The sequence below is a fragment of the Paraburkholderia sp. Ac-20347 genome (assembly GCF_017104805.1).
Lineage (GTDB): Bacteria > Pseudomonadota > Gammaproteobacteria > Burkholderiales > Burkholderiaceae > Paraburkholderia > Paraburkholderia tropica.
In genome coordinates this window covers 1-56,203 of sequence record NZ_JAAGPN010000022.1, presented here as the reverse complement: position 1 = coordinate 56,203, position 56,203 = coordinate 1, and the positions used below count along the sequence as shown (strand labels likewise).

53 protein-coding genes and 6 pseudogenes (1 of these 59 cut by a window edge) are annotated in these 56,203 nt (G+C 61.0%); 30 read left to right on the top strand and 29 right to left on the bottom strand.

Going from position 1 to position 56,203, the window contains the following annotated elements; genetic code table 11:
* On the bottom strand, positions 1–305 hold the beginning of the coding sequence (locus G3N97_RS06900) for a hypothetical protein (RefSeq protein ID WP_205992545.1). Its footprint begins 340 nt before the window's first position; only the first 305 of its 645 coding nucleotides appear in the window; the start codon lies at positions 303–305; the stop codon falls past the left edge of the window.
* 10 nt (positions 306–315) lie between these two features.
* On the opposite strand from G3N97_RS06900, the gene G3N97_RS06895 reads away from it, so the two are divergent.
* The 5 genes from G3N97_RS06895 (at position 316) to G3N97_RS39310 (ending at position 2,683) form a co-directional block, all read left to right on the top strand.
* Positions 316–576: a hypothetical protein gene (locus G3N97_RS06895; RefSeq protein WP_205992544.1), complete on the top strand. Its 261-nt coding sequence runs from the start codon at positions 316–318 to the stop codon at positions 574–576.
* 350 nt (positions 577–926) lie between these two features.
* Positions 927–1,169 carry a hypothetical protein gene (locus G3N97_RS39315; RefSeq protein ID WP_241030435.1) on the top strand — a complete coding sequence of 81 codons (243 nt, stop codon included), beginning with the start codon at positions 927–929 and terminating at the stop codon, positions 1,167–1,169.
* A gap of 4 nt (positions 1,170–1,173) precedes the next feature.
* Positions 1,174–1,662 (top strand): hypothetical protein, encoded by a 489-nt coding sequence (locus tag G3N97_RS06890; protein WP_205992543.1) that lies wholly within the window; start codon positions 1,174–1,176, stop codon positions 1,660–1,662.
* Between the two features lie 105 nt (positions 1,663–1,767).
* Positions 1,768–2,070 carry an H-NS histone family protein gene (locus tag G3N97_RS06885; RefSeq protein ID WP_205992542.1) on the top strand — a complete coding sequence of 101 codons (303 nt, stop codon included), beginning with the start codon at positions 1,768–1,770 and terminating at the stop codon, positions 2,068–2,070.
* 373 nt (positions 2,071–2,443) lie between these two features.
* Positions 2,444–2,683: a hypothetical protein gene (locus G3N97_RS39310; RefSeq protein WP_241030434.1), complete on the top strand. Its 240-nt coding sequence runs from the start codon at positions 2,444–2,446 to the stop codon at positions 2,681–2,683.
* Between the two features lie 304 nt (positions 2,684–2,987).
* Here the strand turns inward: G3N97_RS39310 and G3N97_RS06880 are convergent, their stop codons facing one another.
* The 6 genes and pseudogenes from G3N97_RS06880 to G3N97_RS06855 form a co-directional block, all read right to left on the bottom strand.
* The gene (locus G3N97_RS06880) at positions 2,988–4,133 is read right to left on the bottom strand and encodes a hypothetical protein (RefSeq protein WP_205992541.1); all 1,146 of its coding nucleotides are present in this window, start codon (positions 4,131–4,133) and stop codon (positions 2,988–2,990) included.
* A 27-nt stretch (positions 4,134–4,160) separates the two neighbouring features.
* The gene (locus G3N97_RS06875) at positions 4,161–4,388 is read right to left on the bottom strand and encodes a DNA polymerase ligase N-terminal domain-containing protein (protein ID WP_205992540.1); all 228 of its coding nucleotides are present in this window, start codon (positions 4,386–4,388) and stop codon (positions 4,161–4,163) included.
* A 153-nt stretch (positions 4,389–4,541) separates the two neighbouring features.
* Positions 4,542–4,749 (bottom strand): annotated as a pseudogene (locus G3N97_RS06870) (hypothetical protein).
* Positions 4,750–4,835: 86 nt separating this feature from the next.
* Positions 4,836–6,080 carry a phosphatidylserine decarboxylase family protein gene (locus tag G3N97_RS06865; protein WP_205992539.1) on the bottom strand — a complete coding sequence of 415 codons (1,245 nt, stop codon included), beginning with the start codon at positions 6,078–6,080 and terminating at the stop codon, positions 4,836–4,838.
* Between the two features lie 74 nt (positions 6,081–6,154).
* Positions 6,155–6,574 carry an NUDIX hydrolase gene (locus tag G3N97_RS06860; protein WP_205992538.1) on the bottom strand — a complete coding sequence of 140 codons (420 nt, stop codon included), beginning with the start codon at positions 6,572–6,574 and terminating at the stop codon, positions 6,155–6,157.
* A gap of 125 nt (positions 6,575–6,699) precedes the next feature.
* Positions 6,700–7,833, bottom strand: coding sequence for a hybrid sensor histidine kinase/response regulator (locus G3N97_RS06855; RefSeq protein ID WP_205992537.1), 1,134 nt, complete (start codon positions 7,831–7,833; stop codon positions 6,700–6,702).
* A gap of 139 nt (positions 7,834–7,972) precedes the next feature.
* Here G3N97_RS06855 and G3N97_RS06850 point away from each other — a divergent pair, with 139 nt between their 5' ends.
* Complete coding sequence (locus tag G3N97_RS06850; RefSeq protein WP_205992536.1) at positions 7,973–8,509, top strand: hypothetical protein; 537 nt, start codon at positions 7,973–7,975, stop codon at positions 8,507–8,509.
* A gap of 902 nt (positions 8,510–9,411) precedes the next feature.
* Here G3N97_RS06850 and G3N97_RS40125 read toward each other — a convergent pair.
* The 3 genes and pseudogenes from G3N97_RS40125 to G3N97_RS06835 all read right to left on the bottom strand — a co-directional run bounded on the left by G3N97_RS40125 (position 9,412) and on the right by G3N97_RS06835 (position 10,529).
* On the bottom strand, positions 9,412–9,636 hold the full coding sequence (locus G3N97_RS40125) for a DUF6723 family protein (RefSeq protein WP_346778027.1): 225 nt from the start codon (positions 9,634–9,636) through the stop codon (positions 9,412–9,414).
* A gap of 162 nt (positions 9,637–9,798) precedes the next feature.
* Positions 9,799–10,190: pseudogene (locus G3N97_RS40120) on the bottom strand (GGDEF domain-containing protein); the annotation flags it as partial.
* Between the two features lie 36 nt (positions 10,191–10,226).
* Positions 10,227–10,529, bottom strand: a complete 303-nt coding sequence (locus tag G3N97_RS06835) for a hypothetical protein (protein ID WP_205992533.1) — start codon at positions 10,527–10,529, stop codon at positions 10,227–10,229.
* A gap of 1,823 nt (positions 10,530–12,352) precedes the next feature.
* On the opposite strand from G3N97_RS06835, the gene G3N97_RS06830 reads away from it, so the two are divergent.
* Both G3N97_RS06830 and G3N97_RS06825 read left to right on the top strand, forming a co-directional pair.
* Positions 12,353–13,663: a divalent metal cation transporter gene (locus G3N97_RS06830; protein ID WP_205992532.1), complete on the top strand. Its 1,311-nt coding sequence runs from the start codon at positions 12,353–12,355 to the stop codon at positions 13,661–13,663.
* Positions 13,664–13,916: 253 nt separating this feature from the next.
* A complete protein-coding gene (locus tag G3N97_RS06825; RefSeq protein ID WP_205992531.1) occupies positions 13,917–14,183 on the top strand; it encodes a hypothetical protein in 267 nt (88 codons plus the stop codon).
* A 781-nt stretch (positions 14,184–14,964) separates the two neighbouring features.
* Here G3N97_RS06825 and G3N97_RS06820 read toward each other — a convergent pair.
* The 3 genes from G3N97_RS06820 to G3N97_RS06810 all read right to left on the bottom strand — a co-directional run bounded on the left by G3N97_RS06820 (position 14,965) and on the right by G3N97_RS06810 (position 19,168).
* Positions 14,965–15,798, bottom strand: a complete 834-nt coding sequence (locus G3N97_RS06820; protein ID WP_205992530.1) for a CHAD domain-containing protein — start codon at positions 15,796–15,798, stop codon at positions 14,965–14,967.
* A 39-nt stretch (positions 15,799–15,837) separates the two neighbouring features.
* Positions 15,838–17,955 carry a catalase HPII gene (katE, locus tag G3N97_RS06815; RefSeq protein ID WP_205992529.1) on the bottom strand — a complete coding sequence of 706 codons (2,118 nt, stop codon included), beginning with the start codon at positions 17,953–17,955 and terminating at the stop codon, positions 15,838–15,840.
* Positions 17,956–18,079: 124 nt separating this feature from the next.
* A complete protein-coding gene (locus G3N97_RS06810) occupies positions 18,080–19,168 on the bottom strand; it encodes a DNA topoisomerase IB (protein WP_205992528.1) in 1,089 nt (362 codons plus the stop codon).
* Positions 19,169–19,316: 148 nt separating this feature from the next.
* Between G3N97_RS06810 and G3N97_RS06805 the strand changes: the two genes are divergently transcribed.
* A complete protein-coding gene (locus G3N97_RS06805) occupies positions 19,317–19,691 on the top strand; it encodes a hypothetical protein (protein WP_205992527.1) in 375 nt (124 codons plus the stop codon).
* A 303-nt stretch (positions 19,692–19,994) separates the two neighbouring features.
* Entirely contained in the window at positions 19,995–20,507 is a 513-nt protein-coding gene (locus G3N97_RS06800; protein WP_205992526.1) for a PRC-barrel domain-containing protein, read from the top strand.
* A 99-nt stretch (positions 20,508–20,606) separates the two neighbouring features.
* On the opposite strand, the gene G3N97_RS06795 is transcribed toward G3N97_RS06800, so the two are convergent.
* Positions 20,607–21,164, bottom strand: coding sequence for a DUF4142 domain-containing protein (locus G3N97_RS06795; RefSeq protein ID WP_205992525.1), 558 nt, complete (start codon positions 21,162–21,164; stop codon positions 20,607–20,609).
* Positions 21,165–21,621: 457 nt separating this feature from the next.
* Between G3N97_RS06795 and G3N97_RS06790 the strand changes: the two genes are divergently transcribed.
* Genes G3N97_RS06790 through G3N97_RS06780 form a run of 3 tightly spaced genes read left to right on the top strand, consistent with a single transcriptional unit; the run spans position 21,622 to position 26,042 of the window.
* Complete coding sequence (locus G3N97_RS06790; protein ID WP_205992524.1) at positions 21,622–22,812, top strand: HlyD family secretion protein; 1,191 nt, start codon at positions 21,622–21,624, stop codon at positions 22,810–22,812.
* A 10-nt stretch (positions 22,813–22,822) separates the two neighbouring features.
* Entirely contained in the window at positions 22,823–24,406 is a 1,584-nt protein-coding gene (locus G3N97_RS06785) for a DHA2 family efflux MFS transporter permease subunit (RefSeq protein ID WP_205992523.1), read from the top strand.
* Between the two features lies 1 nt (position 24,407).
* Positions 24,408–26,042, top strand: a complete 1,635-nt coding sequence (locus G3N97_RS06780) for an efflux transporter outer membrane subunit (protein WP_205992522.1) — start codon at positions 24,408–24,410, stop codon at positions 26,040–26,042.
* Between the two features lie 49 nt (positions 26,043–26,091).
* Here G3N97_RS06780 and G3N97_RS06775 read toward each other — a convergent pair.
* A pseudogene (locus tag G3N97_RS06775) lies at positions 26,092–27,132 on the bottom strand (divalent metal cation transporter).
* Positions 27,133–27,484: 352 nt separating this feature from the next.
* Positions 27,485–27,745 (bottom strand): annotated as a pseudogene (locus tag G3N97_RS06765) (hypothetical protein); the annotation flags it as partial.
* 204 nt (positions 27,746–27,949) lie between these two features.
* On the opposite strand from G3N97_RS06765, the gene G3N97_RS06760 reads away from it, so the two are divergent.
* The 5 genes from G3N97_RS06760 to G3N97_RS06740 are packed head-to-tail and all read left to right on the top strand — an operon-like array spanning position 27,950 to position 30,838.
* Positions 27,950–28,204, top strand: a complete 255-nt coding sequence (locus G3N97_RS06760; protein ID WP_205992519.1) for a CsbD family protein — start codon at positions 27,950–27,952, stop codon at positions 28,202–28,204.
* A gap of 43 nt (positions 28,205–28,247) precedes the next feature.
* Positions 28,248–28,622 (top strand): phage holin family protein, encoded by a 375-nt coding sequence (locus tag G3N97_RS06755; RefSeq protein ID WP_205992518.1) that lies wholly within the window; start codon positions 28,248–28,250, stop codon positions 28,620–28,622.
* The gene (locus G3N97_RS06750; RefSeq protein WP_074987308.1) at positions 28,619–28,933 is read left to right on the top strand and encodes a hypothetical protein; all 315 of its coding nucleotides are present in this window, start codon (positions 28,619–28,621) and stop codon (positions 28,931–28,933) included. The genes G3N97_RS06755 and G3N97_RS06750 overlap by 4 nt, the downstream gene beginning before the upstream one ends.
* Positions 28,845–30,200, top strand: a complete 1,356-nt coding sequence (locus tag G3N97_RS06745; protein WP_205992517.1) for an acyl-CoA dehydrogenase — start codon at positions 28,845–28,847, stop codon at positions 30,198–30,200. Before G3N97_RS06750 ends, G3N97_RS06745 begins: the two co-directional genes overlap by 89 nt.
* A 17-nt stretch (positions 30,201–30,217) precedes the next feature.
* Positions 30,218–30,838, top strand: a complete 621-nt coding sequence (locus G3N97_RS06740) for an SAM-dependent methyltransferase (RefSeq protein WP_205992516.1) — start codon at positions 30,218–30,220, stop codon at positions 30,836–30,838.
* Here G3N97_RS06740 and G3N97_RS06735 read toward each other — a convergent pair.
* From G3N97_RS06735 to G3N97_RS06725, 3 genes and pseudogenes are all read right to left on the bottom strand, one after another.
* The gene (locus G3N97_RS06735) at positions 30,802–31,560 is read right to left on the bottom strand and encodes a PIG-L family deacetylase (protein WP_205992515.1); all 759 of its coding nucleotides are present in this window, start codon (positions 31,558–31,560) and stop codon (positions 30,802–30,804) included. The two genes, G3N97_RS06740 and G3N97_RS06735, sit on opposite strands and share 37 nt — an antisense overlap.
* Positions 31,553–32,266 (bottom strand): glycosyltransferase family A protein, encoded by a 714-nt coding sequence (locus G3N97_RS06730; RefSeq protein ID WP_205992514.1) that lies wholly within the window; start codon positions 32,264–32,266, stop codon positions 31,553–31,555. Before G3N97_RS06730 ends, G3N97_RS06735 begins: the two co-directional genes overlap by 8 nt.
* 536 nt (positions 32,267–32,802) lie before the next feature.
* Positions 32,803–33,847 (bottom strand): annotated as a pseudogene (locus G3N97_RS06725) (flavodoxin family protein).
* A gap of 330 nt (positions 33,848–34,177) precedes the next feature.
* Here G3N97_RS06725 and G3N97_RS06720 point away from each other — a divergent pair.
* The 3 genes from G3N97_RS06720 (at position 34,178) to G3N97_RS06710 (ending at position 35,886) form a co-directional block, all read left to right on the top strand.
* On the top strand, positions 34,178–34,783 hold the full coding sequence (locus G3N97_RS06720; RefSeq protein WP_205992513.1) for a ParB/Srx family N-terminal domain-containing protein: 606 nt from the start codon (positions 34,178–34,180) through the stop codon (positions 34,781–34,783).
* Positions 34,780–35,304: a YetF domain-containing protein gene (locus tag G3N97_RS06715; protein ID WP_205992512.1), complete on the top strand. Its 525-nt coding sequence runs from the start codon at positions 34,780–34,782 to the stop codon at positions 35,302–35,304. The genes G3N97_RS06720 and G3N97_RS06715 overlap by 4 nt, the downstream gene beginning before the upstream one ends.
* 99 nt (positions 35,305–35,403) lie before the next feature.
* Positions 35,404–35,886, top strand: coding sequence for a PRC-barrel domain-containing protein (locus tag G3N97_RS06710; protein ID WP_205992511.1), 483 nt, complete (start codon positions 35,404–35,406; stop codon positions 35,884–35,886).
* Positions 35,887–36,022: 136 nt separating this feature from the next.
* On the opposite strand, the gene G3N97_RS06705 is transcribed toward G3N97_RS06710, so the two are convergent.
* The 4 genes and pseudogenes from G3N97_RS06705 to G3N97_RS06690 all read right to left on the bottom strand — a co-directional run bounded on the left by G3N97_RS06705 (position 36,023) and on the right by G3N97_RS06690 (position 40,191).
* Positions 36,023–36,565, bottom strand: coding sequence for a hypothetical protein (locus G3N97_RS06705; RefSeq protein ID WP_065065798.1), 543 nt, complete (start codon positions 36,563–36,565; stop codon positions 36,023–36,025).
* Between the two features lie 73 nt (positions 36,566–36,638).
* Positions 36,639–37,169 carry a DNA starvation/stationary phase protection protein gene (locus G3N97_RS06700; protein ID WP_205992510.1) on the bottom strand — a complete coding sequence of 177 codons (531 nt, stop codon included), beginning with the start codon at positions 37,167–37,169 and terminating at the stop codon, positions 36,639–36,641.
* A gap of 169 nt (positions 37,170–37,338) precedes the next feature.
* Positions 37,339–37,818 carry a response regulator gene (locus G3N97_RS06695; RefSeq protein WP_205992509.1) on the bottom strand — a complete coding sequence of 160 codons (480 nt, stop codon included), beginning with the start codon at positions 37,816–37,818 and terminating at the stop codon, positions 37,339–37,341.
* Between the two features lie 36 nt (positions 37,819–37,854).
* A pseudogene (locus tag G3N97_RS06690) lies at positions 37,855–40,191 on the bottom strand (PAS domain S-box protein).
* Between the two features lie 523 nt (positions 40,192–40,714).
* On the opposite strand from G3N97_RS06690, the gene G3N97_RS06685 reads away from it, so the two are divergent.
* Positions 40,715–41,134: a hypothetical protein gene (locus G3N97_RS06685; protein WP_205992508.1), complete on the top strand. Its 420-nt coding sequence runs from the start codon at positions 40,715–40,717 to the stop codon at positions 41,132–41,134.
* Between the two features lie 676 nt (positions 41,135–41,810).
* Here the strand turns inward: G3N97_RS06685 and G3N97_RS06675 are convergent.
* Positions 41,811–44,018 carry an EAL domain-containing protein gene (locus G3N97_RS06675; RefSeq protein ID WP_205992507.1) on the bottom strand — a complete coding sequence of 736 codons (2,208 nt, stop codon included), beginning with the start codon at positions 44,016–44,018 and terminating at the stop codon, positions 41,811–41,813.
* A 99-nt stretch (positions 44,019–44,117) separates the two neighbouring features.
* Positions 44,118–44,390: a response regulator gene (locus G3N97_RS06670; protein ID WP_205992506.1), complete on the bottom strand. Its 273-nt coding sequence runs from the start codon at positions 44,388–44,390 to the stop codon at positions 44,118–44,120.
* A gap of 378 nt (positions 44,391–44,768) precedes the next feature.
* Here G3N97_RS06670 and G3N97_RS40115 point away from each other — a divergent pair, with 378 nt between their 5' ends.
* The 5 genes from G3N97_RS40115 to G3N97_RS06650 all read left to right on the top strand — a co-directional run bounded on the left by G3N97_RS40115 (position 44,769) and on the right by G3N97_RS06650 (position 48,963).
* A complete protein-coding gene (locus G3N97_RS40115; RefSeq protein WP_346778026.1) occupies positions 44,769–45,305 on the top strand; it encodes a PAS domain S-box protein in 537 nt (178 codons plus the stop codon).
* On the top strand, positions 45,232–45,879 hold the full coding sequence (locus tag G3N97_RS40110) for a PAS domain S-box protein (protein ID WP_346778025.1): 648 nt from the start codon (positions 45,232–45,234) through the stop codon (positions 45,877–45,879). Before G3N97_RS40115 ends, G3N97_RS40110 begins: the two co-directional genes overlap by 74 nt.
* Before the next feature lie 416 nt (positions 45,880–46,295).
* Positions 46,296–48,017 (top strand): TIGR04141 family sporadically distributed protein, encoded by a 1,722-nt coding sequence (locus G3N97_RS06660; protein WP_241030433.1) that lies wholly within the window; start codon positions 46,296–46,298, stop codon positions 48,015–48,017.
* A gap of 173 nt (positions 48,018–48,190) precedes the next feature.
* Positions 48,191–48,424, top strand: coding sequence for a hypothetical protein (locus G3N97_RS06655; protein ID WP_205992505.1), 234 nt, complete (start codon positions 48,191–48,193; stop codon positions 48,422–48,424).
* A gap of 248 nt (positions 48,425–48,672) precedes the next feature.
* On the top strand, positions 48,673–48,963 hold the full coding sequence (locus tag G3N97_RS06650) for a hypothetical protein (RefSeq protein WP_205992504.1): 291 nt from the start codon (positions 48,673–48,675) through the stop codon (positions 48,961–48,963).
* A gap of 108 nt (positions 48,964–49,071) precedes the next feature.
* On the opposite strand, the gene G3N97_RS06645 is transcribed toward G3N97_RS06650, so the two are convergent.
* Positions 49,072–49,536, bottom strand: a complete 465-nt coding sequence (locus G3N97_RS06645) for a Fis family transcriptional regulator (RefSeq protein ID WP_205992503.1) — start codon at positions 49,534–49,536, stop codon at positions 49,072–49,074.
* Positions 49,537–49,759: 223 nt separating this feature from the next.
* On the opposite strand from G3N97_RS06645, the gene G3N97_RS06640 reads away from it, so the two are divergent.
* Both G3N97_RS06640 and G3N97_RS06635 read left to right on the top strand, forming a co-directional pair.
* Positions 49,760–50,293, top strand: a complete 534-nt coding sequence (locus tag G3N97_RS06640; RefSeq protein WP_205992502.1) for a PAAR domain-containing protein — start codon at positions 49,760–49,762, stop codon at positions 50,291–50,293.
* A 1,015-nt stretch (positions 50,294–51,308) separates the two neighbouring features.
* Entirely contained in the window at positions 51,309–51,644 is a 336-nt protein-coding gene (locus tag G3N97_RS06635; protein WP_205992501.1) for a hypothetical protein, read from the top strand.
* Positions 51,645–51,838: 194 nt separating this feature from the next.
* Here the strand turns inward: G3N97_RS06635 and G3N97_RS06630 are convergent, their stop codons facing one another.
* The 3 genes from G3N97_RS06630 to G3N97_RS06620 all read right to left on the bottom strand — a co-directional run bounded on the left by G3N97_RS06630 (position 51,839) and on the right by G3N97_RS06620 (position 55,737).
* Positions 51,839–52,177 (bottom strand): hypothetical protein, encoded by a 339-nt coding sequence (locus G3N97_RS06630; RefSeq protein ID WP_205992500.1) that lies wholly within the window; start codon positions 52,175–52,177, stop codon positions 51,839–51,841.
* 1 nt (position 52,178) lies between these two features.
* On the bottom strand, positions 52,179–53,996 hold the full coding sequence (locus G3N97_RS06625; protein ID WP_241030432.1) for a methyl-accepting chemotaxis protein: 1,818 nt from the start codon (positions 53,994–53,996) through the stop codon (positions 52,179–52,181).
* 1,516 nt (positions 53,997–55,512) lie between these two features.
* Complete coding sequence (locus G3N97_RS06620) at positions 55,513–55,737, bottom strand: hypothetical protein (RefSeq protein WP_205992499.1); 225 nt, start codon at positions 55,735–55,737, stop codon at positions 55,513–55,515.
* 177 nt (positions 55,738–55,914) lie between these two features.
* On the opposite strand from G3N97_RS06620, the gene G3N97_RS06615 reads away from it, so the two are divergent.
* A partial coding sequence (locus G3N97_RS06615; protein ID WP_205992498.1) for a hypothetical protein occupies positions 55,915–56,203 on the top strand: 289 nt, incomplete at its 3' end.

The window sequence follows — 56,203 nt, the reverse complement described above, 5'->3', positions numbered from 1 at the left end:
GCACTCATGACTGCAAAAGCAATCAGTGAAAGGCCGACGAGCAGAGTCGTCAGATGATAAGGCTTTGCCATTTTGACACCGATCAATATGCCAATGGCCGCCATTAGCGACGCAATCCCAGTTGCATTCTCCAGGCGAACGATATCCATTGAGACGCCCCTAAAATAAGGTCTAACGGCCGCGCCGCTGGATTCTTCATAGCAATTGCTCTGTTCTTCGTCGAAGTAGGAATAGCCACGAGCCACGAGCCTCGTCCCGGTCGTCGTCGGAACCATCGCCGCAACCAATGCGGCGAGTGTCGGCACCTCCGGCCATATGCTGATCGCCGTTGGCGCGGCCGTGCTGTTTGGTTTCATCGGGCTAGTGCCGCTGCTCGGAGGCGAGCCGAAAGCCATGCCGGAACCAGGATGGACTGTGATGGAGGGTGCTGAGAACGCCCGCTCACCAGTCGATGTGCAACTTGAGAGCGATGCACTGACGATAGATGGCGCGTTCATAGAGATCGAGGAGCCGCCGATGCTGGCTGGCGGCAATCCTCGATGGGGACGATGGCTCAGGGGCTCGTCGGTGCCGTAAGTTGAGGCACTACAAGCTCCGGCAGGTATTGCGCATTTCGGGCCAATGCGCGCGCAAGCATCTGCGTGCGAGGCGCAGCCGGACCGGCTGCGCGAGCGTCCAAGTATGGCAAAAAGCCCTCGGACTGGCATCTACCACGGTATGCTCTGCAGTAGAGAAGCGCAGACGAGGCTCACCGCGACGCCGTTGGGTACGCAATACGCGCCATCAATGCGGGATGCATCAACAGTAGCGGTCCGCCGGCCCACATCGTCGCCTGAGCACGCCGCGCCCCTCGTTCGGATTGCGCTACGTATCTTTTTCCCCAAGGGTGTCGCTGATGCCGGCCCCCCATTTCATGGGAGAAGAAGATGCTCAGCACATACGAATTCGTAACACTGATGCTGGTTCGCCAGGCGCCGGACCCACTAGAAATGAACCGAGCCGAGCTCGATACCCGGCTCGAACGTCAACTGGTCATGCTGGGCCATTGTGGTGAAGGAACACCCCGCGTGCACCTGACCGGTAAGGGCCGGACGTTCCTCGACGCGCTCCATCCCGACGACATACGTGGACAGGCTTCGAAGGAAATCATTCAAGCCCCCCCGAGGTAGAGGAATGTCAGACATCCCGATCACCAGAGCTGAAGAAGATGCGCTCTACGAGCGCATCCGACTCATGATGTTCAGCGCGGATCTGCCAGTGCAGCGTCTGGAACCCGACATAGAGGATCTAGGACGGTTCACGCAACCGGATGCGCGCTCGCCACACGTGCGGCTGGTTGAGGCCATGCCTCCCCTCGCCCCTGCAGCCGAAGCGATCGTGCGCGCCATGATTCGCGCCTATGGCGTGGAGCTGTTCGGGCGCGGCAGGGCGCAGACCGGATTGTGTGCCATGATAAAGACAGGACCGGTGGCGTTCGGACAGACAGCCCTGATGCTGGGCCCTGACGCGCCCGTTCCGTCGCGGGCTCGCGCCCTCGTCGAAGAGTTCAATCACATTTTCGAGCGTCATCCCCGAAGCGGATTTGCGCAGGCGCGACGCGTGCTCGCGGCGATAGGCCTGCCGTCTGGCCCAGGTGAGAGTTCGGAGGTACGCCGTGCCTGACAGCATGCGTGCGTGCGACCATCTCGGTTAGCGGCCGCAAGTGCTTTTCACGACTGGCGCTGATTGGTGTATCGTTTTCAGACATCTTTGCCGCGGGGGACCAGAATGGGGGCATACAGTGAGCTTAGGGCCCAAATCGCAGAACTGGAGGAACAGGCTGCGATCGCAAGAGCTTCGGAAGTTGCAGAAGTGCTCGCGGACATCCGAGCCAAGGTCGCCGAGTTTGGGCTGACCGTAGAAGATGTTTTCGGCGAATCTCTGAGTCTTGGGGCATCGAAAAGGCGTGTCCATGACCCTTTGCCACCGAAATACCGTGACCCGGTCACCGGAGCGACCTGGTCCGGAAGGGGTCGCGCACCGAGCTGGATCGCCAATGTCCAGAACCGAGACAGCTTCCTTATCCGTTGAATGCATTTGGCTGCAATCGCGTCAGAAAAGCGAGCGAGAGATCGAGCGCAGTTGGAGCCCGTTGAGACTCCGCTCCAGGGCACCAGCAACGCTGAGGCGGCGGCGCGTTATCGCGCTGGCTAAACGTAGATCAAATACCTGATCTGTCTGGACAAGCGAAAAGCGCTCTGCTAATTTTTGAAACCGGTAGCGGCCCAACCCCGCAACCGGCGGCACGCAGTTGCGCGAACTCGCTTGAGGCCGCCGTCCCCAGTGGCGCGGCGGTCTTTTTTGGGCAGAGAGCTGCGGTGAGTCTCCAAGTGCGGCCCTCCAGCCAGGTGCCGCCTATCAGCTCGCCTAAACCCCTCATCTGCCGCCTGTAGACAAGGCCATCATGTACAGAACTAACACGTACCGCGGCTTCGAAATTCTAGTCGAACTGAGCCCGGCCGCTGATGTGGACACCTTCGACGTGACCTTTCAGATAAGAGGCTCTACAAACCTGGAAGTGCTCGGAGCGCGGGGAGGCCGCATCCCGGTGCGCAACGGCCCTTTCACTGAACGATGGGCCTATCTGGTTGCGGAAATCGCAGGTCAAGCCGCAGTCGACGTGTTACTCGGCCCTGCAGACTAATTGGGGGCTGTTTTTCGGACCCCTTGCGTTCGCTGATCTGTGAAAGCCCGCGTCACAGGCGTCCCGCGAGTGGTGCCCCTGTACAGAGGGAGAAAGCGTCAACCCTCAATTTGTCAACACACTCTCACGTCCAAGCGTTATCGCGGTGAAGGCAAACATTCAGTGCCCGCCTAACTAACGAATCCTCCAATCATGAAAAAATCGTTCTTACTGCGATGACATCCATCGCGGTGTTCGCTACAGTCGCCCCCGCATTTGCATACGACCACCATCGTCACCCGGTGTGTCACAAGGTGCGTGCGCATCATCTCTGGGAAAATCGTTGCCACTGAGCCGCCGCCAATCTGAAGCCGGGCCGGATTTCTGTTTTTTCGTCGATGACTGCGAAGAACGTCCGGCACAATTTCCTCAGAATGTTGAAGTAGTGTCCTCCCCCCCTGTCCGGGACAGGCGCTCCCAAAGATCGCGCACGGTCTTGGCGTTCCGGCCCGTGCCGGCGCTGACGAGCTGAGCACCATCGTAGTAGCCGAGCAAAAGACTGCCGATCGCCCCGTCCTCCCCCCAGCGTCGTGAACCCACAGACCACCATCTCCTGGCGAACTCGAGCTTTCGCGTTTAGCCAGGTCTGCGCCCGCCCGGATTCGTAGAGAGCATCGCGCCGCTTGATCACGACGCCTTCAATGCCAAGGCTCGACACCGCCTCGAACATCGCGGCCGCGGGAGCGTCCAACGCTTCAATGAAACGCAGATGCTCCCCCGCATTTTCGAGTACCCGCGACAGACGCGCGCGACGCGCCCACAGCGGCACCCTTCGAACGTACTCGCCGTCGACGTACATGAGGTCGAACAGGAAGTAGACGATGTCACGGCTCGTTCGTGCATCCATCGCGTTTTGCAGCGCCAAGAATTCTGGCAGTCCCTCCGTCAGCGTCACGATCTCTCCGTCGAGCCTCGCCGTCGTAAGAGGGAGCGCCGCTAGTTCGCCAACCAGTGTCAGAATTTCGCTGCCCCGTCGCCCGCAGCGGGTGAAAAGACGAATCTCGCCCAGCTCAATGCACGCAAGCAACCGGTAACTGTCACACTTTGTCTCGGTTATCCAGTCACCGCCGATCGGCGGCGGCAGCGCAAGCGTCGCGAGTTGCGGTCCGACTTTCGCAGGCAGCGACGCGCGCGTCGCTGCTGAGAGATCAACCTTCGTTGACGCTTTCGCGCGGTCGGCTAGACCGACTTTCGGTTCGCGCTCCTCAAGGGAGCCCAACGGGTTTGTGACCACGCTGTCTGGCAAGACCTGGAACACATCATAGTCGGAAAGCGGTCGAACCCATTCACCGCGCTTCTTGAACAACATCCGCTGTCCCTGTTTCCCGCGTGGCTTTGAGATATGCACCAGCCTCCACAACCCCGCGAGCTTCTCGCCGTGAAAACGGAAGGCGCGCTTGCCCGCAGACATACCCTCTGCAGGATCACCGGAGGGCTCTCATGTCCCGCTGTCCCCGACGATTACGTCGCTCGCGCCGTACTGTTTGGGCGGTATCGTGCCCTCGAAGTTTGCGTATTCGAGCGGGTGATCCTCTACGTGCACGGCTAACCGCTTGGCCTTCGGGTCGTAACACGGCCCCTTGGGCACGGTCCACGACAGGAGCACGCCGTCGGCTTCGAGGCGGAAATCGTAGTGCAGCCGACTCGCCCAGTGCTTCTGGATCACGAACAACGGCTCAGCGGCCGCGCGGCGGTCTTTCGCGAGCAGCGGGCGCGGGCGTGATATCAAAATTGCGTTTGCCGCCGTATTTTTGCAAGCGGGTCCGCGCCTCAGTTGACATCGCCGCCATTCGCAGACCCCGTCTGCGTGCCGCAGCCACTATCGGCCCGCTAAGCCGAGCTCGCTGTGCTCGTGCGAGTGCGTCGCGGCATGGAGCAGTTCATAATGCGCCCCTTTCCCCGTGCGCGTGGGGGAAATGTTCGCCCTCCACCCAGGTGACCTCGAAGGAGTCATCTTCACCCTCGTGCACGACCTTGTAGATGCCAGATGTCTTCACGATCTCGCCCGGACGATGCTGGTCAGCCATGAGCATCTCCAAAAAACGTTCGACGCGCCTATCTTGCAAAACGCGTGCCCCCGTTTGTCTGATACCGTTCGGTCCGCACTCAGGAATCAAATCGACCCCCTTGCGAATGCGAGCGCACGGTTGACTTTTAGCGGCGGGACGTCGTCATTCCAGGGGGGCTGCGGCACGAACCGCTCTATGACGCCGGGGCGGAAGATCAGGCAATAAGTGCTTCCTCCGTATTGGAACCAGCCCAGATCATCTCCCTTGCAAACGGGGTTCCCGGGTCGCACGCAGATCTGGCAGGACGACACCTCCGCCATACCGACAAACACGCATGCCACCTCGCCGATGAGCGGGTTGTCGCTTTCTATGACGATCACCGCCCGCGCTGCTACGGCAGTGGTGTAACCCTGCGAGTCATTCAGTCCGCTCGGATCTTCGCCTTCAACCTCTGCGTCAGAATAATACGTGCCGTCAACGTTGTACGCTTCGAGGACCCGACCGTTCACCGGCGCATGCCAGCGATGGTAATTAAAGGCGCTCAGATAGCCTTGATAAACCGTGCCGCCGACGAAACGGCGAGCGAGACCTTCGTCACTTGAGGCGAGTATTTCTTTCAGAGAGTACGGTTGGGATTTGATCCAGAACCGATCGACCATCCGGACGTCTTCCCGTACATTGAATGGCGACGCCTCGCAGGCGTTCACAATCACTCGCTCGTCCTCTACACCCTCGATCGGCCTCGCACCAGCCCGCAGATGGCGCGTGAAGAAGTCATTCCATGATTCAAAGCCCCAGTAAGGCTTCGCCCTGTCGTGCACGAAATCGTCCATGCCAAGTTTGCTCAGCGCCTCCGGACTGAACCACCCACCAGGCTCTTCGGTCAACCAGCTCCGTGAATGCGGGCCGGAAAGGAATGTGCACCATGAGTTGAGCACACGTCGAAGTTGGGAATTGAATGCAGGATCACGAAAGACCGCATAGCCGGCTCGCATGCACATCGGCCATTCGAGGATAGTGTTCAGCGGGGTTGCCACCGGGGCATGTGCATCGAAGGGCGGGCTAAATGTGGTGAGGTAGTCAATGATCACCAGGAGCTCGCTGATGTTCGAATAGCCCAAGATTTTTCCCTGCGCCAGCGACTGGTCGATCGCGCGCGTGAGATTCATCCTGAGTATGGAATCGCGCTCAAGCAGATGAGCGAGGTCTTGAACGACACTCGACAGTCCGATCTTCTCGTGACGGCCTCGAGCCCTGTCGCCGATGTCGAGTCTGAAGGCGTTGCTCTTCCCTTCATCGGAAGGCATCCAGTTGCCCAGCCGCCGCCGATAGCCCGCTTCGTCAAGCATGTTTCACTCCTGTCTGTAGGCCCCAGCCATTTCTAAAGGGCAGAGCGCGTCTCGAATCTCCGAGGCGGCCCCCTTTAACGGGTGTCATGAGCCATCAGCGCTGGGCAGAAGCTGGCGGGCGGCGCAGCCGTCTCGCCAACGCCGTTGAATAGAGCAACGATCTCCCTCGTCGGAACGCTCACTGCAAGGCGGCCGATTTCATCGGGGTGAAACCACCGGCATCGTACGATTTCATTGGCAGGTCTGACGTGGACACCGCCCCCCAGCACCGAAAAGAAAACGTGATGACGTTTATTCAATCCGACGAACTGAAACACGTACTGGAGACGGGCAACCACCATTGACGTCTCTTCCAGAAGTTCACGCCGGGCGGCGGATCCGGGAGACTCGTTTCCGCGGATTGAGCCTCCCGGCAACGCCCAGCGCGAACGTCCCCGGTCCACGAGAAGGATCTTTCCACGTCGACAGCATAGAATGGTCGCTCGTTCTTTCATGGCGGTAAATCCGGCATCAAATGCGGCCCCCCTGCACAGCTGCAGCTCGACGCGGATTGCCGCGCCCTGGACTTAGCAATGCGCGCGCCTGGGCGACGCGCCACGCCCACGGAGGAGATCCGCCACTACGACGAAGAACAACGTCTGCCAGCGTTCGCAAGCAACGTCAGAATTTCTTCCGGCCGCGCGGGTTTGATCAGGTGGTGATCAAATCCCACCCCGCGGCTACGCTCTATATCTTCAGGCTGCCCGTGCCCGGTCAAGGCGATCAAAATGAGCCGGCCTTCCGGTACCATGGAATTCAGAAGCGAGCGGGCGAGGTCGTATCCGCTCATGCCAGGCAGCGCAAGATCAATGATAGCGGCATCTGGAACAAAGTCTCTGGCCAGACGTTCTGCATCTTCTCCGGACCCGGCGGTTCGCACCTGATGGAACTCGCCGACAACCGCAGCGAGCGATTCGGCGGCGTCGTAATTGTCATCCACCACCAGGACACGCAAACGGGCGCCCGGGTCGCCGCTCCGCAATGGCATCATTGCCTCGTCAGCAGGCTCATTGCAGAGCGGCAGTTCGACCACGAAGCAGCTTCCTTTGCTTCGCCCCTCGCTCATTGCCCGCACCGATCCCCCGTGCATTGCAACCAACGCGCGGGTTACCGACAGACCGATGCCGAGGCCAGCCTTAGGGGCGCCCGCGCCGCCTTCCTGCTCGAAGAGACGGAACATCGTCTGAATCGCATCGGGTTCCATACCAATCCCGTTGTCCTCGACTTCCAGGACCACCACCTCGTCCCTCACGTTCATCCGCAGCTGGATGTGGCCACCTTCGGGCGTGTACTTGATAGCGTTGTCGACGAGATTCGAGACAATCTGCGACAGACGTGTCGGATCTCCGTAGACGAAGGTGGGAGGGGCGCGATCGAGACGGGGCGCTTCGAGCCTGTGCCGCCGTGCCGCCGCTGCCGGCGCCTTGATTTCAATCGCCCGCTCGACAACCGTACGAACGTCGAGCACTTCCTTGAGCAACCTGACTTTGCCCGCGGAGATTCGCGACACGTCGAGCAGATCGTCAACGAGGCTGGCGAGATGTCTCGCGTGCCGCTCAATAACCCCCTGAATCCAGCGCAACTGCGCTGGCGGCAAATCGCCTTTCTTGAGCAGATGAGCGGCATTGATGACCGGTGCCAGCGGGTTCCGTAGCTCGTGCGCAAGCGTCGCAAGAAAAAATATCTTTACGGCGGTCTGCCTGCCTGAGCGCATCCTCTCCCTCGATCCGCCGCGTGACGTCGGCCATCGTGCAGACAAGCCGCGGCCTGCCCTCGCGGCCCGGCATAAGACATGCAAAAATCTCCACCGAAGTCGGCGCAGATGATCCGCGCCTACGGATACGGAAGATCGCATGAAAAGCCGGCTCGGCTGCGGTTCCCGTTCCCAGGGCATGACGAAGGGCTGCCGACTCGTCCTGATCGACAACCAATTCAGCGAACTGCTTTACGCTCAAAGGACCCGCCTCAGCAGCCTGTCCAGTGATTTCGAACATTCGGGTGTTTTCCCATACGGCATCACCATTGCCGGGATCCCACTCGAATATTCCAAGGCCGGCGGCCTCGGCGGCAAAACGCAGTCGCTCCTCGCTCCCGCGTCGCGCGAAATCCGCCGCATCACGTTCGACAAGGGCGTCGGCAAGCCGAGAATCGGCCTCCTGCTGATATTGGCGCATAGCGCTTCTTATTGCGGTGCTGAAGAAGGTTTCGATTACCTCATGCGTGCGTACCTGTCTGTGACGATTTTCAGCGCCTGCAAAGTATTCACGAACGCTGGCCTGTATGCATCTTTCAAGCAGATCCAGCTCGAGATACAGCTCGTCGAGCGCAAAGCCCTGCCGCCACCTCTCCAGCGCGTGTGCCTGCGCCTCGTGCTGGGCACGACTGTCTAAGGGGTCGGCGCTGCCCCGTGCTATCGCCGCGCATAGCTCCGCGAAAAGCAGCGGCATCTGGTTCACCAGGCCCGCGAAGCCCTCGCGGCTGGCGGGCCGGAGCCCATGTGTTGCCGCACGGCGCGCAGCCACCGACGTGTAAGCAAAACGCTGCGTCTGCCGCGAAACGCCGCGACATCGTCCGCTCGACGATGGGCGTCACTCGTCCTCGAATTGTCCATGTCCACTGATGCTCGTCGAAAGTGCGCGAAGGCGGCAGACCGCTCCGGCTGCGGCCAGGCTTTCGGCCCGCGGCGCCAGTCCATTGTTAGAAATTCCCACAGGTTAGCGGCGCGTGTTTGATATGAATCGATTGAGCTTACGCGTGGCCTTTCCAGTTGGATCTGTTCGCCGAACGCTTCGTTGAACTCTTCGGCGCCGGCCGGTCCGGTGGAACGGAAAATCCTGAAACCATAGTATTGCGATTAGCGATCCACTGGTGCGCCCATTCTGTTGCTACGCGCGTTGCGTCCTCCGGAGTCTCGAACCAGCCGATGTGATGCTCAATATGCATTTCCGGATCCGATTTCGCGTCGGCCTGGAGCCGTACAAGCCGCGCACGGGCGAAGTACTTTGCTACAGCGTAATCTGGCGTAGGATCAATTATTCACCCTTGCAATTCCAGCATGATTATCTCCATACGGATGACACCGACTGCGGGCCGGTCCGATCAGACAGTCGAGAGAAAACGCGGCTGCCCGAAATCCGCAAAAACAAGCGACACATTCAAGCAGTTTGGACGGACTTTTACGTTTTCACGTTCCCCGAAGCCGCCACCTCACGGTGTTAAATTACGACGAAGCAGACAAAAAGCCAACAGGCCATACTCGCCGGCGACGCGGCACGCTGCGGACAGAAGCGGGCTACGGCTCCGGGTTCTCTATGTCTTGGCGGGCAAGGTCGTCAGCAAGCAGCCGCGCCGCCTCCCTCTCCTCGTCGGGAGTGCGGAAAGGCCCGATATCGGTGCATCCATCGAAAGGATAGATAATCTTTCCGTCAGTCAAACGCCGCACCTTCAGGGTGCCCAGCCAGCCGAGCGATGTGATTCGTTTCCCGAATTTTACGTGGTAGTCCGCAGGCGTCAGCACAGCCGAGGTCTGAGTCGACTCATCGGCCAAACGGACAAGATTGCCCGCGCCGGCCCCCGGGGTTTCCGCAAGATGCCGTTCCTGAGCAGCCGGTTGATCAGAGCGCTCAACCCGCCCCCGCCCGGCTCGCTTGGCCCGATACAGTGCGTTGTCGGCCTGTTTCAATGCGGACGCACAGTCCTCGCCGCCACGCAGTCGATGCACTCCACACAAAAAACTGAGCGGTGCTGAGACACGAAGGTCCGCGCCTGCGCGCGTGCTCACGAGGTCGATGAATCTTGACAATGTCGCTGCCGCCTCATCCTCCTGGAGGCCGGGGAAGATAAACAGAAATTCTTCGCCCCCCATGCGGCCGACGACGTCATGGGGACGGATCACCGTGCGTGCCAGCGTTGCAAAGTCGACGAGGGCGCGTCTCCTGCAGCGTGGCCGCCAGTGTCGTTGGTCGCCTTGAACTGGTCGATATCGGCCATGGCAATCGTGAACGGCAGGGATTCGGCCTCCTGATTCAGCGCCGTTTCAAGCAGGTCCAGCAGTTGTCGACGGTTCGGCAACCCTGTCAGAGCGTCGGTATTTGCTTCGAGTGACGCCTACCGGCGTTCCGTTTCGAGCTGGCGTTCCAGGCTTTTCTGTGCGATGTGATCGATGCCAAGCAGCGTGATCCACCCGGTTTCATGCAACGTCTCTACCATTTGGAACCAGCGACCGTCATGCAGGTCCGTGAGGAAAGTTCGTTGGCCAGGCCTGCCGCGCCTGCGTGACTGCGCGTCCCGAATGAACGTCAGGGGATCGTTGTGTTCAATTACCGCTCCGCAGCTATTGGCCGCGTTATGGAGTACGATTGCGGCGAACATCAACGGCTCCGGAATTTCGGCAAGCGCGAATGCTCGCATGAACACCTCGTTCGCTTAGACCAGTAGGTCATCGGGGTCGTACACAGCTGCCAGCATTGCCCCTCCGGTCGTCGCGTATAGCAACGCCCGAGCGGCGTCAGGGCCCATCCGGCAGATAGCCTTCGTCTCTTCATGTCGTGCGGGTCCCATCGCGCCCGATCCTTCAATGCATATCAAGTGCCCGCCAATGCTTTGCGCGGGCGGTCGGCTGACCTTCCCACCGCCCACGGCCGGGCGCCTTGCACTTACACGGTGTGTTGCTTTAGCAACTACAGGAGCCTCGCGGCCGCAAACGGCTTACGCAGATAGGCTGCCGTCCGCACTTCCGCGGGCGGAGCCGCAAGCGCCGTCGCCAACACAACTGGCACTTTCGCCAGCCGCGAGTCGTTAGCCAACTCTCGCAACAGCTCGCCCCCGTCCATCACGGGCAACATGTAATCGGTGACGATGACTGCGGGTTACTCGTCGCGAGCGATTCGGAGCGCCTGAAGTCCATTGACTGCCATCACGACGCGGAAACCGCCTAGTTCGATGAGCGCTGCCATTGCGTTGAGCAATTGCGGGGCATCTTCTACTAACAGTACCGTCTCCACCGCCCCCCACGGATGCCGGAGCCGAAGCAATCGACATACCTGAAAGTCTCGCAAAGCGCCGCTTAAAATCTTCTCGCAAGCCCAACCACCAATTGCGGAACTCCAGAGGCTTACTTGTTCGCGTGGCGCTCCCGACTTTGGCGGCACATTCTGACTCGCGCGCTCTCGCCCGTCTAACCTTGCCGACAGGTGCTCTGGGGAGCCAGTTCGCCGCCGACAGTTTGGATCGGCGCTGGACATTCCAGAACGGCGGTGCTAATTTCTTGCAGGATTGCCTCCCGCAATCACCTGCGCACCGTAGCGTGGGCACTCTCGCTCGAAGCCGCCGGCCCGTGTGTTCGGCGGCCTTTTTTTAATACAGCATGCTTTCTGTATTTCTGAACTCAGCGCTTTCATGTTCGCGCTCTGGGTTCCCACCGAACGTCGGCCCGCCGGGAACTCGCCCGGGTGCAGGCCCATCCAGATGCGCATATCGGACACTCGAAATAGACCCGCTTTTCGTCGCCCAGCGAAACGGCATCGCCGGTCGGTCGCAGATGGGTAACGTCAAATCGAGGATTAGCCCGAAGCAGAAGGCAGGAAGAACAATAGGTAGTCTCGTCGTTATCCATCTGGCTTCTCCCGGATAAGAGAGGTGGATAGCTCATTTTTTGTTACTGCAGGCGCGGCACTGTATAAATCTGTTTTAAATATCGCCTCCCCGCCTTTAGCTCCTTCCATTAATCCAGCCGTTTCTTTCTCATGGCGCAGATCGAAAAAGATCGACTTCGCTTTGCATTTTCGCACTGCCAGCGCTTTTTTTACGAGCGTCCCCGCTCTTTTCAATCAATGAAGTTTTCCGGAAACGCGGCGACTCGCGGCCTTTAGTGGCGGATTGCCGTGCTCCGACTCCTCCCGCTCGAATCGGCGGCCGTAACGACAACGCGCACTTCATGATCGAGTGCACCGATCAGTTCTGGCCGCTCTTTTTCAACGTAGCGGTGCGGATTCTCTCCGCTAGCCGCAGCCGCGGCCTGAGCGACCGCCTTCGCAGCCAGGTCTGAATCTTTCATTGTTTGTATCCTCACCGCGCGAAGCGCTCACCGACCAACCATCGGCCGCGCGTCGCGTAATTGTAGCCAGGGATCACCAAACGAAGTTCAGCCCGGTGTCGGACGCCACTCGTTCGCGCACGGAACGGAATTTGCTGACCGTACGCCATGCCGCCGCCCGGGCGCGAGGAGATGGAGCGTGGATGACAGGAATCGTCCCGACAAAGGTCAACTTGAGCCAGAAGCCGCAGTCACGGACCCTACCGAGCGGTCATGGCTCTCTCGACTCGGCCCCGGCCTGGTCACCGGTGCAGCCGACGACGATCCTAGCGGCATCGGCACTTATTCTCAAGCAGGAGCGCAGTTTGGGCTGACGCTCCTGTGGACGCTCTTGCTGACCTACCCGCTGATGGTCGCTATCCAAATGACCAGCGCCCGGATCGGGCGCGTCACCGGAAAGGGGCTTGCCTCGAATATGCGAGCGTTCGGCCCAAAATGGCTTGTCTTCCTTCTGGTCCTGCTGCTTACCCTCGCAAATACCATCAACATCGCCGCGGATCTCGCCGCGATGGGCGCCGCGATCCACCTTCTTGTTCCCGGGCCCGAGCATCTTTACGTCATCGCGATTGGCTTGTGCTCAGCCGTCATCCAGATCTCGGTCCCTTACGCAAGCTATGCGCGCATTCTTAAATGGCTCACGCTGGTTCTCTTCGCCTATGTCGCGGTCGCTTTCGTCGTTCCAATCGACTGGGCGAAAGTCGCAATCTCGGTGGTATGGCCGCGCACGCATCTGTCCGGCGAATATCTAACGACCGTCGTGGCGGTCCTTGGCACCACGATCAGCCCGTATCTCTTTTTCTGGCAGGCGTCGCAGGAAGTCGAAGAGATGCGCGCAAAGCCGGAAGGACAGCCGCTGCGGTGGATCTCTTCGTTTCGCGCGTACCGGCAGATAAAGCGCATTTCCGCCGATACCTGGATCGGCATGGGTGTCTCCAACGGAGTAGGGTTCTTCATCATGCTGACGGCCGCCGCGACCCTCCACGTTCACCACGTGAAAATCGAAACGTCCGCAGATGCCGCGAAAGCCCTCGCTCCTGTTGCCGGACATCTTGCCGCGTACGTATTCGCCACCGGGATCGTCGGAACAGGCCTGCTCGCCTTGCCGGTGCTCGCGGGGTCCGCCGCTTATGGCGCCGCAGGCGCGTTGCGGTGGCGCAGCAGCCTTTCGCTGCACCTCACGCTAGCGCGCGGATTCTATGCGGTCATTGCAATAGCCATTCTGGGTGGGATCGCAATAACCTTCTTTCATCTTGACCCCGTGAAAGCGCTGTACTGGAGTGCGGTCATCAACGGACTCGCGGCGGTACCCGTCATGGCAGTCGTAATGTTAATGGGCAGTAGCGCGCGCGTAATGGGAAGATTTAGAATCGCAGGGCTCCTGAGGGCTGGGGGATGGATAGCAACCGGCTTCATGGCGCTCGCGGCCGTAGGAATGTTCATCCCCGCCTGAAGGACCTTACCGGGCCCTCTCCGGGCTCAGGGCACCCGCCGCCGCCGTCGGGAACGCTCAGTCGTCGATGTCCGGAAAGATCGGGCCGCCGGTACGTGCAGATTGGAACGTCCGGACATCAACGCGGCCGGGTCGCTCAGAATTCCTCTCGTGAATTCAATGCAGTTGCAATGTGTTGTCGGACGTAGGCGTGCGCGCCTCAAGTTGAGGCATAACCCTTGCGCTTCTAAACGGCACACTTGCGAGGAACGTCATGAACAAGCGCGATCACCTGTTGCTTATCTCAGCGCTGGCCGCGGCAGTCACCTGCGCGTCAGCGATGGCACAGGGTACCGGCCCATCGCCCTATGGTTCTGAACTCGGGCAACACACCACCGCGCCGGGTTCCAAAGGCGACCGCGAACTAAGTGCGAAGCAGCGGACCCATCCTCCGGGCAAGAAACCACACCGTCAGGCCGGGGTGTTCAACGGCGCCTCCGCTCCGCGCGCCCATCCCTCCGACGACACGGGCGCCCAATAAGCGTGCGCCTATTGTGCCTGATGCCATTCGCACGTCATGAGCCTGCCCTGAGGATCGCCCCGCTCACGACGCTCGAAGCCGTCGGCGAGACCGTCGAAGCGGTAGCTTTCGACTGGCTGGACCTTGATTGCCCCCTAGCCGTCCGCGGTGGAAACCTTTCGCAATGCCGCGGCACAGATGTTGACGCGGCGTCTGGGCTCTGGCGTTTCGACGCCGCGCCAACGTAGAAGTCGCTGCTTATGATTTTCGAGTCGCCACTCGTCCAGCTCTCAATCGACTAAGCCCGCGTTTAACGCTCTGATGGTCCTTGGCCAGTTGGGTTGGATCGAAATCGGCCCAACGGCGGTCGATAGCCACGTCAAAGTCGCCTTTGAGCGCACCTGCCGATGAACACCAAGTGACGTTCGATGAGTCTCTGGCCTACTTCGACAGATCCTGAACTGACTTTCTGCCGTTCGTTGTCGCGCCTGCGAAGATGGGGACTTACTCGATGCACGCTCCCACTCGGACTGCCGATGAATTGCGTATCGGCGGGGTTGGCCACGTAAGGGAAAGGCACCATGAGTGCTGTGAGAAGTCAGGCCATAAAAAAGACCCGCTCGACGGCGCCCTACCACGCGGCTGCCCAATGGGAAGGCTGGCAAAAAAACGGCCCGCCGAAGCGGGCCCAGTTCCCACATCTGCGAGAGGCACCGGCCCCTCGCCCCCCAACGCTGCTGCGTCCCTCCGGCCGCGGTGGGCAGCGGCCGTCCCGTCCTCCATTCGTCCATCGAAGCCTTCCTCACGCGCCGATCAACTTCCCCGCCCGACGCATCCTGTGTTTGCCCGTACGCGCGAGCGCAGCGAGCGTGACATCACCGCTCGCTGCATTGGCAAAGACTTCGCGATGTGCATCGACCAGATGCGTCACCGAGACCGCGTCGTTTAGCGCGCCAAAGCGGCTCTGCAGCTTCTTGAGCGACTTCAGACGATTCACCTCCCGACGCGGCAAATCGGTGGCGAAAAACTCCAGCAGATACCGCGATTTCTTCGCGGCTTTGCGGACGTCGTGCCACGCGGCGTAATCGTCACGTTTCGCGCGCTTCGCCCGGCGCTCGCGCTTTTTCAGGGCGCGTTGCGCGGTCCGAACACGATCGCGCGCAAAGCGTTTGACCGGGACGCGCTCATGCGCCGTATTCAACGCGCGATTCATCGTATGCAGCATGTCGCGCAAGGCGGGTTTGAGGTCTGAGGCGGCCAACGTCGCGCGCGCCCGTTCGCGCGCCTCGACGCGTGCGGCCTGCATTCGCTCGTCAACAAGCGCAGCCTCGTCCGCATGCTCGCGCAGCAGCGGCAGCGCGATGTCCCAGTCGCGCGCGCTGCCCGCCGCCATGCCCGCACGCTTCAGATAGGCGCGCTCAATGTCCACCTCCTCCCGGTCGAGCAGCGGACGCCAGGCCCACAGCAGCGTGCGCAGCTGCCGCAACGCCACGCGCAGTTTGTGCAGTTCGTCGGCATCCTCGTCGAGCCGCTCGGCACGTTGTAGCGCCTCGTCCACGAGCGGCTTCGCGCAGGTGGAAAAGCGCGTCTGCGCGTTCTCGCGCGGCCTGGCTTTCTTAGGGCTTGGTGTTTTCATCTTCGCCTCAGTCGACTGCTGCCGTGATATCAGCACCCATCATGCCGGCACCGATTCCGCCTGTGCCGCGCGCGTCCAGACGCGATGCTGTCCGGCCGACTCGATGAACGCCTTGAGCACGGCCTTGAGCTCCGACGCGTCGCCTTGCGCCACGCCGTCCGCCTGCGTGGGCAACTGCGCGGCAGCAAGCAGCAAACGCCCCGTGTCGATCGCGGCGAGCGCTTTCAGATGACGGAACGCCTCAGCCACGAAATGGCGCGCGTCGCCCGATTGCGCGAGCGTTTGCGACGCGACCTCGCCGCCCGTCACGAACACCGCATCGAACATCACCGACGGCATGCCCGCGATCGTGGCGTCGGGCACAAGGCCGTCGATAGGCGCGAGCGTCGGTGCGACGATCAGCGCCGTTGCGCCCTCCTTAGCCAGTGCGTCGCGCACGGCAGTGATCGTGGCGGCATCCGCGCCCGGCGCCGCCAACAAAGCGATCTTGCGTGTCTTGATGCCAGGCTTCACGCGATTGAGCAGACTGAGCGCAGGCGAAACGGCCGGATCCGGCTTGCTTTGCTTCTTGCCCGCCTTCGCCTTTGGCATGCCCAGCGCCAGTGCGACGCGGGCGGCGAGGTCGACATCGATATTGGCGAGAATCTCGTTGACGACGCGCTCACGGATTTCCGGCTTCGTCACCTTGCCCAGCTCGAACGTATAAGCCGCCGCAATGTGCTCCTTCTCGGGGGTCGACATGCTCTGATAGAACATCGTCGCCTGCGAGAAGTGATCGGAGAACGACTCGCTGCGCACACGGATCTTCGTGCCTTCCACGCGCTCCTGATAACTTTCGAAGCCGCCTTTGGCCGGCGGCGTTTCCGTCGGCCAGCCATCGCCGACGGAATTGGGCTCATAAGAGGCCTGTCCGACGTTAATCGTCTGCCGGTGCATGGCGTCGCGCTGGTTGTTCGCATACGGGCACACGGGTCGATTAATAGGTATCTCGTGAAAATTGGGGCCGCCCAGACGGCTGATCTGCGTGTCGGTGTACGAGAACAAGCGCCCCTGCAAAAGCGGGTCGTTCGTGAAATCTATGCCCGGAACGATATGACCCGGATGAAACGCAACCTGCTCCGTTTCCGCGAAAAAATTATCCGGATTGCGGTTGAGCGTCATTTTGCCGATGATCTTCACCGGCACCAGTTCTTCCGGCACGAGTTTGGTCGGATCGAGCAAGTCGAAGCCGAATTTGTGCTCGTCGGCCTCCTCGATGACCTGAACACCTAATTGGTACTCCGGATAATCTCCGCGCTCAATCGCTTCCCACAAATCGCGCCGATGAAAATCCGGGTCCTTGCCCGCGATCTTTTGTGCTTCATCCCAGATCAGCGAATAGGAACCGAGCACCGGCCGCCAGTGCCATTTAATGAAACGCGCCTGCCCTTTCGCGTTAACCAGGCGGAACGTGTGCACGCCGAATCCTTCCATCGTGCGCAGGCTGCGCGGAATCGCACGATCCGACATGGCCCAGATGACTGTATGCGCACTTTCTGGCACGAGCGAGACGAAATCCCAGAACGTGTCGTGCGCGGTGGCTCCCGTCGGCATTTCGTTGGGGGCCTCGGGTTTGACCGCGTGAACGAAATCGGGAAACTTGATCGCGTCCTGAATAAAGAACACCGGAACGTTATTCCCGACGAGGTCGAAATTACCTTCATCGGTATAAAACTTGGTTGCGAAACCGCGTACGTCTCGCACGGTATCTGCAGAGCCGCGCGGACCTTGCACAGTCGAAAAACGGACATAAACGGGCGTCAGCTTCGCGGGGTCCTGCAGAAAGCCTGCGCGCGTGAGATCGGCTTGCGATTCGTAGACCTGAAAAACGCCGTGTGCGGCGGAACCGCGTGCGTGTACGATCCTTTCGGGAATGCGCTCGTGGTCGAAGTGCGTGATTTTCTCGCGCATGATGAAATCTTCGAGAAGCGATGGACCACGGGGACCGGCGCGCAACGAGTTCTGGTTGTCGGCGATCTTCACGCCCTGATTGGTGCGCAACGCTTCGCCCTCTGCGCGCGTGCGGAACGACTCCAGACTTTCAGACTTGGCATCCGTGTGGCTGGCGCTGCGGGATTGTGCGGGATCCTTGCTGTTGGGACGATTGCGATGTGGCATGGGTGTCTCCTGAAAGTGAGCCTGGAAAGTGAGCCTGCTTTCAGCGCAATCCGTATGCCATGCGGCACGAAATCGGGATGCCGGTTTCCCGGTTCAGCTCGCTTCGTCGAGCCTTGAAGGCCGTTCAAGCGGCAGTTTGCACGACCGCCTTTGCATGCTTGCCGAGAAACATCACGAGCGCAGCTTCATCGCTCTTCAAACCGCGCCGGCGCGAAATGCACATCGCTGCGGCGAGCTCACCGGCCTCGAATGCCGCGATAATGGCCGGATGCACGTAACACTTGCGGCAGACGGCGGGCGTATTGCGCAGCAGTTGCGAGACCGCCTTGATGGTGCTGACCAGTTGCGCGCGCGCCTCGATCACCGTCGCCCACTCCAGCTTCCGTAGCGCCGCGAGCGCGAACACGCTGCCGGCCCATGTTCGATAGTCCTTCGCCGTGAATTCCGCGCCGGTTGCCTCGCGCAGGTAATCGTTGACGTCCGACGAATCGACGACGTGTCGCGTGCCGTCCGCGTCGAGATACTGAAACAGTTCCTGGCCCGGCAAATCCATACAGCGCTTCATGATGCGCGCTACGCGCGGATCGCTCACGGCGACGTCGTGCTCGATGCCGCTTTTGCCGCGAAACCTGAAGCGCAGCCCAGCTGGCGACACGGTCAGATGCCGCTTGCGCAGCGTCGTCAATCCGTATGAGCGATTGTCGCGCGCGTACTCTTCGCTCCCGATCCGGATCAGCGTCGTATCGAGCAGACGCACCACGGTCGCGAGCACCTTGTCACGCGGCATGCCGTCGAGCGCGAGGTCGCGTTCGACGCAGGCGCGCAGCTTCGGCAGCGCCGCGCCAAACGCGAGCAAACGCCCGTATTTGTCGGCGTCGCGTGTCGCGCGCCACTCGGGATGATAGCGATACTGTTTGCGCCCGCGCGCGTCTCGGCCCGTCGCCTGAAGATGGCCGCGCGCATCCGGGCAGATCCAGACATCGGTATAGGCCGGCGGAATGGCCAGCGCACGGATGCGGCGGATTTCCCGTTCGCCGTCGATGCGCTTGCCCTGCGTGTCGAAGTACACGAATCCGCCATGGCGGCGTTTTCGCGTATAGCCACGGCGCGAGTCGTCGACATAGCGCAGCCCCCGCGGAAGCTCGCCCGCCAACGCCTTGCGCGAGCCAGCAATCCGCTCGGAGACCTCGATCAGTGGCTGCTGCCTGGCCATCGCCGCCTCCCGCGCCAGCTTTGTTCGCCAGGACGCCAGCAATTGACATGCCGCCGGTATCGATCGATCTCACGGGCATCGTGCTTGCGCTCTGAAGCATGCAGCTACCTCAAACGGGGCGCCGCGCCCCTCATCTCCGGGAGTCTTCATGCAGCCAGCTGTCCGTCGCCGCTCGCGCCAGAACTCGACCCTCGCCGCGCTCGTTTGCGCGGCCCTGTTGATCACCACCTTCGTGCTCGCCGAAATGAAACCGTGGTCCCGTAAGCCGACGGAAGCCGGTCTGTGTGCCGACCATCCGCCGCAATGGCGCGAGAAGGCGCTCAGAGGCAAGATCGCCGCCGCGACTGCGCCCGCGTTCGCCAGAAAGCAGTTCGCAATCCAGCCTGGCAGCCACTGGGATGACGAAGCACGTCACTGGGTCGTTCCGTTTCGGACTCCGGATCAACGTGCCGCGTCGCCGAATTTCAGCGCGCTGATCGACTGCACGGGCGCCGTTGTGGTGCAAGGCGGAAACGGAGCCTGACCGCCCACGCGTGCGCAGCTCACGGCGCGGGTCGTGCGGCGATTTACTACGCGCAACGGCAACATAACGCGCAGCGGCGTCGTGGCGCGCGCGGCGCGGACGGAGAAAGCTGGCCGTATCGTCGCCGGTATCGACGGCGTGGCGAACGTACGCAACGGCCTCAGCGCTGACTAAACCGTGCGGTGATCGCGAGTAGCCAAACTTTATTCAGACATCCATATCGATATGCGACTCGGGAGCGAGCCTTGCGAGGCTATTCACGCAACGCACCCCGCTGCTCTCATAGCATTCAAGGAGGCCAACATGGCAATCCAGTCGCAATCCACTCAAACCGGCGCACGGATCATCGGCAATGGCAGCGAGACCGCTGCCGGTCCCGGCCCGGACATCATGGCCGCCAACACGCTGGAGGGAAATCGCGTGTTGAGTTCGGACGATCAGGATCTCGGAAAAATAAAGGAAATCATGCTCGACGTGCAACGCGGTCGGATCGCTTATGCCGTCCTGTCGAGCGGCGGTTTTCTCGGTATCGGCGATAAATTGCTGGCGCTGCCGTGGTCCGCGCTCACGCTCGACATCACGCAGAAGTGCTTTCTGCTCAACGTCACAGCGGAACACGTCAAGAACGCGCCGGGCTTCGACAAGGAGGCGTGGCCGAGCATGGCCGATATCGGCTGGGCCACGCAATTGCACGAGTACTATCACGCCGAGCCGCACTGGCTGAGCGATCCGCTCGCGCACGCGGAGCGCATCGAATCCGGGGCGCCTCTTGACGAGCCGCGCGAACCACCCGAAGCCGGGGGCGTGAAGCTCTGAATGGCGCTGGCGTCGACTGCGGGGGCCACACGCTTGCGGCCCCATTCGCAGACGAGATGCTAGCGCGCACTACGTTCGCGCACCATCGACAACGCGCGCTCAGTTCGCCTCCACGCCCACCTTTTGCGCCAGCGTCTGCGACATGCGGTAATGCTCCTCGATCGTCGGCAGCGCCTTTTGCGCAGCGCTCTTGAGCTTGTCGTCCTGCCCTTCGGTAATCTCCTTCTGGAACGCCTGAATCGCTTCCTTGTGGCCCTCGACACCCACCTTTTGCGTGTAGGCCTTGTCGAACTCCGCGCCCTTGAGCGAACGCAGCGCATCGAGCACGGAGGTGTCCGAGTTGTCCTTCGGAACCGTCACGCCGTGCGGCGCGGCCATCTTCAGTTCGGCGGTGAGCTTCATATGGTCGAGCATCATCTTGCGCGCGAAGGCGTGCACGTCCTTGTTCTGCGTGTTGTGCATCGCGAGCTTCGCGGCGTCGATCTCCGTGGACGACGCCGACGAGGCCGCCTGCACGAAATCGCGGTCGCTGGGCGCGAGCGGATTGGACGCGGTCGTCGAAGCGGCTTCGGTGGGCTGCGGTTGCGATTGCGAGCGCGCGGTCAGCGGCAAGGTGCAGGCCAGCGTGCAGGCGAGTGCTGCGAGTCGTGTCTTCATCACTTATCTCCCGATGGGTTCGCCGCCTCCGCGCGTGGGCAGCGGCATGGTCCCACTGGCCTTCGCGCAATCGACATGCCGTGGGGACCAGCCATTGAAAACTCTGCACACCCGCGCATCGTGCAATGCGGCGACCCGCGCAAGATGACCGCAATGGGCATCCAATTGACCGACGCCGAAATCCCCCACGATCGCGCGTTCCATGCGCAACGCGTGGGCGAACGACACCGCGCCCGTCGCGGCTGGGACGTCACGCGTCTGCGCGAAGCGATCCCTCGATAAACGCGCCTCTGACTTCCGAGCTCATTCCGACGATTCGCTTTCAGCACTCGCATGGGCACGCGCTTTGCGCCGTCCGGGCGTCTGCTCACCGTCGACGCCCCGTCCTCCTCATTCGAGCACCGCATGCCCTCTCTCTTCTTCGCTTTGGCCACCGCACGCCTCCAGGGAGCCGCCCATGGCTGACCGAGAAGCGCCCGGCGGCATCGGCGCATGGTCGCGCGCCCACAAGGACAAACCGCGTCGGCTCGCCGCCCGGCAACACGGCGACGGCGAACAGGACGGCAGGAACGACAAGAGCGAAAAAAGCGGCAAGAACCAGGACCGCAAACGGCCGGGCAAAAAACCACTGATCATTCTTGGCGTGGTGGTGCTCGTCATCGCGATCGGTGCGCTGATCTGGTGGTTCGCCACGCGCAACGAAGTCAGCACCGATGACGCCTACACCGACGGCAACGCCATCACCATCGCGCCGAAAGTCTCCGGCTACGTCACGCGATTGAACGTCAACGACAACGTGTTCGTGCACAAGGGCGACCTGCTCGTCGAGATCGACAAACGCGACTACGCGGCCCAGGTGGATCAGGCGCGTGCACAACTGGGTCTTGCGAAGGCGCAATTGCTCTCCGTGCAGGCACAGCTCGATATCGCGCGCGTCCAGTATCCCGCGCAGTACGAACAGGCGCGTGCGCAGATCGAAACGGCCAACGCGAACTTCGCCCGCGCGCAGGCAGACTACGAGCGGCAGCATGGCGTCGATCCGCGCGCGACCACGCAGCAAAACATCGATACCGCCAACGCCCAGCAGCGCAGCTCGCACGCCGACGTCATGAGCGCGCAGGCGCAGTTGAAAACCGCCGCGCTCGTGCCGCAGCAGATCCGCCAGGCGGTGGCCGCTGTCGAGGCGCGTCGCGAGCAGGTGGCACAAGCGCAGGCGCAGCTCGAATCCGCGCGCCTCAACCTCGCGTGGTGCGATCTGCAGGCGCCGTCGGACGGCTGGATCACGCGCCGCAACGTGCAGTTCGGCAGCTTTCTCCAGGCGGGCACCTCGCTTTTTTCGATCGTCACACCGCAAGTGTGGATCACGGCCAATTTCAAGGAGTCGCAACTGACTCGCATGCGGCCCGGGGACAAGGTCAAGATCAGCGTCGATGCGTGGCCGAAGCTCGATCTGCGCGGCCATGTCGACAGCATGCAGCTCGGCAGCGGCTCGCGTTTTTCCGCGTTTCCCGCCGAAAACGCAACGGGGAATTTTGTGAAAATCGTGCAGCGCGTGCCGGTCAAGATCGTGATCGACAGCGGCCTGCAGGCGAATCAGCCCTTGCCACTGGGTATTTCCGTCGTGCCGACGGTGTACCTGAGCCATTGAGCCCACCTCCATGACCGACGCTTCCCGCACCTGGCGCCCCGCCGGCAATCCGTGGCTGACCGCGATCGCCGTCACGCTCGCGGCCTTCATGGAAGTGCTCGACACGACCATCGTGAACGTCGCGCTGCCGCATATCGCGGGCACGATGTCGGCGAGCTACGACGAGGCGACCTGGGTGCTCACGTCCTATCTCGTCGCCAACGGCATTGTGCTGCCGATCTCGGCGTTCTTCGGCCGCGTGCTGGGACGCAAACGCTATTTCATGCTCTGCATTGTGGCGTTCACGATCTGCTCGTTTCTCTGCGGTATCGCGTCGAGTCTCGGTCAACTGGTGATTTTTCGCGTGCTGCAAGGGTTTTTCGGCGGCGGTCTGCAACCAAACCAGCAATCGATCATTCTCGATACCTTCGAGCCGAGCCAGCGCGGCCGCGCCTTCTCCATTTCCGCCGTGGCCATCGTGGTCGCGCCCGTGCTCGGCCCGACGCTCGGCGGCTGGATCACTGACAACTTCACCTGGCGCTGGGTATTTCTGCTCAACGTGCCGGTCGGCGTGATCACGACACTGGCCGTGCTGCAACTCGTGGAAGATCCGCCGTGGGTCAAGCGCGAGACGCGGCAGCCCCTGAACTGGCGCACGGTTGATTTTCCTGGCATCGCGCTGATCGCGATTGGGCTCGGCTGCCTGCAGGTCATGCTCGACCGCGGCGAGGACGACGACTGGTTTTCGTCGCCGTTCATCGTGACGTTCGCGGTGCTGGCCGCGCTGGGCATTATCGGCGCGATCTGCCGTCTGCTTTACGCGAAGCATCCCGTGGTCGACCTGCGCTGCATGCGCGACCGGAATTTCGCGCTCGGCTGCGTGATGATCGCCGCGTTCGCGACCGTCCTGTACGGCAGCGCCGTGATCGTGCCGCAACTCGCCCAGCAACAGCTCGGTTACACGGCCACGCTCGCGGGTCTCGTGCTGTCGCCCGGCGCGCTGCTCATCACGCTGGAGATTCCCATTATCAGCCGCTTGATGCCCCATGTACAAACGCGCCTGCTCATCATGACGGGATTCATCCTGCTCGTGGCCGCGCTGATCTACGCACGCACGCTCACGCCGGATATCGACTACACGACGCTCGTGAAGCTGCGCAGCGCGCAGTCGATCGCCATCGGCTTCCTGTTCGTGCCGGTCACGACGCTCGCCTATCTCACGGTGCCGACGGCCCTCAACAACGATGCGTCCGCGCTCTTCACGATGTTCCGCAACGTGGCGGGATCGATTGGCATTTCGGTGTCGACGGCGCTGATCCGCGAACGCTCGCAAGCGTGGATGGCGCATCTCTCGGGGCACATGTCGCCGTTCTCGCAGAATTATCAGGACACGCTCGCTCGTAACGCCCAGTCGATCATGGACAGCACGGGCGAGCCGCTTGTTCAGGCCATGCAGACCGCGAGCGGCCATCTCTACGAGACCTTTGTTTCTCAGGCGACGATCCTGGCCTATATCGACGTATTCGGCATCCTCGCCTGCTTCTGCGCGCTGTTCATCCCGCTCGCGCTGCTATTCTCGCCGGTGAAAGCGTCCGGCGCGGCGGGAGGACATTGAGATGCGCCCGCTCATGCCCCGCTACCGCGCCAGCTTGTCCACTACGCTGCTGCCCGCGTTCGCCACGCTGTTGGCGCTCAGCGCCTGCACGGTCGGCCCCGATTTCAGGCCGCCGCAAGCAAACGCGCCCGACGAGTGGCATGCGATGCAGACGAGCGGTCATTCAAACGCCCGGACTGCATCGAGTCCCACCATCGAGTCCGATCCCGATCCGGCCTGGTGGCGCAGCTTCAATGACCCCACGCTCGATTCGCTGATCGCGCGTGCCGTACAGGGCAATCCGGATTTGCGCATCGCCGTCGTGCGCATTGCCGAGGCGCGCGAGCAGACCCAGCAGGCCGCCGCACAAGGCTTGCCGAACGTGCGCGCGAGTGCGAGCTACAAACGCGAGCAACTGGGCGCGAAGGGCTTACTCGAGTCGGCGGGCGTGTACGACAAGGTCGATGGGCTCGGCGCGCCGGACTCGCCCGTGAACAGTTTCGCGCCGGGCTCGGGAGCGAGCGTCGAGCGCGGCGTGCAAAGCGCGCTCGATCAGCTGACCGCGCCGGTCAATCTCTGGCAACTGGGTTTCGACGCCTCGTGGGAACTCGACCTGTTCGGGCGCGTGAGGCGCTCCGTCGAGGCGGCCAACGCGCAAGCCGACGAAGCCGTGGAGTCACAGCACGACGCGCAGGTGTCGCTCGAAGCCGAAGTCGCCGAAACCTATATGCAACTGCGCGGCGCACAGATGCTGCGCGCGACCACGCAGGCGCTGATCGCCCAGCAACGCGAGGTGGTGGCGCTCGCTCAAAGCGCCGCCGCGCACGGACTCGAAAGCCAGCTCGACGTGGCGCGCTCGCAGGCGCAGCGCGCCCAGACCGAGTCGATTCTGCCGCAATACGACCAGCAGATCGCGCAGTCGCTCAACGCGCTCGCGGTGCTGACCGGCGTGGCGCCGGGCGCACTCGATGCCGAACTTTCTCCCGCTGGCACGCTGCCAGCAACGCCGCCTTCCGTGCCCGTCGGCCTGCCGGCGACGCTCGCCCGCCGCCGCCCCGACATCCGCCGCGCCGAAGCGTCGCTGCACGTAGCGACGGCCAATGTCGGCGTGGCGGTCGCGCAGTTCTATCCGGACATCTCCCTCAGCGCCCAGGCGGGCACGCGCGCGACCACGCCGCACGATCTCGCGCACTGGGCGAGCCTCTTCTGGTCGTGGGGACCGAGCGTGTCGCTGCCGATCTTCCAGGGCGGCGCGCTGGTGTCTAATCTGCGGCTGTCGAAATTGCAGCAGGTGGAAGCCGCGCTCGATTACCGCAAGACGGTGCTCGCCGCGCTGCGCGACGTGAACAATGCGCTCGTCGTCTATCGGACCGATCAGCAGCGGCTGAGCTCGCTCGACGAAAGCGTCGCCGACCAGCAGCATGCTTTCGACCTCGCGCGCGACAGCTACCGCAAAGGCATCGTGACCTTCATCGATGTGCTCGACGCCGAGCGCCAGTTGAGCACGGCGCGGCAGAACGCGCAGCAAGGGCAGCTTCAGGTCTGCACCGATCTCGTCTCGCTTTACAAGGCGCTGGGCGGCGGATGGAACGATATCGAACCCGCTGCGACGGGCACGGCGGCCCCGGTTGCACGCGCCACCGACGCAGAGCCATGAGAGCGCGCCAGCAATCGGGCATTTCGCGCCCGGATCAAGCGCGCCCCCGTCAAAAAATCTCCAGCAACGTATGAGCCGTCAGCACCGCGCCGGTAGCCATCACCGCAAACCAGCTCAGCAACTGCACGACGACGTGCGTTTTCAGCGCGCCCACGGCCTCGCGATGCCGGCTCAGGAGCACAAGCAGGAAAAGCACAGGCGTCACGGTCATGCCGTTGGCGAGCGCGCTCCAGTAGCAGGCCCTGACCGCGTCGACGCGGCACGCATGAAACAGTAATGCGATGAGTGCGCCGCCTGTCATGAGCCCAACCAGCGTGAGGGCGATCCGGCGGTCGCGTTCGGCTCCGCGCGTGCAGCCGAATGTGCTTGCCGCCGCGTGCGCCACCGAACCGGCCAGCGGCGGCAGCGCGAGCATCGCCGTACCGAGCAGCGCGATGCCGAGGATTTGCGTAGCGTAGCCGTGCGCTACCGGCGCAATGCTTTGCGCCGCGTCGCGCGACACGGCGAGGGATACGTGCTGTACATGCAACGTCACCGCCGCGGCACCGAGAATCAGCGCGCCGAAGACGTTGGACAGCATCGTTCGAATCAGCGTCTCGCGGCGTGCCGTTTGGAGTTGCACAGAGTCGGCGGCCAACGGCGCGCGGCCGGGTTGGGCAGCCGCACTCCCGCGCGGATGCGCCTCAACTTCCTGCTCCGCCTGGGAAAACAACAGATAGGGGCTGACGGTCGTTCCGAGCACAGCCAGCACCATGGCGAAAAAATGCTCCGACCAGGTAATGTGCGGCACGAAGGCACCCCAGAGCGCCGCACGCCAGGGCACATCCGACACGAGCAGCGTACCCGCGTAGCAGAACAAGGTGACGCAAAGTCACTTTCCGACGCGCGCATAACGCGCGTAAGGCACGCACCATTGCATCGCAAGCGACAGTCCACCAACCACAAGCGCGAACCAGCCAACCGGGCCGTTAAAAATCAACTGCGCGGCCTCGCCCATTGCCAGCACATCGGCTGCAATATTGAGCGTGTTGGCGAACAGGAACCGGGCGACCGCGAGCAGGAACAACCAGCGCGCGTAGTGCTCCCGCATGTTCTCCGTCAGTCCCCGGCCCGTCACCGCGCCAACGCTTGGCGATCCATTGCAGCGCCACCATCGACGGCACGGACAGCACGCAAAGCCACAAGAGATCGAAGCCGTACTGCGCGCCCGCCAGCGAGTAAGTCAGGATGCCACCCGGATCGTTGTCGGCGCCGACAGTGGCGAGTCCCGCCCCCACATTTGCCGCCCACGCGTGGGCCGGACGGTCTTCATGCCTTAGCGGGCGTAAGCGCCACGGCCTGATGCGCGCCATCGCTCAAAGCGACCGCTTGCGGCGTCCGCACTGCCACGCATGTCCGACGAGACGCCCGCGCGGAATGTCATACGGCATTGCCGCGAGCCCCGTCGCCTTCGCACCGCTTTCGCAGAACTCGAAGGCGTGCGGATGGGCGGGTTTCGCCCACGAGCAACTGACACACATGAAACCGTCAGGCTTGTTCTGGAGCGGCAGAATTCTCGCGTCGCGCAACACCATCTTTTTCTGCACGAGGATCCGCGTCACCGCCTCGAGCGAACCCCATCCGCTTGACGCATAGGGGTAGTCGTGGAGATTCTGCTTCGAGCCGGCGCGGGCACGCTGCCCGGCGTGTCGGGGTTTTTCCATGAAAGGCCTCGTCTGGAACGGTGCATCTGTGCATCAAGCGCAATCTGCGTTCCATCGAGACGTGAGCCGTCAGACCGCCGGCGTTTGCCCCCTCTCTACACGTTTTCCCTGCCCGGCAGCTTTTCCGCGCAGAGCGGCACACCTATTGCTCCTACCGAATCTGAGCCATCACATGGCGCAACTGTGCGCGAAGAGGAGAACACCATGACGACGAAAGCGGAAGGGGTGGTTGACGAGGCAGCGGGCAAACTGAAGGACGCCGCGGGAGCCGTGCTGGGCGATCCCGCCATGCGCATTTCAGGCAGCGCCAAGGCGCTGTGCGGAGAGTCGAAGCAATTGATGGCCGACGCCGCGGAAGTCGCGCGCGACGCTGTTTCGGAGAGCCCACTGCTGGTACTCGGCGCGACAGCCGCCATTGGCTTCCTGGCCGGTGCGCTTTGGGCGTCGGTGCGCGACTGACGTTCGACCGACGTTCGACCGGCGCAGACGCAGGAGGTGAAACATGTCAATTCACTCAAAGCTGGAAAGCTGGCGCAATGTCTCGCGCTTCGCGCTGCTCTGCGTCGGTGAATATGGCGAACTGATCGCCGTGGAGCTCGCAGAAACACGCGCGCGTTTGACCCGCGAACTCATCGCGTTGATGGCGCTCGCCGTAAGCGGCCTCTTCACCCTCTCGTTCTTTTGCATCGCGCTGATGGCCACCGCATGGAACACGCCGCATTTTCTCGCGGTGGTCTGGGGCGTGGCCATCGGCTGGTTCGCCGTCTCCCTCGTCGCCTGGTTTGCGCATCGTGCGCAGCGGCCGGTGCAATCGTTCGATGTGCTAAAACGTGAGCTTCGTGCCGATCTGGAAACGCTCAAGGAGGCACTGAAGTGAATGAATTCAGCGAGCAGCGGCGCGAGCGGGAAGCGATTGTCCTCGAACGACTGGCGCTCGCGCGCGCAAAGTTACTGGCGGCCAATCTCGAACTGCGCGACATGCGGAACCGCAAGGCGCAGCGCTCGGAACGGGCACTGACCGTTTCCAATGTCGGTCGCGCCCTGCTGGATGCGCCGATGGTGACACTGTTAGGGTCGATTATGCTGGGCTCGCTGATCGTTGGGCCAAAGCGCGTCGTGCACGTCGTCACGCGAGCGGGCGTTTCGGGATGGATTACGCGTAATTTGCGCGCGGTCATCGGACGTTGAGGAGCTCGGGCCAGCAAAAACCGCGGTCGCCGTTAAGAGCCCTTACCGCACCTCATCGTCGTCAGGAATGAAACTGGTGCACCGCGTTGCCAATGCGCACCGCAGATGCATCTTCATCGCGCGCCTCATGCGGCGAGACTGTGCAGACGATGGCGCGGAGTGGCGCTACGCCACGAAGTACGACATAAGCCGATTCGACAACGTTCTGGAGGCGCGAATGCACGAAGGCCACGTCTGGCATGCACTGGAGCGCGCTGAACCGGAAAACGGCGCTGCCCTGCACGGCATCGAGTTTCCGCTCGATGCCGTCGGTCTGGCTTCGGCGGCCTATCGACTTGTCGAGGCCTGCCCCGCGTTGCCGCAACCCGGCGGCGGTCAAACGCTGGCGCGCTGGCGCTTTCTCGCCGCGGTTGCCGCGCGTGATCTGCCGCTGGTGAAGATCTTCGAAGCGCACGCCGACGCGATCGCCATCCTGACTGAACTCGACGCACATCGGCCGCGGACGGGAGACGCAGCACCGGACCTCTGGGCCGTGTGGGCCGCGCGCGCGCCGCACAACGATCTGCGCGTCACCGGGAAAGAGGGTCAGCAGGTCCGGCTCTCGGGCACGAAGCCGTGGTGTTCCGGCGCGGCCTTCGTCACGCACGCACTCGTGACGTGTGTCGATGACGAGCGGAATGACTGGCTCGCCGCGCTGCGCGTGATGCAACCCAATCTGCGCGTCAGCACGCGCGGGTGGCACGCGGTGGGAATGCTGGCCACGAAAAGTGTCGAGATCGACATGGATGGCGCGGACGCGGTCCTCATCGGCCCGCCCCGCGCTTACCTCGAACGGCCCGGTTTCTGGCACGGCGGCGCAGGTATCGCCGCCTGCTGGTACGGCGCGGCGGCGGCGCTCGCGGTCCGCCTGCGCGAAGTCGCCGCGCGTCGCAAAGATCCGCATCTGCACGCTCATCTCGGCGAAGCCGACGCGGCACTCGCCGCCGCGCGCGCATTACTGCGTGAATCGGCGCGATGTATCGACGCGGACCCGCGCGCTTTCGGATCAGCCGCTGCATTGAGGGTTCGCGCCGCCGTCGAAGATGCCTGCGATACCGTCCTGCGTGCATGCGCGCGTGGTTTGGGCGCCGGACCGCTCTGCCAGGACGCGTGGTTCGCGCACATGACGGCCGACCTTGCTGTGTTCATGCGCCAGAGCCATGCCGAGCGCGACCTCGCGTCGCTGGGCGTCGCGCTCTCCGGGACGGGCGAGAACTGGCAGCTATAACGGCGACAGGAGGCCGCATGCACACCCGGCGAGCGGACGATGCCGCGCGATTCGACGCAGCGTTCGAGTGCGATCCCGATCCGTGGCGCTATCGCACGAGTTGGTACGAGGCGCGCAAGCGTGCGCTGATGATGGCGGCGCTCCCGCGAGAGACGTATCGACGCGGTTTCGAACCCGCCTGTGCGACCGGCGAACTCTCCGTGCTGCTTGCCGATCGCTGCGACGCATTGCTTTGCGCCGACTTCGCGCCGCATGCCGTTGCGCTCGCACGTCAGCGACTGGGAGAGCGCGCCACTGCCAGAGTCGAAACGCGAGCCATGCCACAGGACTGGCCCGCAGGTCGCTTCGATCTGATCGTCATCAGCGAGTTTGCGTACTATCTCGACGAAGCGCGTTGCTGCGCCCTCGCGCGACTCGCTTGTTCATCCCTCGATGATGACGGCGCATTGCTGTGCTGTCACTGGCGACACGATGCGGACGACTTCCTCATGACCGGCTACGCGGTTCACAGCCTGTTCGATCGGTATGCCCGCACCGCTTCGTTACGGCAGGCCGTGCACATCGACGACGCGGACTTCACACTCGACGTCTGGTGTGCCGATCAACTGAGCGTCGCCGCGAGAGAGTCGCTGGCGTAGCGCTCGCGAGGCGAAAGCGGCACGCCCGGATGCCTCGGCGACTCCACGCGCCAGAAGCGTTCCGGTTCGGACAGATCAGCGGGTACGTCATCGCCAAAAGCCTGAAGCTGACTGCCGTAAGCCCGCACGGCAAGCTGCTTCGCACGCCGTGCGCGCGCGCTTTCGCGCTGCGGATACCAGGACGTATCGACTGCGGCGACACGCAGTCCCGCAGCCGCCAGTTCGTCGAGGCGTGTCGCCGTGATGCCTGGCGCCGCACGATGAATCGCATCTTCGTAGACGATGCACGACTGCACGGCCCGCGTTCGCAACAGTGCGAGCCATGCATCGGCTACACGCAGATGATCGGGGTGCCTCAGCCCGAGCGGAACCACAAGCGTGGATCGATCGCGCGGCTCAAAGCGCGCGAGTAAAGCCCTCACCAAAGTGCGAACAGAAGGCAGTTCGCCATACTGGCCGTCGAGAAATGGCAGGCGAATCGCGCGTGCGCCAAGGCGAGCGAGCGCGCGTTCGTCCTCTCGCGTGCGGGCGCGCATCGCCTCGGACGAATCGCTGAAACCCGCCGCCTCATCCCACGGTTGAATCTGCGGCGCTCGTGGCGTCCCGGCGAATACGGTGCAGACCGTGGCGCCGGGTTGCGCAGCCAGCAGCGTGGCGCATCCGAACACCGCATCGTCCAGATGAGGCGAGACGACAAAGAGCGATCCGTCGGCGCTATTCATGATGTTCTCCTTGCAGCATCCCGTTCAACGTAACGTCTGCAGGAGCACAGGCGACGCCGGTCGACCACGACGACAAGGTATCGCCAAAGCCGCCGCGAATGCGGAAATCGGTGCGCGCGCTCGTCGTCACGCGCGGCGCAACGCTCCAGGCAATCGTCGCGCCGTTCGCCGTGAGCCGATCCACGAGCGCCACGTCCTCGCCGCACGCGAGCGGCGGAAATCCGCCCGCCCGTTGATACGCCCGCGCGCACACGCCAAGATTGGCTCCGTGGACATGGCGATGTCCATCGACGCTTCGATAATGCGTCGACCACGTTTCGCGCACGCACGGTGGATGCGCGCCCCAGTCGTCGACCTCAACCGCTCCGCAAACCACATCGGCGCGCAGGGCCAGTTGCGCCACGATCCAGTCGGGCGCGACGCATGTATCGGCGTCCGTCGTCGCCAGCCAGCGCGCGCCCAGTGCGATCAGATGGCTCGCACCCGTCGCGCGGGCGATGCCTACGTTGCGCGCCTGCACCGTGAGCGCGGTTGCCCCGAATGCTTGCGTGACGCACGCCGAATCGTCGGTGCAGCTATCGAGCACGACGACGATGCAGACCGATTCGCCCATCAACTCGACGTGCCGCGCGGCCAGCGCGGCGGCGAGCAGGCATCGCCCGAGCCAGCTCGCCTCGTTATGTGCAGGTATCACGACGCCGATCATTTTCCACTCCTTGGCATGATGAGCAGATAGCCGATAAAGCTCTGTCGCGACCTCAATGCATTTTTAGTGCCCGGCCGTGGCGCTGCCGCGCCCCGCCGCTAGATCGGCCTGTGGAGAAGGGCGCATGCGTGCGTTATCAGCGCTGTCCTGTTTGCCCGAGTGATTTGCGAAGCCTCGGTTTACGCGCTTTGATAAGCTCGAATGACTGGAAGCGCTGCGCCGGATATTCGCCGTCAACGGTTTCGAGGAACGGAGGAAACCGAGGTGATGCTGGCGATGGGCGAAGACCCGGCTGCAAACGTCGATATGCTGAGCTCTCGCACCGACACGGCACTCACGCTCTTAACCGCCGGGGCGGAATTCGACGCGCCGGGCAGTTGCTTTTGCACCCTGGATCAATGCCCTGCTGAGCTAAAATTCAGACAGTTCATTTGCTGCACCAGCCCACCACACTCAAGACTGACGCCGGTCCGTCGCCCGTTCCATTGCGGCGTCGGAAAGCGAAGAGGGCGGAACCGATCGTGGGCTCATCTTGCTTATTTCGGGCGCGGCGGGGAAATACCTTCGTCTGCGCGATGCAGCCTCCCTTCCCGCAACGCCCCCACGGCGTTTGCGACTGCGCGGGCGACATTGGCCACCTCCTCCTGCAAAACGCAATCGGAGTCAAGCGTGTCGTGCGAAGTCGCGTAAGGCTCGTAGTAACCGATCATACGGTCAATTCGTGCCGATGCACCAGCATCGATCCATCCCATCCAGTCGAGCCAGTCCGCCACGCTCGACGAGTGCCCTCAATGCCAGCAACGTCACCGTGCACCACCATGCCATAGGTCCGTCCAGCGAGATGCTTCGGGAAGTCCCACCCCGCAATCTCGAGCGCCTTGGCTTCGTCCGCGTGTTTGCCGTGCGTCGTCGTGGGATCCGGGTTGCCGCCATCCGCGCATACGAGGCGATCCATCATCAGTTTGAGTGGGCTCGTGACCTGATACCAGTGGACCGGCGTAATGAAGATGGCACCGTGGCAACCCGCAAAGCGCTCGTAGATCTCGGCCATCCAGTCGTTTACTTGTCCAAGAGAGTGATTTGGATAGCAGCTGCACGGCCAGTGGCAAAGCGGCATTGCCGTCGACACGCAACCCTTGCAAGGGTGAATATGAAGATCTGGTTCGGCGCCCAGTCGGGATAAGTCTAGCAAATCGGACTCAATCGTCGCTACGGCAAGTTCCGCCTGGCATATCTGCACGAGACGAAAGCTCTTCGACATCTCGCCGGGACAGGCGTAATCGTTACGAGGCGAAGCATTCACGATTAGAACTCGCGAGGGTGCCTCTTTTGAACACTGTCGCGCCTGCGCAGCCTCGATCCGCTGACGCGCAGCCCGCCATTCTGCTGACAGCGCATAGTCCGGATCAGCGTAACCTCTGCCCGCAGGCTCTGTCTCCGGAGACTTAGCCCCTCGCTATATGCCTGCCATGCGATCCGTTCAAGCCGCCGCAAGGCGTCATCCTCGGCGCGGAAGGCGGGATCGGCGTAGCGCGTCATAAAGCGCTCTCGGTACGCCAGTCGCGATAGGCCGTGCTGCATTTGGCCTTTGCGTACCAGTGGGGTATCGACTATAAACATATTTTTTTCATAGCGCGCACCTCGATAAAGCGCTTTAGACGATTCGCCGTCTGTCGGCGCGTTCCTTCGAGATTCGAGATCGGAGCCGGCAAATCGGAAACTTAGTTCGATCAATTTTGATCCCCTCCTTGAGCAAACGTCAGTCCCGCAACCAACTCCCACCTCCTGTTTCAGGTTCACTTTTTGCGGGGAGCTCTTGAAAAGACATAGTACGAATTGCGATGCTGACGCCGACTCGGTTCCAGCCGCCAGAGATGTTGCACCGCACGTCGCCCTTTGAGGGTTCAGACGATGAAGAACGTATCAATCGACGAGCTTCGCCCAACGCAGGCGACACACGGTCTCCGCGAGGTCGAGCAGAAGGCAGCCCAATACCGTTCGATGTCGCGCCATGAACTGAAGATGGCCATCGCTGAGAAACCAATACCGATCGTTCTTGGCCCCGCCCAGGTTCCCTTCGCCATCGATCACCACCACGTAGCGGCGGCCCTCAATCGGATCAAGATTGACGCCGTGCCATGCGTGCTTGTAGCCGACCTTTCGACCCTTTCTCCAGCACAGTTCTGGCTGAGGCTGGAAGAGCATAGCTGGGTGCATCCGTTCGACAGAGAGGGAAGACGAATTTCCTTCCTGTCGCTTCCCCGTCACGTGAACGATCTGGTCGACGATGAATATCGTAGCCTTGCCGCATTCGTGAGAGACGCCGGAGGGTTCGAGCGCACGCAGGTCCCACTCGCCGAATTTCGCTGGGCGGACCTGTTTCGTTCCATTTTGCCGCTTACCTGTCCCGAGACCAGGTTTGATGCGATGGTGAAGAAAGCGCTAAAGCTGTCGAGGAGCAGGCTGGCTGTCGGCATGCCCGGATACCTGGGGGGCAAGGGAGGGAAAGCAAAATGAACCTGCTGATTGACCTGTTCGGCGAAGGGAAGGACTTGAATGCATTGCAAATGTCGTTTCGCGGCGCGGCGACGTTTCTCTGCACACTGCTTCTGATTCGGATTTCCGGTCGACGCTCCTTTGGACAGCGTTCGTCATTCGACTATGTTGTCGCAATATTGCTGGGGGCGACGCTCAGCCGCTTTATCGTTGGCGCATCGCCCGGGATTCCGACATTGGCCGCGTCACTGGTGCTCGTCCTCATGCACCGGGCTCTCGGTTGGCTCTGTGTCCGTTCGGCGAGCATTGACAAGCTCGTTGGCGGAGCGCACAGAACGATTTATCACGACGGAAAATTCGATGATGCGCAGATGTCCGCCGCGCTCATCACGCGGAAAGACGTAAGCGAGGCGGTTCGTGCCAAACTCCACATAGACTCGCTCGATAGAGTGGATTCCGCGCTACTAGAGCGGAACGGTGACGTCACCCTGATCCTCAAAACCGAGTCATCCCATCAACACCGGTCCTGCGAGGGCGAATGAACGCTTTCTTTGCATTCTCGCCAAAGCGGCAGCGAGAATTCCTGGGCGGCACGCTATATGCACTAGGGGATTGTCTCAACATGAACTGAGGAGTTCAAAATGACCACGTTAGATCCCCAATCAGGACGGACCGGCGCGCAAATTGTCGGCGGCGGCGCGGGCGACGGGCCGGGGCCGGAAGTCATGGACGCAGCGACGCTCGACGGTAACAAGGTCATCACGTCGGACGGAGAGCATGTCGGAAAAATCTCGAACATCATGCTTGACGTCCGCGGCGGGCGTATAGCCTACGCTGTCCTTTCCGAAGGCGGTTTTCTAGGAATGGGCAACACGCTCCACGCGATTCCCTGGAACGCGTTGACGTTGGACACCGCGGAAAAGTGTTTTCGTGTAGACATCACCGCCCAACGCATCAAGGATGACCCCGGTTTCGACAAGGACCATTGGCCGTCCATGGCCGATACAACCTGGGGCACGCGGCTTCACGACTACTACGGCCGCAGACCCTATTGGTCTAGTGGCACGACTCTGGCTGCGCGGGATGCGGGCTTGTCGGAAGGCAACAACCCGGTCGACGTATAGAAGCTTTTCGCAGGACACCGGGGGCCGGTTTCCTCTACACAGGTAAAACCGTCTCTCGGGGCGCTTCCCAAGGCATTGGCAACACATCTCTAACTTCATGTCGTGGGCACCGTCTCGACAAGGCCGGCCCCCTTGATTAAAGGTCAATCAATTGCGCGATTTCAGTCACGTCCAACGTTTGTCCAAATCTCGAATTCACCGCATGGCCCCAAGCCTGGACCCACTTCCCAATCTCAAGATACGCGCCCAGATTCTCCGCGACCTCATGCGGCATCCTTAAAGATACGCCGTTGTCCAACAACGCACCGCGTAATTCGCCTTTGGGTCCATAAAGAAGTAGTGCGATTTCTCCTGACGTTTCACCCTCCCTTCTTTTTACGCTCTGGTGCCGGACTAAATTCCATTGTGGCCCATCATCGACGAGCTGCCGACCTCCCTTCGAGGTTATAAGGACCATGTCAATCACTTCAACATCTCGGGGTTTCACGCCCCTTACGCTGACGCTATCACCCACCGCGACGCGACGGGTCAATTTGCGCCCCAAGTGGGGCGGCACATGAACCTGCCGCGCGCGCCGATTAACTAAAATGAATCCGTCGATTTCACCTTCTGGGTTGAGCAGAAACCGTGCGACGCGCCCGCGAATCTCCGCAAGGCAGACTGGATCAATCGAATGCATCCTAAATTCTCCTGTCGATCGTTCGTTTCGAAAAAGCGTCGCGGCAGATGACGGTGCGCTGCCGTCCCACTCTTCAACGGCCGCTGTGGCGGGTTGTTTCGAACAGGAACCAGACACGCTCTTCAGTTTGATCGATCCAGTTTTCTATCAAGCTCGCGGTAGCTACATCTTCTTTATCGTCGCAAATCTGGTGAAGCTGTCGCATGTATTGAACCAATGCTTCGTTATCCTTACGTAGCTCGTCGAGCATTGCTTCGGGTGCGACGAACTTTTCATCATTATCGGACAAGCGCTTGAGGGATGCGATCTCGCCGATCGAGCGAATCGTCGTGCCACCTAATTTTCTTGCACGCTCGGCTACGGGATCGATCATCGCAAAAACCAGCGACGCCTGATCGTCGAGCAGGAGATGATAATCCCGGAAGTGCGGCCCGCTAACGTGCCAATGAAAGTTCTTCGTCTTGACGAATAGTGCGAACACATCAGCGAGCAACTTCGTCAAACCGGCGGATACTTCTTTTCGCGCATCGTCCCCAAGGTCCGTTGGGGTAGTCAAATTCGCAGGAGCACGGGTACCCTTTTGCTGAGCGGTTTTTGTCGCCATGATGGACCTCCGGATATGGTAAGTGGCTCCTTTTCGCATGGGACGTGCCCGACTCTATTTTTCTCGGTCGACTTGAAAGGTCCAACGTGGGCACGGAGCTAGAAAACCGCCTTCAGACGCTTACAACACGACGCCGTTCCTAAGTCGCAGTTCAAATCCTGGGCCGGAGCTACGCCGCTTCGCCCTTTTGAACTATTGCCGCCCGGATAAGCATCGTTAGCAGAGCGCCGTCCTCGCCCTTCAGAAATAACGCGTCAAAGTTCTCGAGCGGCCCCTTTGCCTTTAACTCGTCAATGTCATAGCCAGTGGTCGCGACGATTACAGCTTCCGCCGTTGGACGGAGCCCGCGAAGGACAGCTGCGACGGCAAAGCCATCATGCTCTGGCATGGTGACGTCGAGCACGACGACATGTGGGGGCCATTCACGTACGAGATCTACCGCCTCGGGACCCGAGGCGGCGGCCCTCACATCGAATCCCTCTAATGCGAGGAGAGCGACTATCGCCTGGCGCGCAGCGGCAAGGTCGTCGACCACAAGGACGCGCGGCTTACAGTCGTGCACAATCACTTTCCGGGACGAGATTTGTGCTGATCGGGCAGCGTTGTCCAATCCAGCTTTACGCATTCCGACAACTCTAGATGACACCATGATGCGCTCCAGACTCACGACCTAGTCGCGGCAAAGCTACGTGTTTCCCGCGACCTGATCGAGTGCAGCTCTCAAATTTTGCAAAGAGAATGGTTTTTGTAGAAACACGTGTGCGAAACCACACGCGGATAGGTGCGGCTGCACGCCTGAGGCAAGGATTATTCGCAGAGCAGGGTTCACCTCCAGCGCGCTTCGAGCGAGTTCGATTCCTGACTCCCCCGACAGGTCAATGTCTGTCAGAAGCACTCGGCAACATGTTCCTCGCAGTGCAACCAAAGCGGAATGTGCGTTATTTTCCTGAAGCACCTCGTAGCCCAGTTCACGAAGCAGTTCGCTTGTCGCGTCGCATGATCCAACATTGTCGTCGACCACCATGACAGGCGTTTGATGTGGATGGGGGGCTGCGCCGTTATCGCTATCACTCCCCGCGGCGAGAACACTGGTGGAAGCACCCAAGAGACAACGAATCCGGGTAGCAAGTTGCTCGCGACTGTAAGGTTTGCTTAGCAAATGGACACCCGGATCCAGGCGGCCTCCATGAACGATGGCATTCTGCGTGTAACCGGAGGTAAAAAGAACCTTGAGGTCTGCGATGGCACGAGCGGCCAGCCGCGCCATCTCGACGCTGCGCAGAGGTCCAGGCATGACAACATCGGAGAAAAGCAGATCAATCCTGACACCACTTCTCACGATGACCATCGCGCTCTGTGCGTCATCGGCCTTGAGCACCGTGTAACCAAGGCCGGTCAGCAGCTCTATAACTGTCGACTGAACCCTGCGATCGTCCTCAACCACGAGGATCGTTTCTGAGCCACCGGTAACGGCGCGCGAATGAGACGTTTCAGAATCAACGACCTCGCCCACGGAGCGCTGAAGGTAAATCTTGACCGTCGTTCCATGTCCGGGTTCGCTGTATATCCTCATGTGACCGCCAGACTGTTTGACGAAGCCATATGCCATGCTCAGCCCTAGCCCCGTCCCCTCACCTTCCGCTTTAGTACTGAAATATGGCTCAAAAGCCCGCTCGAGTACTTCGCGTTCCATTCCTGTTCCGCTGTCGGTGATGGCCAGCAATACATATTGTCCTTCCGGGACGTCTTGCGGAAGCGCCGTATAGTGGCTATCGAGGAAGGCATTGGACAATTCCAGCGTAAGCTTCCCACCTGCTGGCATTGCGTCGCGGCTATTGATGGCGAGGTTGAGCACGACATTTTCCAGGTGATTCGGATCAACCAGCGTATTCCACAGACCACCCGCCACTATCGTTTCCACATGGATCAACTCTCCAAGAGCACGACGCAGCAGATCGTCCATGTGGCGCAGCATTGTCGCCAGATTCACGACTGAGGGTTGCAGAGCCTGCCGTCGCCCGAACGCGAGAAGCTGGGATGCAAGATTGGCGCCCTGCTCGACCGCATCCACGGCCTTGCCGAGGCGCTCGCTGGTCCACCGGTCACGCCCATGCCGCCGCTCAAGTAACTCCAGGTTACCGCGGAGGACCTGAAGGACATTGTTGAAGTCGTGCGCAACGCCGCCCGTCAGCTTTCCGATTGCCTCCATTTTCTGCGCTTGTAAAAGCGCTGAACGCGCATTATCGAGTTGCTCCTGCGCCACCTTGCGCTCTGTCACGTCCCGGGTAATTTTTGCAAAACCCAAGAGTTCGCCTTGCTCGTCCCGTATTGCGTCGATAATCACGTTGGCCCAAAAGCGCGTTCCGTCTTTTCGCACTCGCCAACCTTCTGTCTCGAAACGTCCCTCCGTGGCCGCCGTCCGCAGGCCTCGCTCAGGCAACCCCTGTGCCGCGTCCTCGGGTGTATAGAATTTCCGAAAATGTTCGCCAATGATCTGGTTTGCCTCGTATCCCTTGATCCGCGCCGCACCAGCATTCCAGTTCGTAACGATTCCATCCGGCGAGAGCATGAAGAGCGCATAGTCGGTTACGCCTTGCACGAGAAGCCTGAACTTTCGTTCGCTTTCAAGCACCGCTTCGTGCGCCTGACGCTTATCCGTAACGTCTCTTACGATTTTGGCGAATCCGCCGTCCCCGCATTCGGCGGATGACAGAGGTGTGATCACAACGCTCGCCCAGAAGCGCGATCCGTCCCTGCGGAGCCTCCATCCTTCTGTTTCACAGTGCCCATGTTCTCGCGCCGTCTGCAACAGGGCATCGGGGACCCCGGCCTCGCGATCCTCAGCAGGATAAAAAATGGAAAAGTGCTAACCTATGATCTCCGCAGCGGCATATCCCTTGATGCGTTCGGCGCCGGGGTTCCAGCTCGATACGATTCCAGCGTCCGTGAGGCGAAAAATCGCATACTCGGAAACTTGCGCGACGAGCAATCGTTCCCAGTCAGCAGGACCGGCAAATTTCATCGGAGCCTCTATCGTTCGCGTCCTGATCTTGCGACCAGCCGGGATGGCCCGCGTCCGCCGCGGGAGGTAAGGTGCGCAAGTTTCGCGCCTGAACGAGCAAGATCGCCAACAACAAGGCTAACCCCTCGACGCCGATCTCTCGAGGAGGCTTGGCGAACTTCCCTCAGGTGTTCGGCCGTCACGCTGACCAACGGCCGCCTTTAGCTGGACAACGACGAAGCGCGCTATGCCGGTTGCACCGAATTACGGCCCGTCGGGCGCGAGCGGTTGGCGCGCGCTCGACGATGCCGCTTCGGTGGGACGGGTCGCCCGCGCGGCCAGTGGACAAGCGCGTCCATCGTGCGCGCGAGCGCTCCCCTATGAGTTTGTCGGGCCGCCGGCCGTGTGTCTAACCGGCCCGGCCGGGGTGCGCCGACGCCCTTTGTGCAATCGACATCACGGTACGACAACGCTCGCGCGCCCCCGGCGGGCATGGGTTCTGCGCGCTTTGTGCGAAGCGGCGCGTGCCGTCAGGAGATCGTCGATGCCGCTCGCGTACTTTCTGCATAGCGCCGGGCCGGCCGCCGCGCCCGTGCGGCTGCTCAGGTGGGCGCTCGCGGCGCTGTGCGTGGGCGTTTGCATCGCGATTGCCGTCTTGCTCGTGCTAGCGATGCGCAGACCGGGTTCGCGCGTCGCGCGGGCTCGGACTGGCGAACACGCCGTCGTCGACAACACCGGGGACCGCGACGCCCACCGCATCGTCGCCATCGGCACGGCGATTTCGACGGTGCTGCTGCTCGGCGCGCTCGTGGCAATGCTGCGCGTGCTCGCCGCGGTCGCGGATCCGCCGCGCGCCGCCGCGAGCCGCCGCGCTGAGCGTGCGCGTCACAGCTTACGACTGGTGGTGGAAGGTGACGTATACGACGCCGTCGGGCGCAAGGCAACGAAAATTGGATGCCAGTAACGAACATGGAAAAGCGTCAGGCAGACTCGGCGCCGCCAGTGATGCGTCGCCTTCGGCGGCTACGCCGCCTTTGACTCCACATCACCGGCCAAAACCTTCGCCGCTACACCGGCCAACATGATTGTCACCGTCCAGCAGGCTCACGCAGGTTCGCGGAACCTGTATTTGCGGTATAACGACCGGCGAACCTTGAGGTCTCGTGAGACGCGGCCAAGGTGACCCGCATCGCATAGAATCTGACTCTCAACGCGCTCAAGTACACGGACGAAGGTGGCGTTGACGTGAGCTGGAACAGCCTTTCCGACGAAGGGAACCGTTGGGTTCTGGCCGTCCATGACACCGGCCGGGCTTCCAGGCGGGCCCGTCCGCCCCCATCACCGACGCGTTACAGCAGGCGACGGAAATCTCCGATAGCGTTGACACAGGAGAGGCTTCTGGTCCGGAAGGCTCCGAATCGCCATCGACCCGGAACCTGTCATCGCGGCGCAGACATTCCCGCCATCAGCGGGCTGGCGAAGGAATCGGCCTGTCGATTGTAAAACGGCTGGCGGAGTTGCTCGACGCGACTGTTGAGGTGACCTCCGGAGCCACGCACGGAATGACCTTCCGGATCCTTCTACCAGTCTTTTATGCGGACCAGAGGTGATTCGATGGAGATGTTCTGCCTTGCCCTCACTCAGGAGACTAGGGCTGGTCGGACATCGCGAACCGCATCAAGAAAGAGCTGGTCGCCTTTCCTTTGTATCCGCCTGTCCAGATCGTGGGGGGCAAGCGCAGGACTGTACAGATAGCCCTGGGCGACTTCACACCCCTTCTTGCGCAGGCGCTCGGCCTGATCCCAGGTTTCCACGCCTTCTGCTATGACATCCAGAGCAAAGCTGTGCCCGAGGTGAAGGATTGCGCGGATAATGGCGGCGTCCGGAGGCGAATCGAGCATCGCCCTGACAAAACTCTGGTCGATTTTCAGGCGGGTAAGCGGATACCGTTTCAGCATGCTCAGGGAGGCATAGCCCGTCCCGTAATCGTCGAATGCGATGCCCACGCCCATTGAGTGCAGTTCTCTGAGCGGTGCAATCATCTGCTCGTCATGGCGCAGTAGGATATTCTCGGTAATTTCGAGTTCGAGGCAGGACGGCGAGAGTCCCGAAGCGTCGAGGGCGTCACGAACCTTCTTTGCGAGATCGCCCGTGCGGAACTGGGCACCGAACAGGTTGACCCCGACCTGCAGCGGGACGCCATAACGTTCACGCCAAATCGCGGTCTGCCTGCAGGCTGTTCGCACGATCCAGTCGCCCAGTTGGGGCGCGAGAAGCCCCGCTTCCAACGCGGGCAGGAAGGCCCCCGGCGTGAGTAACCCCTTCTCCGGATGGCGCCATCGAAGAAGGGCCTCGGTTCCAAGCAAAGACCCATCATTCAGGGATACCTGAGGCTGATAGAACAGCACAAATTCACTTTCACGAAATGCCCGGGTCAGTTCGCCCTGAAACGCCCGCTTCGAGGCGGCGGCCTCTCTAAGCGGCGCAGTGAAGAAGCGGTGGCAGTTCCGACCTTCCGCCTTGGCCTGATAGAGCGCCAGATCGGCGCTCCCCAGTAACTCGCGCGCAGTCACGCCGTGCTGGGGAAAGAGCGCAATGCCGGCGCTCGCGCCGATGTTGATTGTTTGCCCCTCGACGGTCAGCAACTTTGACACCGACGCGATAACGCTATCGGCGATTTCCGTCGCCGCCGCTGCGTCTCCCAGCCCGGGTAGCAGAAGAGCAAATTCATCACCGCCCATACGGGCCACCGTATCGCCTGGCCGCACACACTCCTGCAGCCGGCCGGCAACGACCGAGAGAACCGCATCTCCGCCGGAATGACCGAGACTATCGTTGACGTCCTTGAAGCCATCCAGATCGACCATGATTACGCAAACATGCTGTTCCTGCGCAAGCGCCTGCTCGAGACGAGTTCTCAGCATGGTGCGGTTCGGGAGGTCGGTGAGAGAGTCAATGTGCGCAAGCCGGAACAGCCGCTCCTCGTTGCTCCTGCGCCCGGTGATATCCCGCAGGATGGCGCCGAAACTTGGCCGACCGTGGTCGCGCCACATCGATCCCGAGAGTTCCACCGGGATCACACGCCCACTGGCGTGAGTGACCACGATCTCGATTGTGCGTCCGCTCGTGAGGGCGTCGTCTTGAGTCGCAAGGTACCTGAGGCGGTCGGAAAAATGTTCCGGCGCCACCACATTGATACTGCGTCCAAGAATCCGGGCAGCCGGATAGCCAAGGAGCTGGGCGGCGGCAGCGTTCCAGAAGGTGACCCGCCCCGCATCATCGACGCAGATGATGGCATCGGGAGATGTCGCGGCGATATTTTCGAAACGGATCTGGCTGGCCTGGCGCGCCAGTTCGAGGCGTCGCAGCTCAAGCCGGTCAAGGACGAGAGCAGCAAGGTCCTGCAGATTCCGGCAATCCGGTTCGCTGAATCCGCTGCGAGGGACGCGGTCGATCAGGCAGAGCGTGCCAAGCGCCAGTCCTGCCGCCGTCCGCAGAGGCGCCCCGGCGTAAAAGCGGATATGCGGCTCACCCGTGACGAGAGGATTGGCCCTAAAACGGACGTCATCTCGCGCATCGGGTATGACGGTGACCCCGGGCTGCCGTATTGCGTGAGCGCAGAACGAGATGTCCCGTGAGGTTTCGCAGACATCGAGCCCCCGGCCTGCTGCGAAGAACTGGCGTTCCGCTTCAACCAGCGAGACCAGCACCACCGGAACATTAAAAATGCTGGCAGCAAGCTGCACGAGACGGTCGAACGCCGGCTCCTCTAACACATCTGTAATCCCGTACTGAGCAAGCGCAGTCAGTCGCTCTTCTTCGTCAGATCCATCGGTTCGTTCCTGCATATCCCCCCCAGGCGCTTTGCAGACAGTCAGGCTCTGTAATAAATTCTGCTGGCCGTGTAAATGTGACAACGATAAAGGGTCTGCCGCCACCTGCGTATTTTACCGGACACTGCCTCGAACTACCTGTGCGATGAGATCCAGCAGTGAATGCACGCGGAACGGCTTCTGAAGGAAGCCGGCAACCGGAAAGCCCGCGTCCAGCGGTATCACGCTCATCACGAGCACCGGAATAGCCCTCAGGCTGTCATCCCTTTTGAAGTGGCGCAATAATTGCTGTCCACTCATCCTCGACATCCTCCAGTCGGAAACAATAACCTGCGGTTTTACCTCCTTGAGACGCTCCAGCGCCTGCGCGCCATTTCCGGCCGTCATTGTCTCGAACCGGAATAACCGAGGGCCATGCCAAGTGCGGTGGCGATAGCGGGTTCATCGTCCCCGATTAAAACGGTTGCCACATGAAACGTACCGGGCAAAAGAGGATGAGAGGTCAGGTTGATGTGCAGTTAGCAAGCATCAGGCCAGATGAGCCGTTCACCGCCGGCCGAGGTGCCGGCTGGCTCACACGGGAGATGCAACCATGGAAGGAACCATCGTTTCGCCAATCAAGAGACCATGTCAGACGCCAACGCTTTCCCATCCGCACTGCCCGATCACTGGGCGGAACTCTGGATCAGCCGCACAACCGGTCATGCCCTTTTCGCGTTGAGTCCCAGCGGAGAGATTCTCACCTAGAATCCCGGTGCACAGAAAATCTACGGCCATTCACCGGCTGAAGCGGTCGGCCGTCACTGGTCCTTCCTCGCGACCGCTGATGACGACTGTGCCCAGTCAATAGCGCGCGACCAGGATGAACTTCAGGCAACAGAAAGCCATGAAACGGAAAGCTGGCACAGACGGCATGACGCCACGCTCTTCTGGGCCGATGTTGTTACGATGGCAGTGAACACGGGCGCAACGCTGCTGGGCTTTGTGCAGGTCGTGCGTGATGTCAGCGACAGGCGCCGCGCGCACGACGCAGCCGTTGAGAGCGAGCGTAGCTTCAGACTCCTCGTGGAGGGGGTCACCGATTACTCGATTTTCATGCTCTCACCAGGAAGGCTGATAACCAGCTGGAATCTTGGCGCGAGCCGTATCAAGGGCTATTCGGCGTACGAAATCATCGGCTCGCACTTCCCGCGCTTCTTTCTATACACCGGCCGATGCGCAGGCGGGCCTGCCGCAACGTGCGCTCGACATCGCCGCGCGCGAAGGACGCTTCGAATCAGAAGGATGGCGGGTCAGGCGTGACAGCTCCAGGTTCTGGGCTCACGTGATAGTCGACGCCATTCACGACGACGAACGGGGGTTGATCGGTTTCGCCAAGATAACCCGGGACATTACGGAGAAACGCGCGGCAGATGCGCTGATCGAGCAGACGCGTGCCGCGTTGTTCCAGTCGCAGAAAATGGACGCCGTCGGGAAGCTCACTGGCGGGGTCGCCCATGACTTCAACAACGTCCTGCAGGTCCTACGAGGCAATCTCGAATTGTTGCAACTTCGTTGCCGGCAGGACGACTGGTTCACGGAGCGGCTGCTGGCCGCGCTTGACGCAGTGGACCGTGGTGCCAGGCTTGCATCGCATCTGCTCGCTTTCGCGCGGCGTCAGGCACTCCAGCCGGTAGCGACCAATCTCTACGCCATGGTGCTACCTGCTGCGGCGCGCCCTAGGAGAAAATATCAGGACAACCGGCGTGTGACCAACACCACCTACGTGACGCAGGAGTCGCCAATCGAAGCGGCAAAATCCATGGGGCATAAACCCCTGGTTGCTCGGGTCCGAGCCACAGACAAGGGAAATCCTGACCACTGGCGAACGGCTTAACTCCGACGCTGGCACACCCCATCTCTTGACGATATAGACGGCGGGAGAACTCGTTCTCCCCTGACTTTTTAAGTCAACGAGTTTCCAGGAAAAGGCAGTCCACAGGGGGCACCAGTCATTACGGTTCTTTCATCAGAAACACACCCATCGTCGCGGCGACAACCAAACTGGATTGCGATACCATATCCGCATCCGCACCGACTCACAAAACGACCGCCGCTTCCGTAGAAGAATCCTGCCTGCAATTTTCGCCGCTCGGCGACGCCCCAATCATTAAACGTCGCTCTTCCGAGAGAAAACTTACCCGGCGCGTCTACATATTGTGTCGTTATTTCAGCGGCCCCCAATATGACGTCTCATTTCAGCGACGACGCGACCGGTGCGCAATTGACGGATTTGCCCGCTACGGCGGAAACTTGAAAATAAACCAAACATTTTATTTAAATCGCATACAAACTGGCGTCTGTGAGGCGGGGAAACGCGTGTCGAAAAAAGAGCGCAAGCAGAGAAAGGAACGGCTGACGATTTATCGAATTGTCGGCGAGTCGATTCGCGACGAACTGATTGTCAAGACGGACATGGCCAAAGAGCCTGTTCCGCTTAAAATCGCGCACGGGCAGGCGACGCTCTACGTTAAAATCCCGCCGCCGCTCGCGCCGCCTGGTTGGACCACTTTTCTGCTGAATGGCCAAGACATCGAGAAAGGCCTTTTTTCCGGCAATCGGTCCGAGGGAGCCCTTCTGATCGTGCGCGACCTCGGCGAAACCTTCGCGCTGTCCTTTGGAATGGGCTACCACCTCGTCAACCAGGATCACGTCGAGCGCGATTTTGGCCTGCGAGTCACTCTTAATTCGGTAGACCCCGACAAACTGCGCAGCCTGGACAAAGCTAGCTACGACGACAACTGGCTCAACACCCGCAACCAAAGTCCGCGCGACGCCGACATATACGATCTGCGCGCCGACTGGGAGATGGACATGGTGCACGCCGTCACAGGCGCGTCGTCAGTCCCGCTGTTCGGCGATCACGTGACCGGCCGGGACGCCCTCTCGATCACCCCCGTCGCTACACTGGATGATTTGCGCAAAATCTTGAGTGAGGCGATTGCGCGACGAAACAGCCCGCTTCCAGACCGGTTCGCCTGGATGGACAACGTTCATCGCATAAAAGACCGGGCATTGATTCAAGTGTTGGACGATTTGCTTGATGAGACGTTAAAAAATGATCCGGACGATCCCCGGGTCTGGATGGGCGAGCCGGAAATCGTAGACTGGGAACGTCAAGCGGGTTATTCATTTGACCAACGCTCCACATCGCCCGTCCATTCGACCTTGCGTTTAAGCGCCCTCGCACAGCACATCCTTGACCGGAACGAAACGTTCTGCCTCGCGGCACTAAAAACGAATCGCGTTCACGTGAACGACGCGAACGGAGTAAGCATCAACTCGTGGAGCGCGCACAGGTGCCTTTACGCGGAATTGGATATGTATGGGGAGGTTTACATTCTGCGCAACGGCGACTGGCATTCAGTCGAAAGTGATTTCATGAAAAAAGTCGATCAGTCTCTCAGAAAAATTGAGATCGACGCTGAGACGCTTCCCCTCTATAACCACGCCAACGAGGGTGATTACAACGCCGAGGTCGCGACGCGCGTGTCGGGAATTGAACTGATGGACAAGCAAAACATCGCCGTCGGAGGCCCATTCGACAAGATTGAATTTTGCGACCTCGTCCGCAACGGAAAAGACCTCATTCACGTCAAGTATTACCGGAGCTCCGCCACGCTGAGCCATCTTTTCGCCCAAGGCCTCGTCTCAGGCGAAGCCTTCGTGAAGCATGAGGAGTTTAGGAAAAAGCTCAACGGAAAATTGCCCAAGAGCATCAGGCTCGCCGAACTCGCGGCGATCCCCAACTCGCGCGAATTTCGCGTTGTCTACGCAATCGCAACAAGCAAGAATTTACCTGTCGAATTGCCCTTCTTCTCCAAAATATCCCTTAAGAACGCAGCCCTTTCGCTGCAAACGCTTGGCTATAAAGTCGCCCTGGCAAAAATTGAAATCGATCCGCTACTGCTGAAAACGAAGACTTTTCGTGCGGCAAAAACCAATGGACGAAAGAAATCAGGAGCGTCAACCTGACTTTTCAGCCGAATATCACCGAGAATCGGAGAATGCGCGATTTCTGCGCACTGTGCAAAAATGCCGGAATCTGGCATCAATTTATTAAGGTAAAATATACCGATTAATATATCAGCAGCGCACTTTTTTCAGCTCACCCCCATGATGGCATGGCAACCCGCCCCCGAGGAACCGTGCAACCCATCGACGTTGAAAGAATTTACGTGATCCCGATCCAAGGCGAAGTTGCCGGAGAAATCTTCGGTTATGCGCTTGTTCGCGAAAACCTCTGGGCAGTGACGGCGGAAACCTTCGCGACTCAGCAGCAGGCGGTGCAGGCCGCGCGCACGCTCGGCTACAATCCGGTAGTGGCCGTCGCGTCAAATCCTCGCGTGGAGAACCCCGCACACTGGCGAGACGCCGACTAGCTGACCGCGATCGGGCTCGCCGTCTGACGAGTTCGGCGGCAGATCTGGATCATGAATCGCTCAGGCCTTCGCCGCTGGGCTGAGAACGCGCTCCGCCCACGTTTCGCCTGGTCCCGCAAACCGATGAATCGAGCCGGACGTTGTCCAGCAACTGGAAGATCCCGGGGCAACCTTAAATTCGCGCCGCTCGCGCGTCCGCTCCGGCGTCGAGCGCCCATTGCCAACCGCCAATCACAAAGGAAACACGAATGACGTGGCACGCCTACGCGATCGAGACTGAGTTCGACAACGAAGTGAACTCGATGCGCCTTTTTTCCGACTGGACAAAAGATTACGAAAAAGCCGGCGCCGATTTCGCCGCCGAACAGCTTGAAAGCGAGTTCGAGGACGCCTGCGAGACGGCCCGCAACGGGGCTGGTCGGGCGCGTTTCAACAGGCGGCACGCGTATTCACGGTTCCCGAGCGCGGCGTCATGCAATTCGGCTTCTGTTGGAGCGAGCCGCCGCTCGAGCCGGACGCCTCTGCGCTCGTCTACGTGATCGCGCCGCGGCCGCTTCCGTGGCTGGGGCAGCCCGACGCGATTCTGGAATAGCCACTCCGGCGCGCGCGGTCCAACTGCCTTCCGGGTGCAACCGCGCCAAGGCAGCCTAGTCCAGCCGAAACAACTCGCCGTTTGACCGCGTGGCAGCGATTCGCCGGTCAAGCCTATCCGTCGCTTCTACGATCACGCCCATCCGGACTTCGCGCAACTGGCGGTCGTGCTCGTTGACGACCGCCGTGACTAGCTCGATCAGCTCGGGCGCGAAATCGTGGGCGCCTGTTTCTGCTCCGTTTCTGAGCAGCTCGCCAAGACCCCGCTCGGCCGCCGCTAGCGTTTCCGGCGCCAATTTACCGTGCCCCGCCTCGGCGACGAAGCTCGCGAGAAGTGTTGCGTGCGCGAGGCAGTGCGCCGTCGATCGGTCCGCTCGCCCGCTGCGCGCCATTTCCAACGCCGCCCGGAACCGCAGGGAAATGTGGTTGACGGTCGCGACATCGAGCGGCAAATACAACCTGGCGTCCTGCCGCGAGCGCTTGACCAAGTTCGGCTTCGGCTTGCCCCGCGCCTTCGTCATGCCCTTCGCCTCGCCAGGCATCGAAACTGCGTCTGCGTCATTGCTTTCCTTCCCCGGGTCGTTGCGCGTTCGAAGCCAAACCCGATTCGAACGCGCCCTCGATTATGAGCCAAGCGGCCGTCATAGTTTTCAAAGAAAATAAGCTGGCCGACTCCCGTCGCCAACCGGTTTGCCCCACTGAGTCCGGCGCGTCGCGCGCCGCTTTTTCGAGCCAGGAGAGAACATGCGCCGACTCATCCGCGAGGGCGACACGACAACGCACAAAGGCAAAGTCCTGCGTTGCTCGCCGCTACACCTTCTCGGCGCGCGCGCCATCGCGCGCTTTGGCGACATGGTTTACTGCCCTCAGTGCAGTGGGGTTTTTCCAATCACGGAGATTGGCGACCCGACGATCAACGTCGGCGGCAAGCCGGCGGCGCTCGAAGGCGACAAGACTGCCTGCGGCGCGGCCTTGCTGCGCGCCCTCGCGGCCAAAGAAACCACGCCCGCTCCGGCCGAGCCCCCGGGATGCGTCGCTTTGGACGTGGCTCACGAGCTCGGGGAAAACTCCAAAGGCCGCTATTTGGGCCGCTTCCACATCTTGGACGCGACCAATGGTTCGCCGCTCGCCGCGTTGCCATACGCCTATGTTACCCATCTCGGCGCGCGAATCGAAGGCGTGACCGATATTGAGGGCCGCACCGCGTGGCAGGCGGACACCGCGCCGCCGATTCTTCTGTTCGCTCGTCGGGCAAAAAGCGCGCTCATCGAGCATTGAGACGTCCGAGCGCCCTCAAACAACGCCTGGCGGCAGCCCCCGCAGACCAAGGTCTCGCGCGGCATTGATCCTTGTCCTAATCTGGCAAGCGAACGTTCGGCCATCTCGACCGCCGCCTCCGCTTCGACTAGCAAAGTTGCCCTCTCGCATTCCGGCAAGCGCACGCCTTCCGCGCGCTTTCGCGAAAACCACTGCAATCGCACAATTTAGCGGTCGCAGGCCGAACGATCGCCATTGTCGAAGGCAATTGTCATCAGCATTACGATTTTCGTAGTATTCAGGGCCATTCCGCGTCACGATTCTCGTAGTCCTCCACACCATGAGGACGCGATGAACCAACTTGCTATTTTTTGCCGCCGTTTGAAAGAGGCCCGCGAGCGGATCGGCCTTTCGCAGCGGAGCTTGGGGGCAAAAGCTGCGAAAACTGGTTCATGCGCAATTTCCGCAACTTTCGGAGCGCGACGCCGAACGCGCGCTTGTTCGCTTCAAGGGCGAGCTCTCTTTTGGCTTTTCGCCAAAACGCGTTTTCGAAGAAACAATCAGGCCTAGCCTTGAGCGAGGCCTTGAAGCCAAAGCCGACGGGCGCGCTTCATAAAGAGCCGCAGAGCCTGCTTCAAGGCGTCACGCGCCCTCCCTCCCCTTGGCTGCCTCCGATCGCTGACGGCCAGCCATGTCCAGTCTTCACGGCCCGGCCACGATCCTGCGCAACATTTTTTTCGACCGCGGGTCCAACCGCGGTGTCTCCCTGCGCCTGCGAGCGCAACGCCGCGGTTCGGGCCGCCTGCGGGCGGCCCTTTTTTGCGCTCCGGCAAACCCGCCGCCGCGCGAGGCGCCCCTCGGCCCTCCACGAGATCAGACGGCGCGTTGGCGAGCGGCTGCGCAGCCCCAAATTCTCTGAAAACCGCTCCCGCATTTGCCCACGCTAAAGGCCATTCGGGAACTAAACTTGCTTAATTTATTCGAAATGCATCTCACCCCACCCAGCCAGCACTTCACAACGCGAGCGTCCATTGCAATGAATCAATCATTTGAGACCGTCCTGCGCATCGTGCAAAACCTCAACCGCGAGGAAGAGACCGTTGTGAGGTTTTTGCTCGAAAGCGGCGTGGATTGGGCCGAGGCCGCCGCGATTGTTTTGGCAAATCGAGACCGAATGCGACTCAAAAGTCTTCTTGCCGCCCGCTTTCCTTCTCTGTCGGATCAGGAGATTTCGGCGATTTTGACGCAATTTGTTGACATCCTCGCGTTCGGCTTTTCTCCCGAAGAGGTTTTCTCTAAAACGATCGCGCCGTATATCGAACGAGCGATTGCTTTGAGCGAAGAATCATTGGCAAAGGCAAAAACGCGTTGAGTTGATGATGGGCGCGCGAAAAACAAAAAGCGCCCCGGAGGGCGCTTCCGAAGTTTCCGTCAAAATGCGCGCAGGACACCCCTGCGGCTCGATCAATTCAGCAAACTCCTGCTGCACGAGGAGCTGATTCTCCTCGTCCAAGGCGAAAGGATCGCTTAATTGCCCAGTAGCCCTATCGCCTAGCTCAATCCACACTACGCGATCTTTTTCAGTATTTCGTTTGTTTGCACAAGCAAAGCGTTGTGATACTCGGACGATGCGATAATCTTGTCCTTCATCGCAAGATCATCAACCAACGCCATAGTGTTTTCCACATTGCATTGGAAAACGCTTCGCACCAGTGCCGCTGTTTCATCATCGAGATGCAGCGCGACCGCATCCAGAAAACATTGAAAAGCGGCAAGGCGCGCGCCCAGCGTGCTAATTATTTTCGTATTCGACACCACGTAGTTTCTCAGTTCCTCAATCGAGACCAGGTCGGATTCCACTCCAACCACAGCCCCTGCGCTCGCGCGCTCCTCTCCCGCCGTCATCTTAGAACGACTCCCACGTTTCGGTTGCAGCCTCTGCCGACGCGATTTTCTGCTTCGGAACTTGCGCAGCGCCCACAGCCCGCGCCTGCGCCGGTTTCTTTGGCCCCACTACGTTCACGCGGGAGGTCGGAGCGGGTGGCCTTGGGCGCGAAGACGCGACCTGGCTCGCCCTCGCGCCCAGCGCGCCAATGCGAAAGACTTCCACCGATTGCAACAGATTTCCGGACTGGTCTTCAAGGGATTTTGATGCCGCCGCCGCTTGCTCGACTAGCGCCGCGTTTTGCTGGGTCACGTCGTCCATCTGGCTGACCGCATCGTTCACCTGCTCAATCCCGCGAGCCTGCTCTTCCGAGGCGGCCGTTATCTCTTCCACAAGATCCGAAACCTGCCTGATGGCCGTTTTCACTTCCGCGACCGTCGCGCTAACCTCCGTGGCCTGCCTGGATCCCCCGTCAATCATCGCCACAGACGAAGAAATCAACTCTTTGATCTCTTTGGCGGCGGCGGCTGAGCGTTGCGCGAGACTGCGGACCTCGCTGGCCACCACGGCAAACCCGCGGCCTTGCTCGCCCGCGCGCGCGGCCTCGACGGCAGCGTTCAACGCAAGAATGTTGGTTTGAAAGGCAATGCCCTCAATGACGCCGGTGATTTCGGAAATCCTGCCGGAGCTTCCGCTGATCTCTCCAATCGTTCGCGCCAGTCCTTGCACCGCTTCGTCCCCGGCATTCGCGACGCTGGTCGCGCGTCCGGCGAGCGCGTTCGCCTGGCGGGCGTTGTCCGTGTTCTGTCGCACGGCCTGCGTGAGCTGCGCCATGCTCGCAGCCGTCTCCTCGAGCGACGCCGCCTGCTGCTCCGTTCGCGCTGACAGATCCGTGTTTCCGGTCGCGATTTCGCGCGAAGCCGTTGCGATGTGGCCGCTCGCAAGATGAATGCCGCCAATGGCGTCGACAAGCTTGTCGCGCATGCCCTTCATCGAAAACAGCAAGCTGGAGTCATCGCCAGCGCGCAGTTTCACTTCGACGGTCAAATCTCCATCCGCAATGCGTGAAACAAGTTCTGCCGCGTCAGCGGGCTCGCCGCCGAGATCCCGAAGAACGGCGCGTGTCATCCACCAACCCACAAAGGCCGCCACAAAGACCGCGAGCGCCGTCAAGGCCAGCATCGTAGCGCGCGCCACCCGATAGGACGTGTGCGCCTCCACCGCTCGCTGCGCGTTGTGCTGCGCTTCATAGAGCATGAAGTCCTTGAGCGCCCCCGTCCATTGATCAAGGGCTGGCCCCGCCTCACTCATCAGAAAATCGGGGCCAGCAGGATCGTTCGTGTAACCTAGTTTTGCCGCCTTGTCGACGAGCGGCATCGCTCGAGCCCGAGCCTGGCGGGCGCTCTCAAGCAGGCCCCTCTCCTTGTCGCTCGTCGACGGATCTCGCTCGAACAAGTCATGGAGCTGCCGCGCGGTCGCCAAATAATGCTGGCTTCGCGCGTCAAAGATCGACTTTTGAATGTTCATTCTCGGCAAGTCGGTGAGGATGATCAAATTGCGCATCGCCGCCGAAGCCTCTTGTGCATCCGACACTGCCTGGGCCAACAGCGAGCTTTCAACAGCGCCATAATCGACATTCGCAGTCAGCGCGTCGTCCATCGCCCGAAGCTTGAGAATGCCCATGAGGGAAATCCCCACCAAAACGGCAAGAACCGCTCCAAAACCCGCCAGCAGCCGCGTTCCAACTTTCATTTCACCCCCAATTTCCAATTGTCTGCTCATAAAGTCAACTGCGCATGTTGCCTGACAAATAAAAACCGTCACCATCAATAACGGCATTCAACACGCATACTTGAGCGCTGCCGGTCAATCAGGGTATCGCCCTACCTCTCGTCTCCTTGAGCCCGTAAAGGCCTCAAATTGCTGCGCCTCCGTTGTTGATATCACGGCGCAGGCACGACGAAAACAGACAAACAATGCGATAGGAGCAGAGTAGCGACATGCGCAGTCGTTCCTCTTCCCCCACCGGAGCGCAGCAAAGCTGCGGGTCCCTTTCACTTTTGCTTTCCTTCATACCTCCCCCATTTTTGTCGATAAAAAATTGCGCCCCTGAGAAAGGCCAGCGGACAATGCCCGCGCAAAAGCGCGATCAAGGCACGCCACCGACAAGACGCTGCATTTCGCGCATGTAGTCGACAAAGAGTGGAGGAGTTTAGAAAGATGGGGGCGTCCTCTCATCGGCGGGACCGAATTTAGCGAGAGCCACGAATTGATCAGCGAGGCGGTTTTGCGATTGCTTCGCGGTCAGCGAAATTGGCCACGAGACATGAGATTTCCAGTCGCAGTCGCGATGTGCATGAAGAGCATCGCGAGCCACAGCCGAGAGAGCGTGCGACTCAATCGGGCGCGGCATTGTTCGCTCGACAACTTTGAGGAAGAACTAGCCGAGGCGGGCGGCGTTTCGCCGTCTCCGGAAGAGCATCTGTCGGCTGTTGAGTCGTTTCGCGAACAAGTGATGGAGGTCGACCGCGCGAAAACGAGATTCACCGACGCCCCCATAGGCAGATTAGTCCTTGAAGGCATCGTTCGCGGGTTGAGCGCGCAGAAAATACGACGCAGGCACGCATTGTCTCGCGCCGAATACAAAGCGGCGAGGCAACGCGCCATCCGCCATGCGCCGAATCGGGCACTTGTTCGAGCCCCATTATCCGCGAAGCGGGTACCCCACTTGAATCAACGCGGAGCACCGCCAGCGGCCACGTGCGGAACATGCCCTGGGGGAAAAGCGCGCATCCCGCAGGCACGCGAATGTCGTTGCTCTCATTGGCCGCCGTCAGGTAATCCGTCGTCTTCTAGATAAGCACAAGGCCGCCAAGTGACGGCGGCCTTTTCTCGCGCTTGTGTTAACGATTTTCGGCCCGCAATTCTCGCAAAACCATGCTCACGAGTTTGTCCTTAGAGGCATCGTCGATGACGGCAGAGTTCGAGGCGCTCGCAGCATCAGCAACGGCCTTCTGCGGCTGCTGAGCGTCTTGCTCGCAATACCACCATCTTTTCGCGAGACAAAAAAAACCGCAGAACAAGTCTGCGGCAAAACAGGAGGAGCGCCTCAGGGGCTTTTTCTGGGCGCAATCGGAGATTACCCTTACCCGCCATTTCCTGCTCTTTCGGTGCCGAATGGACCGAAGACGGTCAGTCACTTACGTTGCTGATGGCATGCGAAAAGCAAGAACAGTTGCGGGCGAGGAAACCCGGGAAATCCGTGTGCAGCCCGATCCATATCGGCAGGTTGCCGCTCTTCGTACATCCGCTTGAAAACTGAAAGCCAGTCGGCTGGGATCATCGCTGTCTACACCTAGTTCGTGATGACGATGTGATCTGGTCCGTCATCACCACCATCGAGATGAAATTCGTTAATGCGACCGGCCCGAACGTCGAGCAGGAGCCTCTCCAGAGCGGCAGCCGTCGCGATATCGCTGCCGGCTGGCTGGACGCGCGGAGGTTTCGCGCCCGCGTTCGTCGCCCGCTTCTTGATTAACAGGCGGATGGCCTCATTCCTTTTGATGAAAATCTGTTTCACATAAATGCTCTTTGAGCGGTTATGGCGCTACAGTCCGCGGCGTCCCATGGGCTGCGAGCTGCGGGAATCACTCCCGGAGTACGCAGGCCGCAAGTCACCGTTTTAAGCACATGCTAAAGTTTTTCCCGCAGATTCCGTAATGAAAAAGGCACCTATTTCGCAGCATGGGCTCCGCAGATGAGCGGTACGCCCCTCGTGCCGAATTTGCCCGTTCCTGCCATGACACCGCAAGAAACAGAAGCTGACGACCAGTCGGCGAAGCAATGTCCGGAAGACCGCCCGCCCAGCGGGCGCGAAACGACGTCTCCGGAGGCAATGCCACCTTTCGCGCTCGTGCTGCAGAAAGACAGCTTCGCGAACTCAAAGGCGAAGGTCATCCTGCTCATCGAGTCTGAGACCCCGGGCCTGGAAACCACGCGGGTAGTCAGGCGTCAGGTCGGCGACTGGACATGGTTCGACATTGATG

Bases quoted from the DNA above. Each gene is read 5' to 3' on its own strand.
- G3N97_RS06895 (WP_205992544.1), top strand. From the start codon at position 316: ATGCTGATCGCCGTTGGCGCGGCCGTGCTGTTTGGTTTCATCGGGCTA.
- G3N97_RS39315 (WP_241030435.1), top strand. From the start codon at position 927: ATGCTCAGCACATACGAATTCGTAACACTGATGCTGGTTCGCCAGGCG.
- G3N97_RS06890 (WP_205992543.1), top strand. From the start codon at position 1,174: ATGTCAGACATCCCGATCACCAGAGCTGAAGAAGATGCGCTCTACGAG.
- G3N97_RS06885 (WP_205992542.1), top strand. From the start codon at position 1,768: ATGGGGGCATACAGTGAGCTTAGGGCCCAAATCGCAGAACTGGAGGAA.
- G3N97_RS39310 (WP_241030434.1), top strand. From the start codon at position 2,444: ATGTACAGAACTAACACGTACCGCGGCTTCGAAATTCTAGTCGAACTG.
- G3N97_RS06880 (WP_205992541.1), bottom strand. From the start codon at position 4,133: ATGTCTGCGGGCAAGCGCGCCTTCCGTTTTCACGGCGAGAAGCTCGCG.
- G3N97_RS06865 (WP_205992539.1), bottom strand. From the start codon at position 6,080: ATGCTTGACGAAGCGGGCTATCGGCGGCGGCTGGGCAACTGGATGCCT.
- G3N97_RS06860 (WP_205992538.1), bottom strand. From the start codon at position 6,574: ATGAAAGAACGAGCGACCATTCTATGCTGTCGACGTGGAAAGATCCTT.
- G3N97_RS06855 (WP_205992537.1), bottom strand. From the start codon at position 7,833: ATGCGCTCAGGCAGGCAGACCGCCGTAAAGATATTTTTTCTTGCGACG.
- G3N97_RS06850 (WP_205992536.1), top strand. From the start codon at position 7,973: ATGAAAAGCCGGCTCGGCTGCGGTTCCCGTTCCCAGGGCATGACGAAG.
- G3N97_RS06835 (WP_205992533.1), bottom strand. From the start codon at position 10,529: ATGCGAGCATTCGCGCTTGCCGAAATTCCGGAGCCGTTGATGTTCGCC.
- G3N97_RS06825 (WP_205992531.1), top strand. From the start codon at position 13,917: ATGAACAAGCGCGATCACCTGTTGCTTATCTCAGCGCTGGCCGCGGCA.
- G3N97_RS06820 (WP_205992530.1), bottom strand. From the start codon at position 15,798: ATGAAAACACCAAGCCCTAAGAAAGCCAGGCCGCGCGAGAACGCGCAG.
- katE (WP_205992529.1), bottom strand. From the start codon at position 17,955: ATGCCACATCGCAATCGTCCCAACAGCAAGGATCCCGCACAATCCCGC.
- G3N97_RS06810 (WP_205992528.1), bottom strand. From the start codon at position 19,168: ATGGCCAGGCAGCAGCCACTGATCGAGGTCTCCGAGCGGATTGCTGGC.
- G3N97_RS06805 (WP_205992527.1), top strand. From the start codon at position 19,317: ATGCAGCCAGCTGTCCGTCGCCGCTCGCGCCAGAACTCGACCCTCGCC.
- G3N97_RS06800 (WP_205992526.1), top strand. From the start codon at position 19,995: ATGGCAATCCAGTCGCAATCCACTCAAACCGGCGCACGGATCATCGGC.
- G3N97_RS06795 (WP_205992525.1), bottom strand. From the start codon at position 21,164: ATGAAGACACGACTCGCAGCACTCGCCTGCACGCTGGCCTGCACCTTG.
- G3N97_RS06790 (WP_205992524.1), top strand. From the start codon at position 21,622: ATGGCTGACCGAGAAGCGCCCGGCGGCATCGGCGCATGGTCGCGCGCC.
- G3N97_RS06785 (WP_205992523.1), top strand. From the start codon at position 22,823: ATGACCGACGCTTCCCGCACCTGGCGCCCCGCCGGCAATCCGTGGCTG.
- G3N97_RS06780 (WP_205992522.1), top strand. From the start codon at position 24,408: ATGCGCCCGCTCATGCCCCGCTACCGCGCCAGCTTGTCCACTACGCTG.
- G3N97_RS06760 (WP_205992519.1), top strand. From the start codon at position 27,950: ATGACGACGAAAGCGGAAGGGGTGGTTGACGAGGCAGCGGGCAAACTG.
- G3N97_RS06755 (WP_205992518.1), top strand. From the start codon at position 28,248: ATGTCAATTCACTCAAAGCTGGAAAGCTGGCGCAATGTCTCGCGCTTC.
- G3N97_RS06740 (WP_205992516.1), top strand. From the start codon at position 30,218: ATGCACACCCGGCGAGCGGACGATGCCGCGCGATTCGACGCAGCGTTC.
- G3N97_RS06735 (WP_205992515.1), bottom strand. From the start codon at position 31,560: ATGAATAGCGCCGACGGATCGCTCTTTGTCGTCTCGCCTCATCTGGAC.
- G3N97_RS06730 (WP_205992514.1), bottom strand. From the start codon at position 32,266: ATGATCGGCGTCGTGATACCTGCACATAACGAGGCGAGCTGGCTCGGG.
- G3N97_RS06720 (WP_205992513.1), top strand. From the start codon at position 34,178: ATGAAGAACGTATCAATCGACGAGCTTCGCCCAACGCAGGCGACACAC.
- G3N97_RS06715 (WP_205992512.1), top strand. From the start codon at position 34,780: ATGAACCTGCTGATTGACCTGTTCGGCGAAGGGAAGGACTTGAATGCA.
- G3N97_RS06710 (WP_205992511.1), top strand. From the start codon at position 35,404: ATGACCACGTTAGATCCCCAATCAGGACGGACCGGCGCGCAAATTGTC.
- G3N97_RS06705 (WP_065065798.1), bottom strand. From the start codon at position 36,565: ATGCATTCGATTGATCCAGTCTGCCTTGCGGAGATTCGCGGGCGCGTC.
- G3N97_RS06700 (WP_205992510.1), bottom strand. From the start codon at position 37,169: ATGGCGACAAAAACCGCTCAGCAAAAGGGTACCCGTGCTCCTGCGAAT.
- G3N97_RS06695 (WP_205992509.1), bottom strand. From the start codon at position 37,818: ATGGTGTCATCTAGAGTTGTCGGAATGCGTAAAGCTGGATTGGACAAC.
- G3N97_RS06685 (WP_205992508.1), top strand. From the start codon at position 40,715: ATGCCGCTCGCGTACTTTCTGCATAGCGCCGGGCCGGCCGCCGCGCCC.
- G3N97_RS06675 (WP_205992507.1), bottom strand. From the start codon at position 44,018: ATGCAGGAACGAACCGATGGATCTGACGAAGAAGAGCGACTGACTGCG.
- G3N97_RS06670 (WP_205992506.1), bottom strand. From the start codon at position 44,390: ATGACGGCCGGAAATGGCGCGCAGGCGCTGGAGCGTCTCAAGGAGGTA.
- G3N97_RS06650 (WP_205992504.1), top strand. From the start codon at position 48,673: ATGACGTGGCACGCCTACGCGATCGAGACTGAGTTCGACAACGAAGTG.
- G3N97_RS06645 (WP_205992503.1), bottom strand. From the start codon at position 49,536: ATGACGAAGGCGCGGGGCAAGCCGAAGCCGAACTTGGTCAAGCGCTCG.
- G3N97_RS06640 (WP_205992502.1), top strand. From the start codon at position 49,760: ATGCGCCGACTCATCCGCGAGGGCGACACGACAACGCACAAAGGCAAA.
- G3N97_RS06635 (WP_205992501.1), top strand. From the start codon at position 51,309: ATGAATCAATCATTTGAGACCGTCCTGCGCATCGTGCAAAACCTCAAC.
- G3N97_RS06630 (WP_205992500.1), bottom strand. From the start codon at position 52,177: ATGACGGCGGGAGAGGAGCGCGCGAGCGCAGGGGCTGTGGTTGGAGTG.
- G3N97_RS06625 (WP_241030432.1), bottom strand. From the start codon at position 53,996: ATGCCGTTATTGATGGTGACGGTTTTTATTTGTCAGGCAACATGCGCA.